We start from the raw sequence: 57,671 nt of genomic DNA, 5'->3' as shown, positions 1-57,671 counted from the left end.
TTGAATACAAAAACCCAAATCACAAAGGGCAGAGACATCAAATAAAGATATCTTTGCTTTACTAGAGCATCCCATAATTTACGTTTTTTCCTGGGAGCTTTAGGAATCCCGCTGCTACTGTCGGGGGAAATGTCGCTGTCTGATAGCGTTTGCATCTTCTTGACCCCTCCTCTATTTTATATACTTAATAGTACTCGAAGCCTAACCAAATCGAATACCCAACGGATTCCACACAAATTCATGTGAAAATTAGATATGACTTGGCTTTATCGTTTGAAACTCTTGTAAATTCAATGCATTCCTTGAAAACAAAGCAAAAATCCATTCATTTATTACAATGTGTAATTGTGAATGGATTTCCCAAAATTTCTATTCAGATGTATGACTTGAATTCTTCTCAATGTCTCGATAAGAAGAGGGTGAGATCCCTTCATATTTCTTAAACTTGCTATGAAAGTAATCCACATTTGCATATCCAACCCGGGAAGCAACCTGATGAATTTTCAATCCTTGAGAAAGCAATTCCTTAGCCTTTTCAATACGCACCTTATCTAAGAAGGCATTAAAGTATTCCCCAGTGTAGTTTTTAAACAATTTTCCAAGATAAGCACTGTTATAGTTAAACACTTCAGCCAGTAGCTCTAACTTTAGGTTCTCATTTGAGTTTCTTTGGATGAAATCAATGACCTGCTTCACAACTGTATCCTTGCTTATCCCCCCTAGTCTATCAATTAGATTATTATAATATTCAAACGTCATTCTTCGAAGCTCAGTTAACGTATTTTGACGATATACATCTGAAATGAAGGAACTATATTCTTGCAAAACAGGATATATATCCGAATTACTATTAGATAGCTTATTAATAGCCATTGAGAAAATTTGAGCATAAGAAGACTTCATCACTTGCTCTGTATTTCCAAAACTGACGATTTGTTGTTCCATTTCTTCAAGCACACGTCTAACCGCATCATTGCTGCGAATATCTACTGCATAATAAAGCTTATCCGATAACTCTACTTCATCAGCCTGCGTTACAATCTTCGTATTATTATACTTATGCATCATGCCCTGCTTATCATCACTAATCATCAAACGTTTCTTTTCAAATAGAAATCGATGATGTAAAAGCTCAGCCGCACTGGCATAAGAGACTCCTATATCTAATAGGTTAGTAACCGAATTCCCTGCGGCGGCATAAAGGGTCCAGTGCCATTCCTCTGTTATAGCAGACAGTTCTTTAAATAAGGCTTCGGCTACTCCTACTTCATTCACAACACCTTTTAGTAAAACCCCAATATGGGGCCCCGCTGAAAAGACGATCCCTCTATCTAATTCATCAAAATATGATGTCATTTTCTGTTTCAGTGCATTTAAGTACAACGAGTCACCATCCAACTGACCGTGAACTTCCACTAGAACAACCTGATAGCTACTCCAACAAAGCCCTAAATGGTTGATGTTATCCGTATTGCCCTTCTCATTCTCATTAAACAAGAACGATTCCACCATATGTTCTCGAAAAAAGTGATCCTCTTCTGCATTCCGTAGCTTCAATTCACGCTCTTTAGTCAAGGCCATACTAATTCTCTGTAATTCTTCAATCATTTCATCTTCATCAACAGGCTTTAACAGATAGGCATCTACCCCATACCCTATAGCTTTCTTCGCATAATCAAAATCTGCGTAGCCACTCAAGATTAGAAAATGTGCTCTGCTGTTCTCTTTACGTACTTGTTCAATCACTTCAAGCCCGGTCATACCCGGCATTCGCATATCGATAATGGTTAGATCAGGACGATGTTGCGTAATCTTCATTATCGCCTCTCTTCCATTCGAAGCCGTATCTATGACTCTATAACCGTGACTATTCCAATCAATAATGGTTGTGAGACCTTCTCGAATAGCGGGTTCATCATCAACAATTAGTACATTAAACATTTCTGTCCCTCCCCATAGGTATTCTGAATTGGATGGTAGTCCCCACTCCAACAATGCTGTTAATAGTCAACCCATAGTTATCCCCATAATATAGTCTCAGCCGTTGATGCACGTTGCGAAGCCCAATTCGAGCACCCTCACTTTCGCCAGCATCAAGCGAAGCTCGAACCTCTTCCTGACGTTCTAGCGACATTCCCATTCCATTATCGATGACATCGATGTATAGTTCATCCTCTATTACTAAACTACGTACGATCAACAATCCATTTGATTCTTCTCTATTCTCTAGTCCATGTATAATAGCATTCTCGACTAACGGTTGTATAACAAGCGGTAGAATATTCACACTCATAGACATAGGGTCCATAACTAGATCGAAATTCAGACGATCCTCATAACGGAATTTCTGTATCTCAAGGTAAGAGCGCACAATTTCCATTTCTTCTTTTAATGTGGTTCTGCCTCCTCCAATCTCAAGATTCTTACGCATCAGCTTACCAAGTAATCGAACAATATTAGCAATTTCCTTCTCACCCTTGATATGCGCCTTCATTCGGATCGATTCTAAAGCATTGAACAAAAAGTGAGGATTAATCTGGCTCGCCATCATCTTGAGCTTAATCTCTTTTTGAGCAATCTCCAGCTTGTTATTCTGCTCATTACTCTCATAGACCTGATCCATCAGTTCATTAATACTGGCCACCATATGATTAAATTGGCGTGAGAGTTGTCCAATCTCATCATTTCCATCAATATGAGAATTAGCAGAAAAATCACCTCTTGAAACTTTGTTCAACTGCTTACTTAAATGAAGCAACCGCTTAGATATGAGTTTGGATACAACATAGACTAGGATGAGTGCAATGCCAAGAAATACAGTAATCAGGATCAGGCCAATCCAACTTACGCGCTGTGATTCTTTTGTAATACTTTTCGTAGAAAATACAGAGACAATTTTCAGACCATTTAGACTTGATTCAGGGGTCAACTCATCTACTACTATATTAGATGGAACACCATTCACTTCAGCTTCAAACGTTCTTTGTGCAGGATTGCTAGCATAGAAATTCAAATCAAGTTCATCGAGTGTCTTCCCTACTAAGTCAGGATTCTTTGCTGCCACAATATAGCCCTCATGATCTGCAATCATCGTCTCAAAGGGTTCCTTACTAAGAATGGAATTCAACAGATTCTGGTTTATTGCAACGACTAGAACCCCTTGACTTCTGAACTCATTAAATTGAACTCGCCTCACGAGGCTTAATTTCTTCTGTAATCCTGCAGCTTGATCCTCCAGGTAATACCAACCAATACCATAATTGGAAGTCACTGTTTGGAACCAGCGAGATTGGGCAACTTCCGGCGTGATCCGAGTAAACTCATAGTTATCTGTCATCGTATCATTATCATGATAGAAACGAATTCCACTAATTTCCGTATAAAGTGCAATTAAGCTCTGAAATTCTTTATAATTTCGATAATCCTGAAACAGCTCCAGATTACTCTGGAAGTTAGTATTTATAATCGTCTGTAAATTCTCATCAAAATATAGCTTGTTAGATATCTCAATCGGAACCTTGAGTATATTGGTCATCTGCCCTTTAATTTTATCTACGTTGTTGGTGGTTTGAGCAATAGCATTGTTTAATGCCAATTCACGAAAATATCCCGTTACAGAGGCCCCAATAATAATAAAGGGGATCATAACGACTAGAATATACGAAAAAATTAATTTATTCTGTATTTTCATATTATTTATTATCTGCCCGCAAAATTTCAACATGACCTCTTCCTCACCCACTATTTTTATATAAAGCGCTAACAACCACTAACAATAATAATCATAACACAAAAAACACCTCCCTAATCTATAGGAGGATGTCTTCTTGGGTCCCTACGTTAGTGTAGGGTTACTTATTGCTTACTTAATAGCGTCAAGATATTCCGTGATCTGAGTAGGTGTCTTAGCAAATTTACTGTGCAAATGAGCAATCTTCTCACCATTTCGATATACTAATAGACTCGGAATCCCACGAACATCATTCGACTCTGAAATATCAGGAAATGATTCCACATCCATAGCATAGAAATGTTTGTCTGGATTACTATCTATAATGCCATCCATAAATTTATCCAATGTCTTACAATCAGGACACCAGGTTGCATCATATTTAATAACGGTTAGTTCGTCACCTTGCGTCAACTGTTTATATTGTTCTTCTGTTTGGATTCTTTCCATGTCTTTGTTCCTCCTTGTATGGCTTACACTTCGAGCCTTATTCTATGCAATGACAAGACTCACATTCGAATGACTTAGTTTATATTTTAACAATATATTTTCTTTTTGCAAATTGACGCTTAGACCGTTGAACAGTTGTCTCTTCTTTGCTTCAACAACAAAAAGCGTAGCCAAGCCAGTTTCGGCTTAACTACGCTTTTTGTTGCGTGTTCTAGATCTTGTTTAATGTTTCAGTTAGTACAGGTACAATCTGAGATTTACGTGATACTACACCTTTTAGAATAGCCTTGTTATCATCCAGCTTCACGTTATATGCTTGCTCTACGGCATGTGCTGAAGCTCCTAATGCTAAAGCTACAGAATCGTTATTTAGAATATCCGTTACTACAAATACGAACAAATCCAAATTTTTGGCTGCAATAACATCTGTGAGTGCCTTCTCTAATTCTGCTTGACGAGCCAGAACATCGTTCGTATCCACAGCATTAACTTGCGCAATCTCAACCTTATAATTTCCCATTTGGAATTCCTTAGCATCTAGTGAAATCAATTCACTTATGCTTTTATCACTCAGGTCAGCTCCAGCCTTAAGCATTTCAAGACCATAGCTTTCCAAGTTAACTCCAGCAATTTCAGCTAGTTCTTTAGCTGCTGCTACATCTTCATCTGTACACGTTGGGGATTTCAATAGTAAGGAGTCCGAAATAATAGCCGAAAGCATTAATCCAGCGATATCTTTACGAACAGCTACCCCTTTTTCTTTATATATTTTATTAAGAATAGTCGCTGTACAACCTACAGGCTCTGCACGATAATACAACGGATGGCTAGTCTCAAAGTTGGCAATACGATGATGGTCGATAACCTCAACCACACGAACCTGGTCAAGATCACTTACACTTTGCTGACGTTCATTATGATCAACCAGAATAACTTCTTTTGCTTCATTTGCTACCGTCTCCACTAACCGTGGTGCGGATACCTTAAACTGATCAAGTGCATATTGTGTCTCACCGTTAATACTACCTAAACGTACAGGCTCCGCATCCACACCAATAGCTTTCTTCAATTCCGCATACGCAATAGCCGAACAAATCGTGTCAGTGTCTGGATTCTTATGTCCAAAAATAAGTACCTTCGTCATAATAATAATTCTCTCCTTCTCGTGGTCGAATACGCCACCATGATTGTCCTATATATCGATTATACCGTCAAAGCCGACTTATTCCAATCCCTTTACAGAGAATAATTTAAAGGTAGATAAGGATAACCGGCAATAGACGGCTTCGTTGTTCTAACGGAACGACCTTCGTTTATCGATGAAATAATAGAAGCTTGGACTCTCCCTCCTATTATTTCAAGAAGAAACGGCTGTGGCGTTCTGTATTAAGGACAAAGACACTAGCCGTCCGTTGCCTCCAAAGACTCATTCCCTTGTCTAACCATAAGCATACAGGCCAACGCCACCAACATACTTGCCGATGCACAATAGAATAGTATAGAATATCCAAAACTATCGATCATCTGACCTAGTAACGGTGGAGATGATATCGCAGCTAATGAAGATACTAGGTAATACAATCCTGTACGTGTACCAATACTCTCTTCCTTACCTGTTGAAATAATATACGGATAAGAGTTGATATTAATACATGCCCAGAACATCCCCCCGATGAGTAAGACAATCCGCAACATAAGCAAATTCTTCACGAAAATGACCAGAGCAAAAACTACACACAAGCCACATATGCCGATCATGATCATCTTTTTCTTTCCGAATCGTTTGCCCAATAATCCGCTTGGAATCGCAAAGATAACAAAGGCTAAGGAGAAGAAGGTAAGTGAGAATGCAGCGGCCTTCTCGCTCAGCCCAAGATAGTTCTTACCATATAAAGTGAATAACGTTTCAACACCTTGGTATGAGACGAACCAGAAAAAAATAGCAGCTAGTAAAAATACCGTCGTACGGTCGAGCTGACTTTTCAAGGAAATCCGAGGTTTCCCCATGTCCACTGAAATCTCAGAGTTTACGTTCACCCCATCTCGTTCTTCCTTAATCGATCGAGAGACAACCAGCAGGCATATAAGGGTTACGATTCCCGCAGCAATGAAAGGTGCCGACCGATGGAAATCATACAACATGGAGCCTACACCAAATGCAATGATAGATCCTACCCCGCCCATGAAGTTGATAATTCCATTGGCTTTCGTACGTCCGTTCTCAGGTGTAATATCTGGCATTAATGCAACGGTCGGGGATCGATATAAGCTCATCGATAGATTCATTAGAATCATGAATAATAGCAGGGTGAATAACCCTGTATGAAAAGGAATAATGGCCGTGAAGATCGCTGCCACTGGCATTCCAACTAGCAAATAAGGCATTCTTCGACCATATCGAGTTCTAGTGCGGTCACTTCGATTCCCGATCCATGGTTGTAGAAACAGCGCAAAGTAATTGTCTATTGTCATCAAAAAGCCCACAACTGCTATACTTTGCACGTAATTTTCCAGAAAGAAAGGAATGAATGCATTATATAATGCCCATGTAATGCTAATACTGAAAAATCCAAAGCCCAGCAACCACGTTCTCTTCACAGTCTCACGCTCCTCTATTCGCCAGCAGTTTAGCTAATTGATCAGGATAATCTGTAATAATACCTGAAACCCCAGCTTCAATCAGTGCTTTCATTCGATCAGGATCATTCACTGTAAAAGGATGATAATCCTTACCATGCTCCGCTGCCTCCGCAACAAACTCTGGTAGTACAGCAAAGTGAATCGCATGAAGCGCATCTGCCCCTACAGACGCAGCATAGTCCCATGGACGATACAGACCTTCCATATATAAGATCCCTGTCCGAATCTCTGGTGCAATTGATTTACAGTAGACTAGGGAGTAATGATTGAAGCTAGAGAACACAACTCGCTCAGCCATTCCAAATTCCCGAACAAGGTTAACAACCTTATCCTCCATCCCCGGATACATAAAGATACCATTCTTTAATTCAATATTTAGAATCGTATCTCGCTCACGAAGAAGCTCTAATAACTCTGCTAATGTAGGAATGCGTTCCCCCTTAAATGAGTCTCCAAACCAAGAGCCAGCATCCTGCGCAGATATTTCTTCTAGAGTCATATCTTTCACCCAACCCTGTCCATGAGTGGTTCGGTTGATGGCTTCATCATGGATTAGGACAAGCTGTCCATCTTTCGTCATCTGAACATCTGTTTCAATACCCGTAGCACCTAAATCAAGGCTTTTGATAAAAGACGCCATCGTATTCTCAGGACACACTGCAGAGGCTCCTCGATGTGCAAAATTAATGATCTTCTTCATCTTAATCTCCTTTTCTATTTAGAATGAACTAAAGACTTTGGAAAGAAACTTTAGTTTAATCTACTGGGTTAGTTTTACCTTGTTTTATTATAGTTTTTATTGTTGTGAGATACATCAACTAAATGTAAAAAAACAAGAAAATAAAGCCTCAATCGTTAGTATGATTGAGGCCTTTGAAGAAATATAGGGTACGACATATGATCATCAATGAAGAATCTAGTTTTCTTTGATAACGGCTGGCTCGCGGAACAAGTACTTTAACAATGGCGGAGCCACTAATGTCGTAAGAATCACCATAATAATAACGGAGGTGAAATATTCAGGTTCTAATAGACCTGCTTCCAGACCTGTAGCAGCGATGATTAGCGCCACTTCTCCTCGAGAGATCATCCCGGCTCCGATAGCAATAGATGAATGATTATTGAATCCTGTAAGTCTTGCTCCGAGTCCTCCACCGATCCATTTGCTTACAATAGCAACAAGAGATAGGACGATTAGGAAAGCTATTTGTTGCCCTACACCGTCAAACGATACATTCAATCCAATACTCACAAAAAAGACAGGAACAAAAATCGAGTACGCAATGGGCTCCAACTTCTCCTCGACCGTATGCTTAAATGATGTTTGCGAAATCGCGATTCCGGCTGCAAATGAACCAATAATACCTGCCATACCCATGATTTCTGCAAAATAGGCAAATGCAAAACATATAATTAAAGCAGCGCTTATCGTCGCTTCTGTTACTCTGAGCGGGGCAAATATTTTTATGAATCTGGGCACAATTAACCATCCCGCTACAATGATGACTGCAAAGAATAATACCTTCTTACCAATTAATAAACCTAATGAAACGTCTGCCCCTGACCCGAGTAGACTCATCATCACTGCGAGTAGAATAACGACAAGGACATCATCCACAACAGCTGCGCCCAGAATCGTCGTACCTTCGCGTGAATTCAACTTGTTCATATCCTTTAATACTTGAGCCGAAATACTGACCGATGTCGCACTAAAAATAACACCCATAAAAAGAGCGGAACTATTCGAAAATCCGAATACTTCTGCTACAGCAAATCCCCCGATAAAGGGTAGTATAATACCTCCAACCGCTACAGCCAGTGCCGACTTCCAATTTCTCCGAAGCTGCTCCAAGTCCGTTTCAAGCCCCGCTATAAACATCAGTAATAACACACCGATTTCCGACATTTCATGAATAAAGCTACTATCACTTGGAATCCACCCTAAGACAGCAGGTCCTAGAATAACCCCCACAATCAACTTTCCGAGGACGGCTGGCTGTCCTAATCGAACAGCCAGGTCGCCCGCAACTTTCGTGAATACTAAAATAAGCACAAGATATAAAATAAATGCCATAACTCCATCTCTCCCCATCTTTTATCTATATACTTCCCTCAAATAACCATTTCTTATGAAAAAGGACATAAAAAAAGAGGAACCCGTATAATAGGTCCCTCAAAAACAACAGAAGGAGCCCTTGGTGACAGGCTCCTCCAATAAATCAATACAACATATAATAATAACCGTTACTACAAGTATATAGATATTTTGTGATTTTGTAAACTCTCTAAAAGCAGATATACCACCTGCTTTCACTCTTTTACTAGGTGTTACTTATTTCATATCACTCAACTTTTCCGTCCATACTACATTCTCCCCATAATCCTTGCCCCAATTGTACATCGCTCGCAATACAGGCATTAAACTTTCTCCATGCTGTGTCAATGAATACTCCACTTTGGGTGGAACTTCAGGGTACACCTTTCGATTGACCAGTTGATCCTCTTCTAGTTCTCGTAACTGATTCGTTAACATTTTTTGCGTGATATGAGGAATCATTCTCTTCAATTCACTAAATCGCTTTGTTCCTTCCAATCCCAAATGCCACAGGATGATGAGTTTCCATTTTCCTCCGATGACAGCCAAGGTCAATTCCTTCTCGCAATTAATTTCCATAAGATTAATACGTTCTTTTACCTCATTTGCCACTATGATCTCTCCCTTATTTGCCAAATCAACCTTCCTTTGATAACTCGATTGCCTCACCTGGTTTTAGAACCCTACCCTGCAAGCCCTTCTCCTCCAGTTGTTGCACAAAAGCTTGGGCATCCTGCTGAATAAGTGGGAACGTATTATAATGAACGGGCACGATCATCTTAGCGTTATACCATTCGGCTGCTTGAAGTGCATCTTCAACGCCCATCGTATATTTATCTCCTATCGGTATGAAGGCAACATCAATCGAATAACGGTCACCAAACAAGGGTGTCAAAACAATGGATATGAACATTAATTACTCTCTATCTAGATTCTACCCGTTTCATAGGATAACTAGTTACTAATCTCCACCGCCACCACAGCTTGAGCAACTTGACGATGAACAGCTCGATGTAGAGCCACTATCACCGCTACTACTTCCACCATCACTACTTCCATTATCCGCACAATTGTCATCCCAGCCACTACAACTATATCCAGAAGAATCCCCTGTACTTGCTGGATCCCTCTTGTGCTCGTCTTCACTGGAATATTGCTGCATTTGTTCTTCAAACCCATTGTCATTCTGAAAAGAATGAAACATCATCGCACCTGCCATATAAGGCATGAAATCGGCCGTCCCCCTCGAAGGCTGTGCTTCATCATAAGTTTCATTATGCTCAGCTCCACTGATTTGTCGTTTCGCCTTAGCTATCAAAAGAGAAACCGCACTGCGAATTTCTGGGTATTGTTCAACTGTCCGCTGGTTAAACAGCCGTGATACTAATGACTCTTCGCTCATTAAACGAAGCTCTTCAATCCGGGTGGTGTCCAGTGGATTGCGAAAGAAACCTTTCCAAATGACTCCGGTATAAGGAGTGGCCGCGAACAATTGACTGTAGACCCACTCGAACCAAGCTCGTTCACCCGGATTCGGTGAAGATGCTGTACTCGAATGTGGCGCATGATGAATGGATGAGCCGATAAACTTTTCACCGAACTCTTGATACTCACGCGTAAACATCAACATTTCATGCCAAATATCATCCACTGAATCACTGTACATGGGTACAGATTTCATGATAGCTGTCATCATAAAGTAACGCTTCAACTCGAAAAATTTCCAATCAAATTCAGACTCAGACATGCGTGGGAATTTCTCTAACATTCTTCCTTTCAGCTGTTTAACGAATAGTTTGGGCAATCCCGCCTTTAGACGAGACTCAGCATCCTCCAGTATTACTTCTCGTTGTAAGTTAAGCTGCTTGGGAACTAAGTGTTTGTTATAATTAGGCTGTTTGCTCCGAGTACGCCAGGTTTTACTTAAATTTATGATCACAAAGAATATAACGACTACAATAATAACCGAAATCAATGTCTGCATAATTCTCCTCACTTTCATCGGTAGGATTCACTATACCTTGATCCAAAAAGTGAAAAAGTCACGCTACTTTCACCAGTTAAGGTATAATCATTTTATCTTACACGATATGAAGAGGAATATAAATGACTGAAACCAAACGTATTGATTGCATGAAATGCCAATATTTCTATGTCACATGGGACCCGAAATACCCCAAGGGTTGTAAAGCTTTTGAATTCAAAACACACACTATGCCTAGTCTAGCCGTATTACGATCGTCAGGTAAAGCTTGTATGAATTTTGAACCTAAGACACAGGCAAAACCATGATTTGATCTTCAGGAATTAGCACATACCCACAAGAAGACAAGAAGAGGATAAGGTTAGCTTGAGTTGCAGCTAATACCTTATCCCCTTCTTGTTTCAATAAATAATTTATACGACTTGAATTTTAATTAGGTTCGTTGTACCCCGTCCTAATGGTACTCCCGCTGAGATAACAACCGTATCTCCTACTTCAATATGACCTGTCTGTGAAGCATTGCGGATGGCAGAATCGATCATCTCATCTGTCGTTGTCACCTTATCCCCTTTAACAGGAATGACACCCGAAAGAAGACAAATTTTAGCCAACACATTCTCATGCTGTGTAATTGCAATGATTGGTGCTTTAGGACGATATTTGGACACCATACTTGCTGTAAATCCACTATCTGTCGATGTAATGATCGCTTTAGCGTTCAACTCAAGCGAAGATCTCACCACATTTTGACTAATGACTTCTGTAATATTTATATTTTGTTGTGATTTCTTCTTATCAAATTCTGATCTGTAGTCGATCATCTCTTCTGCTTTCCTAGCAATAGCTGCCATGGTCTGTACAGATTGAACAGGGTATTTACCCGCCGCTGATTCACCAGACAGCATGACTACGTCTGCGCCTTGTAGCACTGCATTAGAGACATCACTAACCTCAGCTCTTGTAGGACGTGGATTAACCTGCATGGATTCAAGCATATGCGTAGCAACGATAACAGGCTTACCTGCTAAGTTACATTTATCAATCATTTCTTTCTGCATTCTTGGAACGTCTTCAATGGGAACTTCTACACCCAAATCTCCACGTGCCACCATAATACCATCCGAAGCTTCAATGATGGCATTCAGATTAATAACGCCCTCTTCATTCTCAATCTTAGAAATAATCTGAACATGTTCAGCTTTATTCTCCTTAAGAATACTACGAATTTCCATAATATCTTCTGCTTTTCTAACGAATGAAGCAGCAATAATCTCGATACCTTGCTTTAACCCAAATCCAATATGAAGAACATCTCGTTCTGTTACACCAGGCAAGGTAGTTTGAATACCAGGAAGATTGACCCCTTTTCTAGGCTTCAAGGTACCTCCACTAACGATAAGACAATGAATATCAGGACCCTTAATAGCTAGTACAGTCAGGTCTACAAGTCCATCGTCAATTAGCAGCCGATCACCAGGCTTCACCACTTGTGTCATATCCGGATAATTAACCGAGATCCGACTAGCATCACCCAGAATCTCTTCCGTGGTTAGAATAAGTTCATTTCCGATCACAAGCTCACATGAGGCTTCCTTTAATTTACCTATTCGAACCTCAGGCCCCTTGATATCCATCATGATGGGGATAAAGGTATTCATTTCCTTAGCCGCTTGACGAACATTTTCAATTCTTTTCACATGATCCTCTAGCTCTCCATGAGCCATATTTAATCTACCTACTGTCATCCCCGCTTGAATCATTTCTTTCAACACCGAAACGGAGTCACATGCAGGTCCCATAGTACATATAATTTTTGTTTTTAGCATTATTTATTCCTCCTCATTTTATACAATTGTATCTTCTATTTAAGAATGACACTATGAACTATAGTATAATGAATACACTATAGTATGGTTATCAGGAGCGATTATGATGATAGTTATGACAGATGTACATCAAGATAACGGGGTGGATTGGTATGAGGAATGGTCACCACATAAGGAAACTTGGCATCTAATTCTGTTAACTTATGGGAAATACGTATACTGGGTGAACGAGAACAAGATCATTATGGAAAAGGGAGATATCCTACTTATTCCAAGCCATACTCCTTATTATGGTAAGAGTATTCCCACAGTATTCCATACTAAGTATGTGATTAATTTCGACATATCATGCAGAGATGCCAAACTACCTATCCTTAGATCACATGGACCCTTAAAACGGAAGCTAGGGTGCTATGGATTGATTTATGAACGTTTTAAGACAATTCTGAATCAATGGGAGGAAAGACCCTCTTATTATGTAATGATGGCGGAAGCCTTACTTATCGAAGCACTCATTTATATCAATCAAGAATGGGATCGTGGCGAAATCCCCCCAGAAACACATCGACAGGTAGATAACATGAAGGATTACATTCAGAAACATTACCGAGAAAAAGTGACTAAACATGAGCTTGGTGAAGCGATCAGGAAAACTCCGAATTATGCGGCAACACTATTTCGTAGCGTCACTAACCAGACGATTAGTGAATATGTACACAAACAGAGAATCAAAAAGGCCATGTACGTTCTAACCGAATCACAATTAACAATAGAGGAAATATCTAAATTTGTAGGCTATAATGATGTCTCCTATTTCTATCGTATATTTAAGCGTATTACAGGTAGCTCTCCTTCGGACTTTTTGCATGAGCGATCGACCATTCTATAGCCTAAGGTTTACCACTAATCCATAAGAAGAACCCTTACGTTTTTTTTGCGTAAGGGTTCTTCTTATAGTACCGATATAGAACAGATATTCACAAAAAGCATGAATCCGCTTCCAATTGATCTCAAAATTGCATTTGCTTTTAGACACAGAATGTTCAATAATTAGATAAAGACACAAAACATTCGCAATTTAACTAAAGGGGCTGAGTTCAAATGAACAAACCAGAATATAAACGCGAAAGCCAAGTTTTTCTTGTTTTTGTTGCAATAGGTCTCTTTTACGCCGTTTTCTATAGCGTTTTCACCCTAATGTCTATCCATGGTTAATGAGATTCAATGCGAGGTGAATGGTGTTTCTTCTAAACTTTATTATGTTACAGTGAGCGATTCCTGCTAGGAATATTCGAATGTAAAGAGACATTCGTTACCTAGTGAAAGGAGATCGCTTATTTTTTAGTTGAATCATTCAATTACCTAACTTCATCAATTTGCAGATCGCTTGCCCACAAGCCCTGAGGAAACTTTGTAATACCTGCGCCGATCTTCATTATTAAACACAGTATAACAACCCTTTCCCAGCTGTTTGGCATGATACATAGCCATATCCGCTTCTTCCAGCAATTTGGATCGATTACTCTTACTCGCCTCAGCAATACTAATCCCAATACTACCCGATATAAATAAATCATGTCCACTAATGGTAATACACGGTCTGAGTTTCTCTGAAATACATGTTGCCAGAAACTCTGCCCTTTGGAGATCTGCATTCACGATGATGATCACAAATTCGTCCCCACCCATTCGAAATACCATCTCGTTATGACGACTAGTAGCTTGGTCAAGGCGCACACCCACTTCCTTCAAGAGTTGGTCGCCCGCCTGATGCCCAAATGTATCATTGATATCTTTAAAATGGTCTAAATCAAGAAACAGAACAGCTATCTGCCCACTTCCAGAATATTGACTCCAAAAACGATCCATTCCATTACGGTTCATCAACCCCGTTAAAATATCCTGATATGCTAGCCTTTTCAATGTCGCTCTATCTATAAACATTATTAGCATAATTATACTTAAACATATCAATATCGCTATTAAAACAATGTTGTTCATTTCCTCATCACCAATTGAGTTAGTCGTTCATCAAGCATACTTTATCATTCTATACAATTTCTATACAGATTCTAAATAACACCAATGGAAAAACACGCCTTATATTCTTGTCATTAAAGTTCATCATGTTCTTAGTCATTTCATCCTTGCTTGTACGATAAGACGGTGAGTAGGATTAACGAGTGGATCACATGTAATTAAGGTCAACCATTTATCTTTCTCGTTCCCTTCTAAGACAGAGACATCCGTAGGCTCCACTACAGTTACTTTAAAGACTGTATAGATATATTTCTCTCCATTGGTGTTTACAACGATCTCATCGTCGATTCCAATTTCATTCAGACGGTTAAATAACCTTCCTTGCGTATGTGCTCTGTGCGCGGCTATAGCTGCATTTCCAACTTGGCCTAGCGGTGTTGTCTCTACCATATGTGCAGCCGCAAGTTTCATATTAGCCTTCGTCGCTCCTTCCATGATCGGAAGCTTCAAGTCAATGATATCTATAGTAATCAGGCCTACTGCCTTATCTTCATTATCCGTTGGTACCGCTTCAGTAGATAATACCTCCTCAGATGTAGAGGACTCCTCCAGTAATTGAGAGAGTTGTTCATAACTGACTTGGACATCTTTAGCCACTGTAATCCCATCATTACTCTCTAACCTCTCCACTTCCTTCAAAAGTTCATTCTGCTGACGATCAGCGTTCCATTCCATTAACTTAGGAGATATGATGACTAGAATACCTACTATAATAAATATATACGATAGCTTCTTACGCACTCTTACAACCCCTTATCGACTATTCCTTAGCTCATGTATACTCATCATATCATTTTCACCTTTACAAATTCTCTACAAAACAGAAGAGATCCATCCATATATTATAAAAAACCTGAGATTAAAAACATCTCAGGTTTTTTGTGAAACTATTTATGGCTTAACCATTTTTTTCTAAATAGAATACCAAGTAGAATTAACGCAAAGCCCGATAGATAGTATGGCAAGTTACTGCTTTCTCCTGTCTTAGGTAGCATCGCCACCCCTGAAGGGTTGCTATCACTCGCTTCTTGATCTCCGTTTCCTTTACCTCCATCTGCTTGATCTCCACTTGATCCACCCAATGGATTCCCATCATCATCAAGCTCAATATCTGATGGATTCTTCACAGTTGTAGGCTGGGTACCATTATTCTTTCCATCTACTGGTGATGGACTTGGTTCACTTGGTGTCACTGGTGATGGACTTGGTTCACTTGGTGTCACTGGTGATGGACTTGGTTCACTTGGTGTCACTGGTGGTGTACTTGGTCCACCTGGTGTCACTGGTGGTGTACTTGGTCCACCTGGTGTCACTGGTGGTGTACTTGGTCCACCTGGTGTCACTGGTGGTGTACTTGGTCCGCCTGGTGTCACTGGTGGTGTTACAACACTTTGAGTATTGGTTACGATTTCTCTCTTAACACTTGCGTCTTGTTCAATACTTGAGTCAATGGTTATTGTACGTGTAGCCTCATCAATGTCATACCCTACCGGAGCTATGATTTCTTCCAGAATATAATCATCATATAGCAATTGAGTGAAAACTGCTTTCCCCAGTGCATCCGTTACCTGTGTAATTGCAGCTCTTTTCTTGCCAGCGTCTTGTAAAACGAATGTTGCTCCTTCAAGCAATTTAGTAGGGTCTGCCTTATCCACTTTTATAATTTCCAGACTCCCCGTAGGCGGTATCTGAATTTTACTATTTGTTACGGTTACTTTCTTGATACTTCCACTTTGTTTTATAGTGGAATCTATCGTAATATCCTGTTCTGCATTTCCTATCTCATACCCAACAGGAGTATTAGTTTCCTCCAGCGTGTAAGTCTTGTAAAGTAGTTTAGTGAAGACTATTTTTCCATCAATATCTGTTGTTTTTTCTATAGCAGTATTCTTTTTACCTTTTTCATATAGAATAAATGTAGCTCCCTCTAGCCCTTGGGAGGGGTCATCCTTATCGACCTTCGTAATTTCAATGCTACCTCTTTCGCCAATACCACTTCCCGATCCTCCGGAGGTCCGCACTTCAATCTCTATGTTCGAGTTTTCAGATCCTACAACGAATCCGTCCCCTTCAAAACTTACCGAGTTGGTCACTTTTTCTTTATCAGCAGAAACTGCAATCTCCGAATCATATTTCAGAATAAAGGCGGACGAGATCGGTCCAGTAAAACTTAAAACAAATTTTTGCTGATCCTTAGCATCTTTCTCAATCACTATTTCATAATCAATGCCTTTAGTTAATTCAACACCTTGCGAAATCGCTCCTCCTGAGGCTACGTTAGCAGCATATAAGTGGAAGGAATTTTCAACCAATATTTGGTTGCTGCTAGGTGTATCCAAGATTTTTACATTGGTAACATATGATTGTACTTCATTAATCTTTATGGTCCAGTTTATTAAACTACCATTTATTATTCCTTCTTTGGTTACATACTCTTTAACTTCATCTTTTAGCGTATTAACTGTTGTAGCCCATTCGGCTAACACTGTAGTATCACTGCTCAAAACCGCTTCATTTGGAATCTTCTTCTCAACTAAAGTGACTTCAAACTTGGTTTTAAACGTAATCCAGTAAGCCGAGTCTATGTCCCCCAATTCGATACGTAATTCATCATCAACATATTTCACCACATACTCAGAAGCATCCAGCGGTGTATTAACATGTGTAGGTTCGCCGCCAGCTGGTACATTCATTTTATAGACTTCAATGGAGTTTAGATCCAGCGTCTGCCCTTTCTGCAATTGATCAGTAATTATGGCATCTAGAATCGTCTTCCTGTTATAGTTGGCCTTAATGTCCCAAGTAATTTCTTTATTGCTTGCATCATATCGGCCTACTTTTGTTCCATTATTTTTCGTATAGGCATTAGGAGTAAATGTCGCAGTCATTTTTACGGAATCTGGCTGACTGTTCTCATCCCAGTTGATCCCCGCCGCGTTAATGTAACTAGACTTCCCAGCAAAGAACCAATCATCATTATATTTGGTTTCATAGCTGATGCTGTACTTGTCATTGATCGTACCGTTGAACTGAATCTCAAAACCCAATCGTGGATCGTCATTGATCACAGTATAGGTAGCAGCAGTAACCGAACTTCCACTTGAATCCGTTATCTTCAGTGTATTGGGTAGGAACTCTAGCCCCCCATTCGTAAATGTATCCTTGACGACCGCGTTGCTCATAGGCTTTTTATCACTGTTAAAAACGATATTCCATTGGGTCGTCTTCGCACTGTAATTCGTACTACCATTTGATTTACTACCAATTACACTTACAAACTTATGTGCAACAGTAGCACTCTCACCGCTTTTTGCCGTGACCGTGTTGTTTACATTTGTATCCGCATATACACGTTCTATATATTGGGTTTGATATTTAATCGTGTATGCAGTATCTATGTCACTTTCAAAATTCAAATCAAAGCCAAGCTTACCATTCACTTCACTTGCAAGTGGAGTGAATGTATATTCACTTCCATTCAATAGAACTCCCTTATCATCAAACACTTCAAGCGAATTAGAAACCAACTTCATCCTGCTATCAAAGCGATCTTCAATCCACGTATCCGCTGATAAAATCTGTTTTTCACCAAAATTGTACTTCACTTCCCAAGATACAATTTGATTCACTTTGTCATATACACCGGAAGTCTTAGTCAGTAGCTTCTCACGTATAATGTCCTCTTTTGCCTGAGCTGTAGCCGACTTACTACCTGTTAAGTTCGCAATATTAGTGAAGCTTGTCTCAACTTCCCCCGTAACCATTGTTGAATATTGCAGGCGGTATGCTGAGTTTATACTCAGGTCCTTGAAAGTAAGCTTATATGATGAACCATCAGGTTCAGTCTCATAGCTGTACTTACTGGGATCTATTGGACCTCCAAGCACCGTTGAACCGTCTACATTAACTATGAGCGAAATGATACTGAAAGTACTTGGGTCCAGTAGCAATCCCTGTGGAGTATCATCCGTGATTACAGCATTCTCCACCTTGTCGAGTGATGTATTCACATCAATCGTCCAATCTATCTTTTTGGCCTTGTCAGCAACTCCATCCTTAGACAGCAGTTGGCCCTTATCCGGTTTAATGTTAACTTCTACCACTTGGGTTCCACCCTGAACCTGGAAAGGAATCAATACATTCGCGTCACCCTTGATAGTATCTTTATTTAGTTCCGTATGTACTTCAAGTGTTCCAGTGACATTAGAGTGATTTTCTATAAACTCATTGAAAAGCATCGTTACATGTCCAGAAGTATTTACTGTAAAATCCCCTACCTTCTCACCATCTACTGTGAGTGGACCCCCAAAGTCATTGTAAATTTTGAACTCTTGTGGGATATCAAACTCAAATGTGGAGCCATCCTTAAATGAGTGATTATTATCAAGTTTCCACTCATATTCTATGCGAACCGCAGAACCTAACTTTGTTCGATCTGACTGATCAGGATTATAGACCGCATCAATAACGGTACCCGCATTATCCGTAAGAGTCACCTTAGTTAATATACTCGGTTGCGCCGCAGCTAATGACGCCCTATTTAGGGTATTACTTCCCAGTGTAACATCCTCTGCACTGACTTGATTAATTCCCACACCAAGGATACTATGCAGCATGAGTATCATAGTGATGATGGTTACGCTAATTTTTTTTCTCATTTTCCGACTGAGTCTCCTATTCTTTAATAAAGTTTTATTCTTCTACTGATACTTAACAAAAAAAAGGGCCTAAAGTGTTGAAAGTTATCACTTATTGAAGTATACAGTGAACATCTATACAATTTCTGAACAAACGCAAAGAACCCGAGAGACTTCCCACTTAGAGGGTGCATCTTGTCGAGTTGCAGTTAGTTCTATTTAGTTCAGTTATTCAATTACTACCTTGACGTACCAACCATTGCTCATACCACTCTGTAATATACGCGCTGGGTGGTTCATTAAATTCATCCAACAAAGTCGCAATCAAAGAGCTATACTGTCGATTAACCAATATATAATTGTCCATGCGTGCATATATTTTCATTAGAGCAAAATGGGCCTTTTCCTCTTGCACATGCTGAACACATATTTCAATATACCAAAATATAGACTCCTCCATCTGACCCTGTTCCTCATACCAATCTGCGATCCCATAAGAAATGCTAAGCCACAATTCCTTTAGCCGTTGACGTTCACTTTCCGCCCACCAATAATCATATTCCTGCAGGTAATTACCGGTATATAGTTTCATGATTTCTATGTAGTCGTCTATAGTATCTGCTGATAGAGGTGGGGATGAAGCTAATTTAGTCTCCCACTCTTCTACGTCTAACTGAACATCTTCAATAGTCAGAACATAATTCTCCATTGAATTAACAATTTGAAAATGTCCACCATATGATGTCAGTGTTTTACGAATATGATAAATGGCAGTATATAATTGCGAATATACTTTATCCGGTTCATGCTCCGGCCATAGCATATCAATCAACACCGATTTACGAACGAGTTGACCACGATGCTGAAGTAAATATAGAAACAACTCCTGCGCTTTCGCCGTACGCCATTGAATCACAGAAAAGTGTCGATTCGAGACTTCTACGGTCACTTGTCTAAATATATTCATCCGCAACGTAAGCGTCTCAATTTCAGTCTCAACTTGCTTAGATTCTACGCGTTCACTAATCCGATCTATGGTTTTAGTTAAGCGATCCGCTCCAACTGGTTTCACTATATAATCTACAGCATTTAGTTCAAAAGCTTTAACTGCATATTCATTATACGCCGTTACAAATACAATATTTAAATCTGGCTTCTGCTCGAGGAGCTGTTCTGCTAGCTCAATTCCACTTATTTCAGGTAAGCTTATATCTAAAAAAACCAAGTCTACTTCCTTAAGGAGAATCTCCTCTCTTCCAATAATCGGATCTATAAATTTGCCGATCACTTCTATATCTGTAAGCTTCATAAGTTGACGTTCCAGGTAATCGATAGCGAGTTGCTCATCATCTACAAGAATCACCTTCATATAATACTCCTTAATCATGGGAATTTATTATTATCATTTCTTGTGATAAGAATAACATAATTCGTAAAATGAAAAAGCACATGAACGTAATGTTCATGGCTTCTTTAGCAAAGTTTTTATTTAATATTGTTTGGATACTGAGTATTTAGATGCATCTTTTATCATCGTGAAAACTGTAGTAGTACCCTTCCAACCTGCATCAACCGTTGTATCCACGGTTACCCATTTATGATTTAAATAGACTTCATTCCAAGCATGATAGGAATCCACATATTTGGTCGTACCCATGACCATCTTCGTAGGAACGTCAACACTCCGCAGCATCGCTGCAAACAAAGCAGAATACCCATAACAAATATCTTTTTTTGACGATAATGTACGATCGATTTGAGGAAGATAATCTGCCGGAGCGCTTGATGCCAGTTTGTTATCATATTTAATATTGTTAATCACATAATTATAAATAACTTTTACTTTTTCCGTATCCGATGCTGAATTCTTTGTTAACTCTTTGGCCTTTTGAACAGCTAGGCTTGTATCATTCCAATTGACATTCTGAATTGAATTCAAATACACTATGGAGCTATCGCTCAAATCAAGCTTGATTGTATCCTTATACACAACTTGATATTTATTCCCACCTGTTTGTTCCAATACGCTAATTGTATAATCACCGTTTCCTAATTGAAGAGGAAATGCCTCTACTTGCTCGCCGGTAGCTAAATTATAAGAATATTGCTCTTGACCTTTAATAATTAAGAGCTTTGTCTTAACATCTGCCTTCACATCATACTGCACACTAATAATTCCCTTGCTTACACTAGCTTCATTTAACCAAGTACCTTCAGCAGCATAGATTGTTGTTCCACTAAACAATGGACATAAGACAACAAGTGCAACCAGAAGTAACATTAACTTTCTCATCCATACAACCCCCTTCGGTGGCCAGGCTGCCATCTTAATTTAGAAGGCCCTATAGCTTTGCGTCCCTACCTTTCGATAGGTTTGCCATTATCGTCTAAAGTTCTATTAACTGAACGCAACAAAAAAACTGTCCGTTCGGTAACTGGCTACCATCCAACTAGGAAGGCCCTATAGCTTTGCGTCCCGATCTTTCGAAAGGTTTGCCGTGATCTGAATAGCTTTATTAGTCCCATAGTATCATAATCTTCCGTTATTACAAAGTGATAATTCGACAAAACGACGTGGATTCCTAGACAATCCAACCGTATATGATTGAACCTCGAAACAGTTTCTCTACTCGTGTGTATGGTTTTATCGGCGATTTCTTAACTGAGGATAGCTAACTAATCATTGTAGGCAAAAAGAACCTATTTGTAGTAGAATATCATTCAAGGAAATTAAGTACTATTTGCCTAAAATACACTTTAAATTCTAATAATATCAAGAGGTGAAATAAGAAGAAATGTTAACTAAGAAGAATGTATCCTATGGTCTTAAAAGACTGCTACTTACCGTACTCACCTTTCAGTTTCTCTTATCTAATCCTTTTGTCGTAACGGCACAATCCAAATCTCCTTCCGTAGTTACACCAAGTCACTATGATGTTGTTGTGATCGGAAGTGAAATTCAAGGTGTATTGCTTGCCCGTGAAGCCCGGAACCTAGGGCTAAAGGTGCTTATTCTCGATCCTCGTAGCAAGCCAGGTGGGGAGTTAATTCAGGGACAGATGTATTCTCTTGATGATGTTAACGATAATAATGGAAAAAGCCTGGTTCAAGGTGAGATAAAAAACCTCTTTGACAGGTATAATGCAGGCACAATCCGAAAATCTCTCGATTTTGAGAGCTATTATAACAAGATTATTAAGGGTATCCCCCTCAAAAGTGGTATTGTTATCGATTCAATTAACAGTGTTTCCTCAAACAAGGACAAGTCCCTACAGTCTCTCACTTATCATGGAAAGGACGGTACCCAATATACGATTCAGTCTAAATACTGGGTTGAAAATACCGATTTCAATGCCCTTAGCAGTAGACTTATCGACAAACGTATTCCCGGAATGGAGACTCTCTATAACGGAAAACAGCCGGATTATATGGCTGCTACTTATATGCTGAAATTCAAAAATGTCAATTGGGGCAAACTCCATCAAACGATCCTCGAGGATTATCCATTGACGAACGTGCGGAAAAAATATGGTCCTAACACCTATGTAGATTGGCACTTTGCCACCGGATTCAGCAATATTACCGGAAAATATAAACCCCATAATAGTCCACTCAAGTTGCGTGGGTTAAATGTAACTGATCAGAAGAACGGGGAGGTTATCATCAACGCTTTGCTGATTTATGATGTCAATCCCTCTGATCCAAAATCGGTACAATCAGCGATTACGAAAGGTCGTGCCGAAGCGCCATACATATTGAGCTTTTTACGCAATAATATACCGGGCTTTGCGAAGGCAGAGCTGAACGGCTTCCCCGAATATTTATATATCCGGGACTACAATCGGTACGAGACCAAATATGTGCTCGATTATCCGGATTTAATGAATAACAGAATGTTCTGGGATAATGTCAGCATTGGGGGTTATTCAATAGATCTACAGGGCACTAAAACCATTCCGACAGGGATCGGTTTTGGTAAACCTGATCGTTACGGTCTGCCTCTGCGTTCATTTCAGCTAAAGTCTTATGATAATGTCCTCGTTGTGGGGAAAAATGTAGGAGCCAATATCAAAGCTTACGGCAGCGCACGTATTATGCCAACCACCGCCCTAGCAGCGCAGACCATCGGTATTATTCTTGGACGTGAGAAAAACATGAAGCTTACTGAGTTAACCGCATCCGACTTCCAAAGAATCCATAAATATCTGGAGAAAGATTATAAAATTAAAGTGCGACAATAAAAATGAACAACTTCAATTCTCCTCACCATGAGCAGCGTTAATTTTTAAGCAGGGACAGATATTTATAAATCTGTCCCTGCTTTTAATGTCAGTATTAACGGAGTCGCCGCTATCGTCCCTGCTAGAATGTAAAGCCTCTTCTCTATCTACATTAAAATACGATGTAGCTCTTCAAGTCTATGGCTTCAAAAGACTTCCAGAGCCCTTGATTTATTCTTTTATAATGTGCTTCAATCTCCGTTCACCACCTAATTTAAATATACAAATGCCACCGATGATAACCAGTACACCTATCAACTGCTTGAAGGTAAAAGGAACCTGTTTCAGACCTAACCAGCCCATAGAGTCCCACAATAAAGCACACCCGAGCTGCGCTGTCATAACGATAGAAATGGCATATGTAGGACCAAGCCGTTTTATCCCCTGTACCATACAGATGACCACGCCTACTCCGATTATTCCACTGAACCAGTACCAAAGTTGCATATCGTGGAGGGTAAATAGTTCCTTTCCTTCAAAGATTAGTCCCATCACCAGTGAAGCTAGGAATCCCATACCTAATACTAATGTAGTCGTCGCCCAAGATCCCGCTTGTTCATTCACCTTACTGTTAAAAATATTTTGAAGACTGACTAGCGAACCTGCTACAATCGCCAATACTATTCCTAGAATCATAACCTTTACTCTCCCATTTGCTGATGTTTATCCTGGTACACTAATTGAACTTATTCGTAGATATTATGACCTGAAAGCGCACTTAATCTTTCCCTATCTTTCACAAGAATGAACCCTTTGTTCCGCTCTATCAGACCCTCTGTACAGAACTGCCCAATCACGCGATTCAGATGTCTATAGCTAGTTCCAATGAAGTTTGCTGCATCCCTTATACTAACTGCACTTTGTTGACCTTTAAATAAAGCATCGGATTCATCAAAGGAAACAGATAATAAATAGCTTGCTAATCGTACTTCCACTGGATGCATCAAATTGAAGCTCAAAGAATTGTTTTTAATGCGAAACTTTCGTGTAATGATATTCAGTAAGAATTGCAGCAACGGTGAATAATCACTTCCGTATTTTTTTAACCAGCGATGATGAACACCGATCATACAGACAGACGATACTGCCTCAACCGTATTGACAATGTTAATACCCTGTACGTATTCAATATCGCCAATGGCCTCAAGTGGTGTTTTAAAAGAGAGAATAAGTGTTTTGCCTTCCACCGAAGTGGTATAGATTTTAACCTTCCCTTTAACAAGAACGTATAGAACCAGTGCAGGATCTCCTTGGGAACAGATGAGTTCCCCTTGCTCAAAGCTGTATAGCGACAAATGCGGTATTAATTGCTCATTAAATACGGATTCTAGTTGATGAGCATGTAAATAAAATGCTAGTTGCTCACGATCTTTAATTTCTTTCATTACTCAGTTACACCTCTAGTCATTAAGCTATCATCTTTATAGCATATACATACTATCACAAGCCTAGGATCACTACACCCGCTATCATCAACCCGATCCCAATGAACTGCGGTATCCTCATCTTCTGCTTCACCACACCGAACCATCCATTAATATCTATTATAAAAGTCAGACTTAGCTGGGCAATCATTAGTGCAGATACACTAAGCGTAACCCCAATATGCTGGATAGCCGAGACATTACTGAAAATAATAACCGCGGCTAAGGCACCACCCGTCAAATATAGCGGTTTCACTTGCTTAAATCCTTGCCATTTCCCATCCCGAACGAACAATAGGATTAGTAACGCTGTAACGAATCCAGTGAACTGTGTGAGAGTCGCAGCTTGCCATGTGCCGGTATCTTGACTAATCCGAGCATTCGCTACCCCTTGCAGAGTAATAAAGGCACCGCCTAAAAACGCAAATAACATCCCTTTCATCGTCTCTCTCCCTACCTAATACTTTTCTCTATATCATTAAATAATATATCCAAGTATTGTGGGAAGGACATATGTCCTCAACTTGTAAAAAAGCCCGAGGGAAATGCAGTATTTCAACCTGCAGTCTACTCGGCTATTGGATGCCCTTTTCTATAAAGGGGTATTTATGGATTGTCTTCGATGGTAAAACAAAACAAAGTCCCCTCTATATTTGATTGAAGCGTATATTGTATCTTTAGTACATTAGCTATATCTTCTATTATTTTTAATCCTAGCCCCTTATTATTACGATTCATATCGAAACCAATGCCATTATCTCTAATCGACACAACCTGATGATCAATGATTACCTCAAGCTTTTTAGCCTTTGAATGTTTTAACGTATTTTGAAAAATGTTATCAAATAATCTTTGGAGCCACAGAACGTTACTCGTCCATATCAGGTCTTTACCTACTGGGCTATATGTTAATTCAATATTTTGGATGCTGTATAGATAACCCCATTTCTTAACCATGCTTCCTAGTAACTCATTCATATTTACTTCGTCATTCACAATATAAGAATTATCCAAGGAATCTGTGGAATGTAAATTAAATTCATTGGTTAATTCAGCAACATATTGTACTTGTTGATCTATGGATTCTAATATGAGGGCTTGATCATTAGTTTTACCTTCTAAATAAAATAACTGCAGTCTTATAGCTGTTAAAGGTGTATTGATATCATGCCTTAATTTAGTCAAAAGCTCCTTTTTGATCTCCTCTTGTTGTTTAAGTTCTAATTCTCTATATGTTGTTCTTTCAATTAATAAATTCACCGACCTGATCAGTGCGCCTATTTCATCATCACTATTAACATCTAGTTTATTTGGTGTTTTTTCGTCACTCGCCAGATTCCGAATCGTTATATTTAGAACATTTATTTTATTTAAGAGTGAGTTAATCGATTTAGAGAATAAAAAGGCTAATAGAAATAATGATAAAAAAAACGCGACCAACATTGTCGGATAAGCAAAGGATTCATGAAAAGGAATGTCCTTCTTCGTACCTGTATAGGCAATATAATAGATCCCCATCATAAGGAAGTTAATCAATACTAATGATAATGGCACACAGATAATAATGGAAAATAATATTAACTGATATTTCCTTTTTAATTTCATTTTTTCATATAGGTATTTAGTCTATACCCTTCTCCATATATATTTTGAATAATTTCACCATTGATATCATTGATTTTTGTTCGGATTTTTTGGATGTGTACATTAATGATATTGTGATTCCGATCTTCAAGTTGCCATAAATAATCCAAAAAATGTTCCTTCGTTAAGATTCGATCCTTATGATCATATAAGTAAAAGAATATTTTACGCTCAATGGCCGTCAAAGCAACTTCATCATGCAAATGTTCATGGTAGACTCTCTTATGCTCTCCATCAATATATAATTGTTTGATTTGCGTATAAGTCCCATATTGATGTTCTAACATTTTCTGCATTCGTAGTAACAATTCTCTAGGGTCAAAGGGTTTGATCATATAGTCCTCCCCCATTGTTAAGCCGTGGAGTTTGCTATCCATATCTTGTCGAGCAGATAGAAAAATAATAGGAATGTTTAATCCAAGTGCTTTTATTCTCTTAGTCAATTGATAGCCATCTTCACCTGGCAACATCACATCCATGATAACTAAATCGATGTTATGGATGTGTTCCATGACTTCTCTTCCATCTTTCTCCCAGCGTACATAGTACTCTTCTTGTTGTAGTATTTGTTGTAATAGTTCACCAATCATTAAATCGTCTTCAACAATCAAAATGCGGTATCCCTTCATATAACGTAAACCTTCCATTCCAGAATAAGAATCAGTTAATTTCTCACTACTATTCATTGATAAAATGTGTGGCAAGATTGTATATCTCATCGGGAGCATATAAGTAAATCGAGTGCTTCCCTTTCATTCTTATTACTTCTGATCTGGCTAGTTGTTCTGCAAATTCCAAATAATTTTTATTATTTTGCTTTGTGAATTTGGAATCTTTATTTTGATCCGTATACGCGGACAGAAATAAGATAGGTGTATCATGAGGTAGCGGTAGCTCGACCGATTTCTTGGCATTATCATAACTCTGTAATATTTCTTGCTCCATGTCGTCATTAAAGGCTTGTTTATACGATATTGCTTTATAAATTTCTTTTTCCTGTTCCGTTAAAAAAGATTGCTTAATCACTTCAGGATCATACGTAGCGGAAGGAAATAATCGTTGAAAACCCATTTTTGTTAACACATTCATTCCTCTTATTGTTAATGAATCTGCTAAGCTGATTCTATAATCCACATACTCTTGAGGTAAACCAATATCTAAAGCGATAATACCCTTAATTTCATCTGGGTAAGTCTGTGCCCAGTAGATAGCTTCTATCCCCGATAAAGAGTGTGGCACTAATATATACGGCGGTTTATGCCCACTCTGAATAAGCGCTTCTCTAGACTGTTCTAGTATCGTATCGATCTCTCTCTTATCTTGAAAAACATCACTATAACCATAACCCGCTCTTTCAATTACAGCGATCTTATTTTCTGTTGAAAATTTGCTATATAGCCCTTTCATCTCATACATAGGAGCAGCTATACCAGCTCCAGACATAAATACATATGTATCCTCGCCGCTCCCCTCACTATATACATTCATATGATTGCTATTAAAGTCAATCCATGTCCCCTTACTTTCAATCAATTCGGATTCCTGATTCAATTGGTACTTGTGGTAAATAAATATAGATGCTGTCAAAAGGAACACTAAACCCATACAACCAACGAGTATTTTTTTTATTACTTTCAGTACTTTTTTCATATATTTCTCCTTTCAAGTTATATTTGAAAGGATACGCTATAATAATAAATTTCTAATAAATTTCATAACAATTATCTGAGATAATGCGGCGGAGTTACATCATCAATAAGTAGAATGCCATCATATTGATCACGGGCAACCAGACTTTCTGGAATCATGCCCCAGCTGTAGCTGTAACGTGGTTCAAACATCCATGAGTTTCCGCGTTCATTGTTGCGGTAACGCAAGTCAATGAAGGTGTACGGTGAACCGCCTGCGGACAGGATCGACTCGACCGTTCCGGGCTCCAATGGAAGAACATCATGGATTTCACCCATATTGTCAGCTGTTTGGCCGCTGGCAGCGTATAGGCCAAGCACATAGCTGTATTTTTTCATTTCATCAGGAAGCATTTCACCCATCATTTGAACAGGATACGGTGAACCCATCACTTCACTTTGCTCCTTGCGAATATGATCATTGTGCGCCCATACGATAAATTTCTCCGTGGGATACACATCTGTCGCAAGCCATATCAGATTGTCCAACATCGCCTTGTCTCGCCATTCCATCGACTTTAGAAACCCTGTGAAATCACCTTCTACCATACCCATGCTCGATTTAATGGATATTTCCACATATTCCTTGGCAACATGAATCCGATCATTCAGACTTCTCTCTAGAAGGACAGGCAACTGAGGATTATTAGGATACAGCTTTTTCAGAAGTGCCTGACTCGATTCGGTTTGCGTAGATTTTATAACGTCCTTATACACCTGGATCAAATGGGCCTTCTCTTTCCGGTAAGCTGTAAGATCCGTCCCGACGGAATACTCGGACAACTTCTCTTCTGCCTCTTGTAGACGAAGGGACAACTTATCGTCATTCAGCCACTTACCATCGAGAAGCGGATACTGCAATTGCATATCAAACCCAGTAAGAGTCAGCGGCTGTTCTGTTTTTTGGCTTGTCTTAATGTAATCGAATAACGGCAATGTCTCTTTCGTCCACCATACACCGAAGATGGACTCCTTCATCGTCTGCTCGGCGCTCTGTGCAACTGATTTACCGTAAGCCAGCGAAGTATTACCCAAGCTACTCTCAAATGCAAGAACATTGTATCCCATCTCCTGATGCAGGAACTGGATCAAACGAGTCTTCGCCAAATTGAACTCACTGACACCATGGGAGCTTTCCCCCAGAAAAACAATTCGTTTATCATGCAATAAAGGCTTCAGCATGTCTAAATCTTTGAATTGTCCTGCTCCTTCCTGGTCGTCAACGGGCTGAATTGATTCTAACTTATATGCATGCTCCGCCGTCCAAGACTCCCATTCGTGAATAGCCTCACCTGCTGTGCGGACTTCTGTTACCTTACCTGGAACAACTTCTGCAGTGGCATACACGCTACTATTGGTGAACAAGGTTCCTCCGATCACGGAAATCGTCAGCGTAAAAATAATTAGCATCTGTCTAGTCTTGTTTCTTAACATATGCGTACATCATCTCCTCAATATTTAGTTATGTGTTCAACCGTTTATTCCTGTTCCCAGAATAAATCATCCAACGTCCGAGACAACGCTCTGCATATGGCAATACATAAGCTTAAGCTAGGATTATATTTACCTAGTTCAATTAACCCAATCGTTTGCCTTGAGACACCTACAAGATGGGCTAAATCTTCCTGAGAAAGATCTTTCTCTACCCGAGCCATCTTCAGTTTGATATTCTTCATATCAAATCACCTGTTTCCTCCCTTATTAATCCAAATTGTCTTTCTCAGACATTCTCCGGCTTGTTCTGTTGGCAAGTTGGTGAACAATCATGGTTCCTCCAGCAAAGAGCGGAATGTAGATCACCAGTGATATGAAGGCAACGAGTGAGAAATACTTTAGTCCCGTTATCCAAGTTCCATCTCCATACATAACCGCATTTCGAATACCGAAAAAAAGTGCTAGAAAGACACCACTCCCCAGATTCATGAGGATTTGTCGGGTATTAAGTGATATTTTGCTTCTACTGTCATGTAGCTCAACTTCGTCCGAATATATGCCAAGAAACACACTTCGGATACCAACATACAAGCCTCCTACTAGAACAATAACAAGTTCTAGCAGAGAGGATTTCCAATCGCTCTGCGTAAAATTTTTCACGATAATCGATATCGTACAAATGATCATAATCAGTGTGTAAACCTCTTTGTAAATCTTATTCTTCATATGGACAATCCGTTCGTCTTCTACCCTGTTTCTATTGAACCATTTCATAGTCATGCTCCTCTCAAAAAATGACTGGCTACATCACCTAATAAGTTCATTATACTTAATACACGTCATAATGCAATATATATATGTCATAATGACGTGTATTTTATTCGAATGAGTACAATACAATAAAAAAACCTCCCTAAAATAAAAGGAGGTTTCAATATTTCTCAAAAGAATCCGATTCACTTATCTAGCACCAATCTCCATTTATTTCCACCATGTAGAATTGGGATATTCTACGGCTCCAATAGAGACGGTTTCTCCAATTCTTGGCGTCGCTATAGCTGTGCCTAGCTGCTTGGCAGCCTTAACTGCTCGTTCAACGGGGTCTGTCCAGCTGTGTGCCGCCAAAGTAAAGGCTCCCCAGTGAATGGGGATCATCAGTTTCCCTTGTACGTCCAAATGGGCTTGCAAGGTTTCTTCCGGCATCATATGAATACCAGCCCAGTCTTCACTATATTGGCCGCATTCCATTAAAGTTAAATCAAACGGTCCGTACTTGCTGCCAATCTCCTTGAAATGAGTTCCATACCCACTATCTCCACTAAAAAACACTCTCGTTTGCTCACTCATGATGACCCAAGAACACCATAAAGAGGTATCTTGACCCCCTAAGCCCCGCCCTGAAAAATGCCTTGCTGGCGCACTAGCGATCGTAAGTCCTCTATATGTAAACTCGTCCCACCAATCATGTTCTTGAATAATATTCGGATCTACACCCCATCGCACCAAATGTCCTGCTACACCTAACGGAACGATGAATTGTTTAACTTTTCCTTTCAGCTTTAGAACAGAGCCGTAATCGAGGTGATCATAATGATCATGGGAATATATCACTGCATCAATGATGGGCAGTTCTTCTATCTCCATGGGTAGCTTAGTACTATATCGCTTAGGACCAAAAACCGGAACAGGTGAAGGAGATTTCCCAAACATCGGATCTAACAATAAGGTCAATCCATTCACTTTAAGCAATAAAGCCGAATGCCCAAACCATGTCACTTGATCCACTGTATTTTCTTTAACGAAATCGAGGTCTAAGCGATTTGCTGTAATGCCACCTTTGGGTCTTCTAAGTGGATCGCCTATTATCATCCGTCCCATAACTTTAATGGTGTCTTTCACTTTCATATCCATAGGTGTTGGAATTTGATTAAGGAACTTGCCATTGGAGAAATTTCGAGATTCGTGAATCCTCTTCAGAGTTTCCTCCGATTTTTTTCCACCAAGAGCTGGATAGAACTTTAGAACAAAATAAACCAATAAAATAATGACCGCAGCTAGAATTAAGTATATCAATCAGCTAAACCTCTTTTCCCTATTCAATTGTCTTCCAATATCGACAACCCTCGACTCTGAAAATATATGATTAACCCACTTTAACCCAATGATCAGGTCTAATTAATGTAGGTGGTAATTTAGTATCCATATCGCCCTTCGCCGAGTTAATCTGAGCTTGAGTGAGAAAGATGCTATCGGTAAGATTAGCCCCTCTGAGGTCCGCATCTCGTAAATCAGCTCCGATAAGGTCAGTCACTCTCAAGTCGGCGTCTCGGAGGTCAGCCGCGATAAGGTATGCTCCTCTGAAGTCGGATCCTCTGAGATCAGCACCTCTTAGCTTTGCACCTAGAAGGTCGGCTCCTCGACGATCAGTTTGCCGACTTTTTTTGGAACTCTTAAGTTCGAGAAGTGACTTAGCCCGCACTAGTTGGCTTGTCCGCAGAAGCAGAGCATTTACCTCAGCACGGTGTGATGGAACATCTAGTTCCATGAGTGAATCTGGACTAAGTTCGGTAAGTCGTACCGTCTCATCGAGCACGAAATTAAGTTCAGTATGAATCGGACTAGATGCTTTCAACGTCAACGCTTCGGTCAGATACCATAGCATCTCATGGAGTTGATTCATAATTGGGAACACATCGAACATCTTCTTCGCCGTTTCTGGAGCTTCACTCCAGTCGACTTCTCCGAAAGTGACTTGGGAAACCTTTTGCCCTGCGCCAAAACAGTCAAATACAGTACACCCTTTAAATCCCTGCTGTCTGAGACTTTTGTGAATGCCACAACGGAAGTCCAATTGCAGATTCGGGCATGGCTTGCCGGCCTCTTTATCCATTGCAAAATCTGCAGAGGCTCCGAAGTTTAATGCGACACAACACAAGCCGAAACAGTTCTCACAGTCTGCTCTTAAATGTTTAAGATTATAATCGCTTTTCTTAAATTGATTAGACAATACTTACACGTCCTTTATACTATCGCTTATGAGATTATTGGGGGAATATTATGTAGTGGAAGACTAATTACTGCTAGATGATTATCCTCACTTGTATCAATTAATAGCCAGGTCAACTCATCATTAAGCCTATTCCCGGTCTCTACTAATGCCTGGATAGATGGCTTCATTCTGTTTGCTCAATCTTACTTAATCTTCCTTATGAATACCTATTATCTCTGAAAAGGCGATCTGATTCAAGTAAAGTACTAACGAATATAATCATCATATGGATCATCAGATATATAGGAATAAGACTTGTATTTTCGAATATGCTTTCATAGCTGGATTCCAAAAAAAAATTCGGAGGATTTCTATGAGACATGTCGATTTACTGCAAGGTTTTCAAATGGTAGCGTCTTTAACGCAAGACACCGTCAATTACCAGTTTTCACAGTTGTTCAAAAGGCAAGTAATTCACCCGAAGCTTGATATCGTGTTGGCTGACACGGGTATCGAGCTGCATGCGGAGCTGTCCGCTCCTACGGTTAGCTTTAGCGTGCCTGATACGAACCGCACCGTATTGTTCAAGTTGAATATGCCTTCTGGCACGTTTGTTTATTGGGAAGGCTTCGGAGCCAAAGCCAAACAAATCCGCGTGAGCTTCAAGGATTGGACCTATGCGTTCCGAGTTAATCTCGACATGAAGCGAATTTCTCAAGACCACATCAAAGCGGGTTCGGCCGTGCCGAGCGTCGTAAAAGAACATTTGGATAAATTTAGCGATGCATTTTTTTCAATCAAACATCTGTTCCTTGACCTTGAAAATGCGGACTTTGCGAGTTTCGATATGAACCACACACGAATGAAATTCCCCAACGGCTCACAACTTACTCCCGGCCAGATCACTCAATTTCAGCAAGCAATCAGCAACTATTTCAATTCATTAAAAGGCACAAACAATCCATACATTCTAGGATACTCTATCGAAGACAACCAGAACCATCCCGACAGCCACACCGCCACATTTGCTCCGACTTCCAACACGTTCTCCACCTTTGATGACCCAACGAGCGAAGGCATGAATGTGCTTAATTTTCTAATGATGGCAAACAACGCTCCGCTCCCGAACGATCCAAGGGCTGGTGTATTTCCAACGAATTGGGTAACTTCGCAAGATTATAGTGGTAAATTTGTCATTTCGTCCGGATTGTTCTGGGACCGCTGGCTACTGCAAAAGATTAATGACGGCCTTCAAGCCGGTAATCCTTCCATAACGGAAACAGGCTGGTCATTTGACAAAAATACAGAAAATAAATACACGCGAGAAAACTTCAATACCTGTATATCGGATCTGACCAAAGTAAACGCGTACATTACCCAAACCGATCACCGCACAGCGAACGTAACTTATAAGAATGTGAATGCTTCACAGGTGACTATCGATTTGAAAGGCACCTTTTCAAAGAGTTATAAAAATGAATTTACTTGTGTTTTCTATGAATGGGTGTCTGAAACAGCGACGATCGATTGGACGGGCAAGCTGACGATTTCCGCAGGAGATGGCCAACTTCCGCTCCATGTAGAGCTTAATGTGCCCGAAGCGACCAAATCGACCGATGGTAATTGGATTGGCAAGGGCGACATTGCGCTAATCCCTAGCAATCAAACAAATTTGGATCAAATAGGTTCTAGTTTCAATGAAAGCATGAAGGGTTCGATTAATATGTTTAAAAAATTCCTATCTGATTTGAGCAACCGATTTATTCTTCCGGCAGGAGATGTATTTTATTTCAAAAACCCGCAAATGGATGACGCAGGAAACTTGCTATTGGACATTACATACAAAAGCGAACACTAAATAAATTGGAGGGAAATCATTGACTATGAATACGTTACAATTAGCCGTAACGAACAACGGTGAAAAAATAGGTGCAACTTCGGCTTCGCATATTGAGCTTACGGTTTCGTCAGAGCTGATGAAAAACCAAAGCGCCGCTCATTCGATCGATCCACAACACGTTATGAAGACGGTTCAAGATTCGCTTGGTGATCCGATGATATTCTCTATCGGCAACGACAATGTTTTTTACGTCATTTTGCGCGATTCAGCGAGTAAGTCGGGTTGGCAGCAGTACAATTTGAGCACGGCAATCGCGTTGGACATGGAAGCGACTTCCTTCGAAGTAGCGCAAGGTGTGGACGGCCGTTTGCTGCTTGCGCTTGTGATGTCACCGAAAGGAAAACGCGACATCTCTACGCTTTATTTGACACCATTCATTACAAACGACACGACGTTGACAGACTGGTCGAAAGTCGGTAAACAATGGGTGAAGCGGCCGTTTATCGCAAACGATGCTTCGATAAGCGGAATATGGATCGGTGCTTGCGACGGTCAGTCTGCGCTCGGTGTTGCTGCCGTTGCGATCGAAGGCTCGATTGAGCATTATGTGTTCAACACTAATGTTGGGGACAACACTTGGTTGTGGAGGAAATTCCCTCTTCCCGAAAACGCGATTGCTATCAAAGACTTGGCCATTGGAATAGTTTACGGAGATCCCGGCGTCTATGCATTGTACGAAACGAGTGCAGGACAAACGCTTGAGTTTACATCGCTGCCTGATCCCATCTATCACAAATCGGCCAATTATCATTTTCCGCTTTCTACGAACGCGACATCGATTGCGACTCTCCCCGGCAACGGCAACTCAGACGATTTGTATGTGGCTGGAGATGGCATTTTTCTCTTTGAATCATCTCAAAGTGTACAAACAACGATTATCGACAAAGCGCTCGTTTCCGGCGTGCACAAGTTGATCGTCAAACAGGATGCTGTCAGCGTCTCCATTTTCGTCGTGATCGGAGACGAAGTGCTAGTTCATACTGAGGGGTTGAAAAGCGACATTGGCAAATGGTCACCGCCACTAGCTATACGAGCCGGAGTGACTCAAATTTCGGCACTCCGCAACCCATATAAGCTGACGAACGAGCTTATTATTGTAAAGGGCAATAACAAATTATCGTATTTATATCAAGATCCGTTCTCGACCCTTTGGAAGGAAACGACGATAGATTTACCAGCCCTCGATAAAATTATCGAATTCAACAGCTACACGACGCATATTTCACTGTGCGACGCCAACGGCAAGCTGATGATGCAGCAGCCGCTCCAGCTCACGGCTTCTTCCTGGACGTATGTAACGATCAATGGCGAATCCCATAGTCTTGACCGCGATAACCCAGTAACGGTATCTAGCGACTACAGTGGGAATATTACCATTATTAATCGGGTTACCGACATTTCGGTGCCGATTTATCATATCCAGTGCGATTTGTTTGCAGAGGTTGTCGATGTGAATCCAGCAACCAAGGTGAAAGAGGGACTTAAACTTATTCAGTCCGGCAGTGATTGGAAGAAAATAAATATGCAAGACGGCACGCCGCTTTTGACAGAAAAATTCAGCGACGGCACTCTGTCCAGCGCTGCGGAAGCTCTGAAGCACTTGACTCAGCTGATAGATACGATTCCAGCCAACAGCGCGCTTCAGCATTCACATTTGTCTCACACTGCAACGATGCGCGCGGCGGGATCCGTAAGCCGCTCTGTCGTTCATGCAAGCTCGCTGCCTGTCAATTATGCGTGGGGTATGTCATTTCATGAAGCGGGCACCACGTTTTGGAAACCCGGAGAAGCTCCCTCTATTCAAGGCGTGCCCGATTGGATCGATGCCATTGGCCTGGCCATCGGGGATGCGCTGGATTGGATCGAAGAAAAGATCCATGAGATTGGAACCTTCTTTATGCGTGTGGTTAACGACGTTGTTGAATTTTGCATTAATCTAGGCACACAAGTTTTCAAATTCATCATCGATTCCGTCGAAACGTCGTTTCGCGTCATCAGCTGGGTGCTGAAAAAAACACTTGGCATTGATCTCGATAAGCTTGCGAAATGGGTTGGTTTCATCTTCGATTGGGAAGATATTAAGCGTGTTCATCGTTCGCTCGTCCACATGGCCAATGAATCACTTGCTTTCGGCGAATCCAAGATCAATCAAATAGAAGGTACAGTCAACACCTTCTTCGAGCAATTGAAAGAGGCAGCTCGCAAGCTTGCTCCGATCGCGGAAGGCGATCAAACCATTCATTCGCAGCAACGCGTTTATCAGGAGCAACAGTCTGCTAACAAGGTGAAGATGTTGAATGATGTCCATATGTCGCCAGGCGGGAACTGGGGTCAATATCATCTGCAGCATAGTGGAGCTGCTGAAGTTGCAGGAAAGACTGCTGCCGTGAGTGATCCGATACACTCCTTCGTGAACGATATTATCTGGCCTACGCTGCAATCGGTCGAGACAACGGCACAGCAGCTTGTCGAAGATTTGCAGATGTTGTTCGACGACAACACGCTGACTCTCAACCATGTCATTCAAAAGATGGCTTCTGATGTTGCGGTAGGCTTCATCGACGCGATCCAGAAAATCGTCGTCGGTGCCATTAAATTCGTTGAGGACCTCGTAAAGTACATTCAATCCGGGATTAATGAAAAAATAGAAATTCCATTCTTTAGTGCTTTTTACCGCCAGTTGGCGGGCAACGACTTATCCATTCTTGATGCCGTCATGCTTGTTTTGGCCATTCCAACCACGATCGCCTATAAACTGATCGCTGGGAAAGCACCGTTTCCAGCCGAACAAGTTGTGTTCGAAAACGGCAGTTACGAGCAGATATTCGGTTTATTATCCGGTGAGTCTCATGACAAGCCTACATTGAGAACGACTCGCACAGATTTGTTGTCGACTTCAGCGACTGCCGAAGTTCAAGCCGACAAAGACAAAGTGAGTGACGCGGTTAAAATCTACTCGCAATTGGGCGGATTATCTTACCTGTTTGCAGCTCTTGCCAGCGATACATTAGGATTAGTAGCTTCGATGACCGATGCCGAGGCACTGAATACTCCGAATTTCGATGAAATGGAGCGTTTGGAGAACAAGGCGTATAATTTAGAAAAATGGCGCATAGCACTCTCGGTCGCGAAAATTCCCGGGTCATACCCGGTCGGTACCCAAGAGGAAGTTGCTCTGCAGAGAGCCATCTGGGGCATCAGCTTTGCAAGCCCGTTCATCGAATTGGGATTGCTGCTGGCGATGCGCAAGTCCAAGTCCAAGATGAATGCATCCCGCGCCAAAGGTGTGTGGAACATCCTGGAGGGCGTAACGGTGTTTGTGCTGGAGTGTATGGTCTTCGATATGGAATTGAAAAAAGAGGACAAAAGTGCCGAAGGACAAGATGAGAAACCAGACAGCAGCATCAAGTTTTTTCAAAACTGTTTATACTTCATCTCAAAAGAAATGGGAGGCGTCGCTGCCATTCTTCCGCCAAATCAGGTGAAGTGGGGCCTTTGCATTGGTTCTGGGGCGAGTTCTTATTTCGCCGGCCTCATTAATCTCGTTCGGATTATAACGAACATTAGCGACAATCGCCTGCATAAAAACTTCTGAAGAAAACGATGTACAAGAACACTCCTATTTTTGCTTAGAAAACATGAGCCTCCAATCGATATTCGGATTCCGGCATGACCAGCGTTACGGTCATGTCTTTTTTATACACAAAATAAGAAGGAGACTTACTTAATTCACTTATGTTAATTAAAGTTTAAAACAATTGATGATGAAATAATCCAACAAATTGCTGCAAATAATACTGAGGATACAAATTTCAATCCTTGTTTATCTTCTTTAATCATATCTAAAAACAAGAACATAAATAGAAAAGATACAATAGGCATTATATATAATGCTCCAACTAAAACAACTGATTCCATGATATCACCTTCTTTTGTAGTCTAGAAGTCCATTTGTTGCAACGATTGTTAAACTGATCATTTTTCAACATTTTTTTCGCTTATTAAGATGGATCTTACAGGTAATATTTTCTATTTACTCCTCCAAGATTTATGTGAATCCTTATGTTAACGTTTTTTTGGTGGACGTATAAGTTAGGATGAATTATTTTAGTTTCCAAACCATTAATTGCGGGATATACTGGATATTATTGATTAAAAGGAGTTGTGAATATGTTAGCGAAAATTGCAGTAGACGTTTTGTTTAAACAACAAAAAATCTAAGGGGTTGTATCTCCAACTGCAGCCCTTATTAAAGGGAGAATATAATGAAACAGTTATTAAATCACTATTTAACGGGGCAAACAGTCCAATTAAAACAAATGGAACAAAATAACCTTGACCGTTTTGCTCAAATTGAAAATGAAATAAGTACGCTTTTACTTGCGAATGATGACATTCCATTTCCACTGACTGCTGAAGATCACTCTACTTTTTTCAATGCTATTAGTGGAAAAAAAGAAGAATTTATGTTTGGTATTTTTGAAAAAGAAACGAATGAACTGATTGGCTCATGTGGTGTATTCACAATCAATTGGCAAAATAGTACTTCTTACGTAGGGATTTCTATCGGCGATAAATGGCAAAATAAAGGCTTTGGTACAGACGCGATGAATACATTAACTTCGTTTATTTTTAATTACATTCACATTAATAAAATTAAACTACAAGTGTTTAGTTTCAATTCCAATGCCATTCGTTCTTACGAAAAGTGTCATTTTATTAAAGAAGGTATTTTACGCAATGAAATTTTTAGATTTGGATCATTCCATGATATCTATTTATTTGGTCTATTAAGAGAAGAGTGGGATAAATTTCAATGAAATAATCAAAAGTATACAATTCCTACTCTATACATTCGGAATTTAGAAAACCACTCCAAATGAAAGTTATGAAACTCATAAAAATCTTCAAAACGTTGACTTAACCGCGTTTCGAAGATTTTTTAGTTGGGTTTATGCTGTAGCTTTAGAATAAAGTTTGATTAAAATATCTACCAAAACATGTATCAAGAATTCCAGGTTATTGTGAATCAATAAGTGCACTGATTCGGACAACCTTCTTTAATTCTTGATCATTCCGTTACACTGCCCCGTTTCTTTTTGTTTGACAAAAGATAAAATGATCATCATGATTCCAAACGTGCAGATGATCCGCACAGTATCCGCGAAGCCACAACACTTCGTTAATTCGTCTAAGATAAAAGCCTTTTGGAAAAGCATCGTCTTCAGATAGTGACTTCGATGCTATTGTGATGGAGCCGGATGGAGCTTGTTGTCGCTGTAACCGATTCCCCGAATAACCTTCAGGCTGATCTAGATACTCAAGTCTTAGGTGAGGTCCTAGCTCAAGCGGACACAATCCCAATCCAAGATTGCTTGCTCTTTCAAAAATCTGGATCGTAGTAGCACCATCAGGAAAGCCAAGATTGCCAACGGTTAGTTCAACGGTTTGCAGACTGTACTTTGTATCAGAAATCGTAAATTTATCAGCAGCTAATAGCCTCTCTCCATACTCGTTTATCAAGATGGAGTATTGTTGAAATTTCTGGAGAATCTCCGATTTCGTAAGTCCGCCAACCTCTACTGTTCTGGTAATAATCAGGCAGTCAGGGTATATTTCCTCATTTTTGATACGCATTCGTAGTCACTCCTAACATATTGGACAACCGTCCTATAATATAACTTTGTTTGTTATCACAATACATTAATCTCCATGTTAATTCTATCTCCAAGAGAAACCACTGAAATCACCGCCGATTCTCATCACTATATCTTCCTTGCTTGGTTCCCATAGTTGGACACAACCTTTCAATATTATTTTATCAGTCCTCCTTTTTGTGTCCACTACTTTATACTAGCTCCACGGCTACATCTGCAGCGTTAAGGAGTTTGTCTTCTGAATACGTGATCATAATCATTTTCCCCTTCTAGTTTCAGTCTTTTGGTTTTAATGTTACTTACTCCCGGTTTCGCCTAACGTATTATCTGTGACACCTGTCGCAGATCCCTATTACCGTATCTATATTCACGACAGAGTTTATTACAATTAGTGAAATTATTACCGCCTAAACATCTCAATTTAACTTACCATATAATCCATACTATGGATATCGCAATTAAAGTAAGTTGCCTGTTATCTTAATTATCAGCGACTATCGGAACTCATTCTTGGCCTCAAACGGCAATCGGAACAGATTCTTGACAATGCGCAATGACAAGAATCTGTTCCGATAAAACAAAAAAACCGCGATTTACGCGGATATTAATCAGGCTATATTCTTGTCATCTTACATTCTTTTAACTTATCATTAACGTAATCTGCCCGTTAGCCATACATGCAGCGCATGCGACGCACCACAGATGATGGAAGTAATTCCGTTCTTCCATGGGAGCTTAATAAAAAGAGCAGGATACCGAAGGACCTGCTTATCAATGTGTAATATTCAACTATCGTTCCCCGTTAGTTCAATCTTTCATGAAGCACATGGATGAGTCTATATTTCTCTGATACACCTCTGCCTTCGTATAATGGCCAACCACTTTTTTATGACGGCATTTTCTATCTCTTAGCGTCTTACATATCGGTGTTGATTTTATAGCGGATCCTTCATTGTTTTACTTACCTTGTGATGAGCAAAGTTGCCGTTCATGTCGACAACCTTGTCCTGAATGTGTTCAACTATCGTCCTCTAATGGCGTAATTAAGCTGACCTCATTTTTTTCATAACCTACTACTTTTCCAATGATATCTTCACTTTGAAACGGTCCTGCTGTTTGACTATCATTGAATCCTCTCCAACGCACATCCGCCAAAATATAATATTCGTCTTCATTCAACGTGACTGGATCCCAAGAATCGTTATTGGCAGAGGATGAATCATGTCCATAAAAGCTGCAATTTCTTATGATTAATATAGACCTGCAGAAATCCTGCCGTTGCAGAAATGATAAAAATGTGTTTGACTTCTCATATAAGTGAATGTACACTTACTTACATGATGACAAAGAAAATACATTCAAGGTCAACCGCTGAAGCTAGACGTATTGAGGTACTGCCTCAAGCACTGTGCGTTTTTGCACAGACAGGGTACTACGCTACCACTGTCACGGATGTGGCAAATGCAACTGGGATTTCCCAAGGCTATGTCATGCGATTATTTGGCACGAAGTTGGAGTTGTTTGTAGCCGTAGTGGATTATTGCTATGAACAAATCGCTGATACTCTCACAACGGCAGCCAAACACGCATCGACCAACGAAGCTTTAGACGTTTTGGATTCGATGAGCAATGCCTATGCGGAACTCATTGCGGATCAGGATTTGTTGAGAGTACAGGTTCATGCACAAAGCGTCACTAACGTAGATGAAGTTCGCGAGGCAGTGCAGCGTGGCTTGCAACGGGTGGTGACATGTGTGCGCACACATGCGAGGGCGAACGACGATCAGCTTCAGCGATTCATTGCATACGGCCAGTTGTGCAACTTGATTATTACTGCTGAACTGGAGTCGATTGACAGCGACTGGGCGAAATCTCTTACGATTGGCTTTTATCATCCTTCCTCTTCTGAAAGGAGGTAACTGGGTATTCAGCAAAGTCGTCATCTCGATTTTGACTTTGCTGAAATGTTCTGACTGGAGTATTACTTCGTCTTCGCATCGTCTTATTTTTTTCGCCAAAAGTAAATGAACATTCACTTACAAATGAGATGGAGTATCATGGCTCATATCGTTAATGCTCCCAAGGGCACCGGTGGCGCTCTGTCTCCTCGCAGTGGCCCAATTTATGGCGTCATAGATGGGTCCATTGTGAATATTGTGCTTGCCGCATCGGACAGGACGCACTCCCTAAATGGAAGTTCAATCATCGTACAACACCAAAAATAGAAGCACAAAGGAGAATACCATGACAAAGCAACTCTCATCTTCAGTCGTTCATACAACAGAAATCGTCCTGCCAGGCATCGTTGAACCATCAGGGTTGCAGATTCGCCAGCGTGTGCTGCCAGAACTGGTGCAAGGACAGGCGCTCATAAGCGTGGAAGCAACAGGTGTTTCGTTTGCGGAAAAAAGTATGCGGCGTGGACGATATTACGGACAACCGTCCTTTCCGTTTGTTCTCGGATATGATCTCGTTGGCACCGTCACAACAGTCGGCCCAAACGCGTCTCCAGCAGAAGTCTCACTGATTGGCCGGCGCGTAGCGGCGATCACGAAAATCGGCGGCTGGGCAAGTCATGTCATCCTCGAGGTAGCCGACTTAGTGGAAGTACCCGTGGAGATAGACGCAATCTCGGCCGAGACGGTGATTGTGAATGGGGTTACGGCCTGGCAAATGCTACATCGGCATGCCAAAGTAAAGTCCGGACAGACCATATTAGTCCTTGGTGCCAATAGCGGCGTGGGTACTACGTTGGTCCAGTTGGCACGTCATGCAGGTGTGCGTGTCATAGGTACAGCCAACCCGCATCATCACGAGGCGTTGCGAAAACTCGGCGTTGAACCGCTAGACTACCGGAATCCTCAACTTGAGGAAAACATTCGATCTCTCGCACCAAACGGAGTAGACGCCGTTTTCGACCACCTTGGAGGTGCGAGTGTAAAAAGGTCTTGGCGTTTACTTGCCACAGGAGGCGCGCTGGTGTGCTATGGGATGGCTACTATGAAAGAGACGGGATCGTTAATGCTTGTTTCCCTCCCAGTTTTCGCCAAACTCGCGTTGTGGAACGCTCTACCGAATGGCCGCCGTGCTACATTCTACAACATCTGGGGCGGCGCACGGCGCAAAGAGGCATGGCGAAATCGAATGCAGGAGGACCTTCGTCAAGTGCTAACGTTCGTACAAAAAGGCATCATAGAGCCTCAAGTCGCAGCCCGTTTTCCGCTGACACAAGCTGCACGCGCTATGGAACTCTCCGAGTCTCGAACTGTTCTTGGCAAGGTGATTCTGGAACCTTAAAATAAACTTGTTCCTCTGGTGTCATATCTCTAACATTATAAAAGCACCAATCAATATTACCTGGATTACTCCACAGCGCACATTCGGTAATGAGATCAAGTTCTTGTCAATTTCGGAAATGGGATCAAGTTCTTGTCATTGGGTTATGACAAGAACTTGATCCCATAAACAAAAAAAACCGCAATTTTCGCGGCCTTAATGTTCTTGTCACCCGACAAGCAACGCTACTACTGTCGGATGACAAGAACATGATGTCATAAATGACAAGAACTTAGGGATGCTACGATGTCCAGCCATTTTATAAGTATGGAGATCCTTATTCAATCGCTTCTTCAGTACCAGGAGCATCTTTCCAACCTTGAATCTCAGATAGATACTCTGACTGGAGGCATTGAGGCGTTCGATCTCTTACGCTCGATTCCCGGCATTGGCAATAAAATTGCTGCAACAATTTTATCGGAAGTTGGGGAAATCGAGCGGTTTAGCAATGCGAAAAAAATGGTGGCTTTCGCCGGCCTAGATCCAGGTGTTTTTTCTTCTGGGAAGTTTACGGCAACCCGGAATCGAATCTCTAAACGTGGCTCTAAGCGGTTACGTCTTGCTTTGTTCCTAGCCGTTCGTTGCGGCCTCAGACTTTCCGTAAACAAGAAGATTAAAGCATTTTACGACAAGAAAAAAGTTGAAGGAAAAGGCCATAAAGTTGCAATCATTGCTTGTGCAAATAAGCTACTTCACTGGATTTTTGCCCTCTTAAGAGATAAAACGACCTTTGTGGATCTGACCTAGCGGAATATCTGTGAATCAGAAGAAAAACCTTCCAATATCATTCGGAAGGTTCTTTGGAATTCATAATCATTTATCCTCTCTAAATAAATTAAGGCCGCCCTATTATTAAATTAGGACGGCCCATGATGTGTTTTATTCTTTTAGCAGTTCCATACTTTCTTTACTGGTTCCACAGTTTATTTACTGGTTCCAGACTTTCTTTACTGGTTCCACACTTTTTTATCACCGGACAAGATGTTCAGTGACATTAATGTTGGTAACTGAAAAACACCGTAATATCAACCATTTTGGGGTTTTCAACCTCATTTGTAAGTTGCATTATAGTTGGTGCCTGAAAAAATATCCTTTTAAACTCAATGACATTAAAGTTTGTACTTTCTAATCACATTAAAGTTAGTTTCTAAAATTCACTTGTTATTTACGAAAAGAACTACAAACTGATTTCTCACTAAGCACGAAATCAAGAAATCTAAAACATTAGCCAATTTTTTAAACACTGCGCATAGCACCAACGTCATCGTATAAACAGCGTTTTATGCTGAGCAGTCGGCTAATTTCGAAAGGTCTGATCAGTTCATCCATAATCCTATTTTATCAGTCTGCCTGTTTAAAGCCATAAGACTCAAGCAAAGCTTTTTCTTCTTCCTTTAATACCGGAACACCCCAAACTAAAGAATATTTCGCCCTAGTATTTGCAACATATCCTATACGTCCAGATTCCAGTTCTTTTTCAATCCACTGTTTCCAATGGCCACTTCCTGAATTATGACGACTTGAAACCAACATTACACTATCAAAATCCTTGCCTTTAACTGAATGAATAGTGCTAACTGAAACGTTATTTATACTCTCTATTGTTTTATAAGAAGAAACACTACATTTAGCAGTACCTCGAGGAGATATTATTTTTGGTAAGTCTTCAAAGACTCTCTTTTCACTATCAAAATTGGACAGATCTTTATACGCTTCTTGAAGTATGCTCTTATAACTATTGTTAAAATTCCTATACCACGTTGAATATTCAATATCATTTATCCTCAACAATTCTGGTAATGCAGCACACCCATCCAAAAAGTCTTTAATAAAGATTCTCCATCTATAAACAGAGTCAATTGCATTTGGACAATAGTAGTTACTTCTAGTTTTTGCCCCTCCAAACCACTTGTGTATATGACTACTTGCAAGTTCTAATGCCAACATCCGTGACTTGGGTGTATTTTCAGCCCATAATTGTAGCGCATCTAAAATTGAATGTTTACTTTCTTTAATGTTTGTTTCAAAATCTTGTTTTAATGTTTGCTGTCGCACCAAGATAGCTGACCTTCTGAAGGGTATATCTAGTTTCTCAAGAAAATTAGCATACTGTTGTTTCAGTACTATTAGGTCTTGATATTCCATATAACAAACACTATTAACACCGAATTTATCAGCTGCTAAGCCACGTATTGGTAATGTGACATCTAATAATTTATTAGATGTATTTACAATGGAATGACAACTTCTAAAATTATCAGTTAAATAGAACTTTTTAAATCCAGACAAATATTCGGTCGTGGTTACTGGAACTGCACCTTTAAACTCATAAATTGATTGGTTAAGATCCCCAACAAAATGTAGGATGGAACCGTGCTCCTTTAATTGGTGAAGAATGTTAATTTCAATCCATGAGAGATCTTGACATTCATCTACAACAATGAGAGGGAATCGCGCAGCTATGAGCGAAGCTAGATGAGCATCCTTTTTTAAAACTCTATACGCAATACTATTTATATCATCAAAGTTAGCGAATCCATCCTCAAAAAAGGTTTGTTTCACTTTTCCTATTTCTTTTTTTATGTACTCAAACCCTAATAATCGATCATTCCCTTTCCTGTTTCGATAATCTTGAACAAATTCTTGCACTGTAGTTAGCTGATAATACTCTTTCAACGGAAGTTTATAATTTTCCGAATAAAAAATAACGATGTCGTTTATTTTATAATCGTAATAAATTTGGTGTGCATACACGTCTTGCCCTGATGAATTGAGATTCATATATGGGAGCTTATATTTTTTCAACCAGTGATTTTCATAGACAACTAAATTTTTGTCAACAAGCCTATACGAGGCATCGACTCCTCTATTTTTATGTTTAAAGTATTTATATCCATAACTCTGAGCAATAAATCCGTGAATGAATCCAGATAAGGTGCCTATATAGTGTGGATACAATGTAGTTAAACCGGAAAAGACTTTTACCCGCTCTTTAATGGTATCCGTCGCATCGTTAGTAAAAGTAAGAACCGCAATACCGCTGTTCTTTGAACTCCATTTATTGATCTCAAATGCTGTTTTCATTCCAACAACCTCAGTCTTACCACTTCCTGCACAAGCTTCTAAAAAGATGTTTTCCGTCGTAGGAGAAAGAACATATTTTAATTGTTGATCTGTTTTTTCTCTTACTTTACTTTGAATTAAAGAAATATATGAACTCATTGTCTCTTTATTTTCACTCAAAGTTCTTATGATCTCTTGCTCCATTTCCCCCTTATTCATCCAACACCTCACCACCACATGCCCAAATTATTGATTTTCTAATATAATTAGGAATGTTTATGATATTGCTTATGATTGAGTAAACATCTTTAATATTTGATTTTGTAGCATTTACTTTATCCATCTGCTCTTTTATTTGAGTTTCTATATAATCTGATAATTCTTGTGCGTAGATTCCTTTCCCAACTTCATCAGCATCAATATGTTTGAAAATGTATTCAGCATCTTCCGTTAGTTCATGTTCATTTGAGTACCCATTATTTTTTGAAAATATTAAGTTGCATCGTTTTTTTACTGATCCTTCAGTCGGCCACAAATCATGAATAGCTTTTGCCATTAGACTTGTGTTACCACTTATGGCTAAGTCGTACTCAAATGTTTTTAAGGGAGAAGAAAACAACCTCCCCCACGTACTCTGATTAATATCAGGAACTAGTCGAAGTGCACTATTGGCTCCAATAGGTGGCTCACTAGGTAAAGGAAACGTATCTTGAAGTTTAGTTAAGGGCTCACCATCTTTGTCTTTTCTCAGTTGACCTTGCTCATCATACACAAGAACCTCAAGTTTTGGCGGATCATTGTCCGTGATCCCTGAACAAAAAATAGGCAAATGTTCTACACCAGAAGAACCATCACAATTTGAAAATAATTTCATGAAATGTTTAAAGTTTATTCCGTTGATATTTATCGTAGATACACCAGCTTCTTCTAAGGAAGTTGGCAATAATCTTTCGGATTTATCTAGGGCCTCTTTGTTATATTGGGCCAACACTATCTTTGCGAAAGTAGGTATAAGCATAGCTTCACTGATCCCTTCTACAAAAATTATACCTTTTGAAAACAATAGTGTAGATTTTGTAACATCAAGCCACCTATTAATATAGTTTTTGCTTTCGCCTAAATCTATCTCCTTAAATGGAGTTGCAATAATCCTATCTGCCAATTGTGATATATGTATTAAATTATTTATATCTATAGAAGAAGCGAGTACTGGAGAATGTGTAGTTATAACAACCTGCAAATTCTTTAGGTTTCGGGTGACTTCTTCTAAATACTTTATAAATTTGACTTGAAGTTGGGGATGTAAATGAGCCTCTGGTTCCTCAATTAATAAAACAGTCATCAAATTATTGTCTTTTAATAATTCGAGCTCTGCAAATACAGTAGCTATGTATAACAAGTTGTTGTATCCCAAACTGTTTGTAGCAATATCCCTAAATTTATCAGGATCACTTTGCTGGATACCTGGAAAAAACACCATCTTTATACTTTCCACGATTTTATTAAATGATGTCTCTGCAAATTGAAGATTTATACTTTGCCCAAGACGTTGCCCCAATGCCTCTTCAAGCTTAGTATTAATATTTTTCTTAGCTGTTTCAATCTCATTGTACTTATTTTCAGCATTACTTGTAATTTGTTCATTGAACTCACTTACGTTCTGTACAAGTATATCCTTTTTATCGCCATATTGTTTTTTTAGTAGTTGTGCCAGTCTGGATCTCTTTCCGTTAACTAGTTTTTCCTCTGCATCTCGAAGAGGGGGTAAGTAGATACAATCGATGTAATCAAAGGTTTCCTCTTCAAAAATGCTTGACTTTGAAGCCCCACCCCAAATTTCTTTCTTATAATATCCCTTCCTATTTGGATTTGAGTTAACCTCTAAATGCAATTGTGCATTGTAGTCCGCATCGCACCAAGTTAAAAATGTAACTTGTTCATTTGAATCCAAGGACTCTAACGTAAGGTCTATTCTAATATTAGAGCCAGAGTATTGCTTATCCAAAGAAATATAAAAATCGTCCTCATCTATATTCATATAAGAAAATTCATTTTCCCGAAGAATAAGTCTTAATGCATTTACAATTGTTGTTTTTCCTGAACCATTTTCTCCCACTAGTACATTGAGTCCTTTGTTAAGCCTTATTTCAGAGCTTTCTTTAGTGTTTTTATAGCCCGACATATTCACCCTAGATATATGCACTTATAACCCACCAATCATTTTTTTATAGTAGTAGTAATTAGGCATTGAAACCACTACAAACACAGAGAAGGAGTAATACATGTTAACCAATAGAAATCCATATCTTTCAATAATATCTCGATTAAAACTTAGTAACACTTAAACAATAACTATCTGTTACTCTGCTTGAAAGAACGAACAAGTTTGTTCATTTCCGACTATAATTAAAATAGACTTCGCGCGACTTAATCCAACATATAACTGCTCTCTTTGTTCCTCGAGTTTTATAGAATCCAATCCCCATAAAAAAACAACATCCGATTCTAAGCCCTTAAATTTATTGACTGTTGTAACTACTACCGAACTATCTTTCCTTTGTTCAATATCCGTATACTGATACCCTTTAGGAAGTGGATTTATTTTCAAGGAATCAAAATACTCCCTCTGATGTAGGGCATCAACAACTAGCACCACGATCTGACTAGGCTCTATTTGTTCATCCAAAATTAATTTTTGAATTCTTGATTGTATACTTGATGCTTGCTTATTCGTAATATTGGCACTTACATACACTATTTCTTCGCCTTTTATATTTGAATGTTTTACTGATTCACCCAAGTAATACTTGTAAGATATCTCATGAACTTGCATAGTATTTCTACAATTTTTTAGCAGAGGGAATATTTCGTCTTCAGATATTGGAAAGGTGCTAACCCGGGAGTAAAGGTTTTGATTATCATCAAAAAAAATATAAAACGGACTGGATTCTTTATCAAATAGCATTTCTTCAAGTGGTGCCCAATACTCTTCTCGAAAGTCTTGGCCTTCATCACATACTATTGCATCGTATCTATCGGAAATATAATCTAATGAAAATAATGCAGCGCACGGAAGTTGTACATCATATAAATTTTCACCAGGATAGGTCTTCTGTGCATCCAACAATAAGTTAATACCACTTACCTCTTCAGCCTCTTTAATTATGGAATAACATAGTTGATGAAATGTCATAACAGTTAGCCTATCAATCCCCTTACATACTTCTGTTAAATAATTCGCAAGCGGCCGATTAAAACAAGTTAGCAACGTTGAAAATCCTTCTCTAGCTAACCTCTTTGCTTTTTCAACAGCCAGGATTGTCTTTCCAGTTCCAGCACCCCCACTAACTATTACACGGCGTCTTCTTATAAGTGTATCCAACACTATCATTTGTTCTGTTGTAAGCATAATTCTAATATCTTCTTCGCTTTTTAGATTCTTAGAAATTAGCGGTTGAACAGTAAATGATTTTGCAAATACCTTTGTAAAAGCATCTATTCCTTTTTGTCCAAAAAAGGTGGAGTTAGATGGATTTTTTTTATTCCAATAATCAAAACAATCATTAACCCATTTTCTAATTCCCAGCATATTATTATATGTCCCTATAAGATTTTCAGGTAAATCTAAACGGCTTATAGAACTTGTATCAGTTATATCAGGGAATAATACTGCATGCCCACATGGAATCTTACTCTCCTTAAATAAGTCCACTAGATTAGTTTCCAGCAGCTTTGCTCTAATAGAATATTTTGCATTTTTCGCTTGCTGAATTGGATTTTTTATTGAATGCTCTATTCCATGACGGTCTGTTGAAAACCACTGATCAGTAGTAGCATTAAAAGAAATTCCTCCACCTTTTACTTCAATACACAAATATCCAAACTGAGGATGCATAATTACAAAATCTGTTTCTCCATCACGTGCCTCATCATTTTCTCGTTTCAAAATCCAAGCTACTTGGGCGAACACATAATAACCATCTGGAAGTGCTTCCTTCAATGCTCTGTATACTTGAACTTCACCATAAGATTTGAAATAAGAAAGTTGTTCTTCAGTCAAATCCGGAATCATTTTAGCCAATTTGATTAATCCTCCAAAATATCTATTTGAGTTATATTAATAGGAATTCTTTTTTCGTCGTTTTCAAAATCTACAATTAAAAATTTCATTTTCCCTTTATTTATCTCTTCCTTTATTATTCCCAAACCATGAATGTGATGGTTAATTCTTACGCCAGCAACAAACTTCTCTAGGAGATTGTCCTTCTCTGCCATAACCCTCCACCCATAATCAAAAACGTAAGATGTGATTTTACTGTAAAGATTCTGAATTCGATTAATTCGTAGATGTTGTTCATCTTCAACGAATTCAACAACGTATAGCCACAACTGATCTTCTTTTTCTTTCGTAAACTTCATTTGCTCATTTGAAAAAAACACTTCATAGTTGTTCCATTCACCAATAAAGCCAAATACAATAATATACCGATTGACCTCCTCCACTTCACCATTATAGGATATTACGTCATAACATTTTCCTATCTCAGAAGTTTGATTTGGTCTGCGCCCTTTCGTTATCTCATAATGAATGACAGCGTCTATAGCTGCAGTTTGGTATTGTGATCGCCTTTCATTCATATTTATTTGTGAAGAAATCTTATTTTCCTCACTTGATACGTAAGAAATCAAACGTTTCCTTTGATTTCCAGAACCAAAATTATCAATAGATAAAGTACTTTTAGAAGAATTAAAGTTACTCCCTATTTCCCTGAACTCAGTATTTCCCTTCTTTGAGACACTATAAAGTTCGTCATGGTTATTTTCATAGTAGAAATTCTGCTTTCTAATGTTTTGAGTATTATTGAATGCGGATGGTAAATTATCCTCAACATCAGATTGGTTTATATATTCTAAAAAACTATCCTCTCCTACTTCAGGATCTTCATGATTATCATAATCAGCAAATTTTGGATCCTCTTTCTCAATAGAAATTTCGGATTCAACAGGCTCAATATCAATAACTGAGTATCCTATGGATCTAAACCACTTTTCTGTGTCAATGTCGGTGAGCTGTAATATAAGATGGATCTCCCTATCATTTCCCCTCATTTCAAAGAGAGAACTTAGAGAGTTACTTAGGTTATAAAGTGTCAATGGATTATTTAATGAACCCGCATAATAAACTGAATTTGAATCAGCATGATACCAAGAATCAATAGTTTGATTGTATATTTCTATACTTGATTTATTAATCAGTAGTAGAGACAACGATTCAGCCTTAAAAAAATTTGCATCTATGATTGTCCTAGTTAGTTTATATAAAACTTCCATAGGGTCTTCTGCTTTAATATTAGCAATAAGCATAGCTAAGTACTTTAACTTTTGAAGTAGTTTTTTCTTTAGTTTTTCATCACTTTCTGTGCCGGTGGCGTTAAGTCGAAGGTCCTCGTCTCTTATTACAGGTATATCGAAATAATCAAATAATATTTTGTTTTCTTTTCGTGATCCTGATATTTTTATAAAATACTTTGAATTGCTGGGAGGCATTAGTCCCTTCACATCAAAAAAATGAAGTTCAGAAACAAATTGAAATGAATCATCTGTTGCCAATAACTTCAAAGAGTTGAACCTGAGATTATTATCGTTAACCGGTTTATTATTGATTATTTGTTTATATATAGAATCAATGGTTTTTAGTGTAGAACTGTTTAATGAGATATCTTCTAGCTTTTCTAGTAGAAATATACAATCATGAGTAGTAACCATTGTTTTGATCGCGAGAAATTCCTCTTGTTCTTTATTCAAAGAAATATCTTTATGCACAACAGGAAAAAAATCTCCGACAATTTTTTTCAAGCTTCTAGAATATAAATCTATTGATTTATAGCATTGTCCATCATCACTTGGTATAGATGGATTGTTTTTTACGTAATACTGTATATAAGAGTTACTATCTAAATTACAATCTCCAAAATAAGTAAAGTACTTCGAACTCGAAGATTTAGAACAAATTTCTTTCCAGCTGCTTCCGAGAATTATTTCCCACAACTTCAAAGAGAATTTAAAATACCTCGAATATTCCAGATACTGCACATATACAAAATTCTTTAATCCATGTTGCGAAGTGTATCTATAGGTTTTTGTCTGCTGAGGATAAAAGTCTCCATTATCTAGAAAGTTCAGATAAGATTGCACATCAGGATATTTTCTCTCAAATTGTGGTCTTTCAATTCGTTCTTCTATTAAGACTCTTATCTTCTGTTGAACACCAAATCTTATGAACATTTTTTTGTAACCAGATACTTCCCTTATCTCTTCGGTGTACTGAGGAGATACGTATTCTCCTTCAGTAAAGAAACTCTCAAGGTTTAAATCGGGTTTAAAATAATCTGATAGGTAGCATCTGCTAGGAAGCTGTAAACTGCCCTTTGTTGTTACTAATTTCAAATTAGATAATTTCTTACAATCATTCTCATTGAGAATTCCTTTATCAAAAATCCTATAAACAAACCTTCCTATAAGTAATGCATTTGACATTTTAACTAAATCAGCATCAATCATTTGAAAAATCGATTTTCTCAGGATGTCTAACTCCGAAGGTTCCCTGATCCCTAAGGAAGTAAGCCACATAATAAGCTTATCATCACTTTTTATATTCTCGAATACTTGTATATCTAAACATTTCATACAGACAACATTGGAGATTTCCGTTTCCCCTTCAGGTAATGGGTAATATAAATTTTCTGGTGGGCTCAATTGTTGGACTTCATCTAATAAAAAGGGAACTGATTTCAAATATGTTGACCATCCAGACTTATTATCTTTTTGGTGCAGAAATTTAATCAATCTAATATTATATTGCACATCTGAATTAACCATTTTTTTAAATGTTTCTGTTAAAAATAGACCACACAACTCTTTTTTATCGACTATTTCAGCACCTAATCCTGCCAACATGCTTGGATTCTGAATTTTATAATCAGCTACGTAATTTTTAACAGTACATCGACTTAAAATTAACTCAGTTCCAAATTCCTCACTGAAACCCGTATTATCTATAATACAATCACTTATTTTTGAGAAAACATTCTCATAATCCTGAACCGGAATAAAAGGTATTTCAGCAATTGCACTATCAAGACCTTCATTATAAGATTTGCTTGTTAAAGAACCGACTGAAGAAAACTTACCTCTTATTAGTTTCGTGAATTGATATTTATATTTACTATCTACAACTAATTCAGCCAGCCACTTGATCTTACATATGGCTATATGCTTGAATATAAATCCATTCCAATCATTTTCAAGGATTCTCGTTCTTTCTGCATTTGTTATGAAGTCTCCATTTATTAAAAAGTTAAAGTTACATTGGACCTTTGTTGGTAAGTAGCAATATATTAGAGCATCTGTTATTTCCTCTATATCATCCCCAACAACTGGAGCGGCAAATGAAATTTTAATATTTGTTGCTTCTTTTAACTTATCTGGATAAGTTGCTTTATCAAGATGTTTAATTTTCTGTTTTAAGTCTGTATCGACTGGAACGGTAAATTCTTTGTATAACCAGCGGCTTTTCCTTAATCCATTAACAAATATAGATTTAAGTCCATCATCATCTTGTTCGCGTGTTAATCGTATTTTCTGTACACTACCATCAAAGAAAGACAATTCGGAAATATGTCGTAAAAACAACATAATTCTAGAATCGCCGAAAACTTCTAATATTTCCTTTTTAATTTGTTCTCTATTGTTAATAGGAACTATAGTGATCACATTCAATCTATTAATCTCGTTCCGAATTTCATTATCCAATTCAGTTTCCTCAAACCAAATAGGTATGATCTGCCAAGGATAATTTTGCGTTACTCTCCATCTGTCATGATTTTTATCAAATTTGAATGTGAAATTGTTTGATAGAATATATACTAAATCGCAAGTGTTAAAAATAGACTTAAACCCTATCCCTTTGTATCCTGTTTTTTCAATATCTTTTGTTTTTCCACTATCTCCACTCCCTAAATCAGATATGCCTTTAACATCTTCTTTGGTGAAATGTTTACCTGTATGACTGAAAATCAAGTATTTTTCTAGCAGTTTTATTTCAACATTAATATTAGCCACTCCTGATTTAATAGGAGAGTCATCTGCATTTTGAATCAACTCGAAAATAAATCTGTTGGAATCCTCAAATACAGTCTTAGTAATCATATCTAATGCATTGGCTAATGTTTTGGAATTAGGATCATTTTTTGTTTTTTCAACATATAGGTCTTGTATAATTTTTTTTTCATACACAGTAATTTGCTCCCATATATAATTAATATTAGTCCAGAATATTTCTCGTTTTGCAAAAGGAATTTGCGATTTAGGTTTGAAACAAGCAAAATAGCTCATTTTTGACCTCAGGATTAAGTATCAGAGATATATCCATCAACCTTCCGCACTTCCAGCATTGGTATCCACCCCGAATATCAAGTTCCCTTCCAAATCACCACGGATAATGATATGGGATTGTTTCTATAAATTGCTGATACTCAAGCTTACCTAAGCATGCCATTCTCTCTCATCCAAGAAAAATAACTAGGGTTCATTCGGTACTCTTCTTCAATAGCCTTACCTTTATACTTACCAAATGTCATTGTCATTTCCATTAGTAAAGCCTCCTTTTCTGACATTAACCAATGTATAATATTTCGACAAAGGAATAGGCATCCCTTCCAAAAGACCTATGATTAGCCACAATAAGCATTATAAGAGCCCATTGTTTTGAGAAATCAAAAGTTATGCCCTATCATGAGCTCAGTTCGAAAGTATGATGTTGGAGAAACCTGTGTAGAATACAAAAGATATTTAGATTTTGGTGTATCTAGGTGAGAGAGAAAAGCACTATCGAAAAAACAAAGATCAAATATATGTTAGCAATCCCGATATCCGAGAGTAACCCTAATAAGCTGCTGTACGCATGTTGATATTGGTTCATTTAGAGATGACCGACTTGATCAGCATGATCCCTTTGCAAAAGATGTGAATACAAATACCTTCACTTTTTCTGAAGACTTACTAAATTTTGTTGGTCAGAAACACTTAGATGAATCTTATCTTTCGCTTCCAGCCAAAAATTCTAAACTTCCTTTTCGTATAAAAAAATGGAGCGAGCCAAGCGAAGAAGGAGGATATACTAAACAGGGAACGTATGGATGTATTGCAGAAATTGATTTCAAATTGTGTATGGAGTTTCTTAAGAAAATTAAAAAAGCCATTGTTTTTGAATATCATGTAACCTTTGAGGATCAGAGTTACCAATTCTATGGAACACCAAGTAAGACTGCCAAAGAAAAGGGGATAATTGTAATAAGGTCAAATGGAAATATTGAGTCACATGTATTAGATTCAGACTCGGACGACTTAGTTGATTAAATGGTACTAGAAAATTGAATTATCACCTTTTACCATGGGTGAAGGAAAAGATATCTGGCTAATTCCATTCATCTTAATACGATTAGCCAGATAGTAATAAATAATCAAATACCTTCTAGTGCTTTTAACTCGTTCAATATATCTTTCACAGGATCAGAACCTTCCGCTGCTTCTCGTACCAATTGAATATAGATTAACAAGTCCTTTGTTGTCTCGTCCTTACAAGCAGCAACATATCTCTCCAACTCCTCTACATACTTCCGAAGTTCTTGAGCCTTAAACCAGTTTTTCATTTGATTCTCAATGTTTTGTGTTAAATGCTGTCTACGAAGATTGTATTCTTCAAGCCTCTTAAAGTCTTGCTTCTTCGCTTCTTCAATAGCGTAAAGACGCTCCTGCTCTTTTTTCCTAATTTCATATTCTCGCTCAGCAATGTATCTGGTTATACTTATGTCAATTGCATTTCTCATCAGTTCTGCTAAAATTTCACCTATTTGTTTTTCAAATGGCCTATCAAGAGTTTCAGAAAAACAAAGTGACTTGGCTATTTTATTTCTATTCGCATAGCCGAGAATCTCCTTGAAATCCATTTTAAGAAAGCCACTGGGGATCTTTTCATACATTGGTTTTAACCCAATCGTCACGCTTCTAGATTGCAGATTTGACAATAAAGAACGTCTTTTCACTTTGGTTTCAATCATCGAAAAGGAAAAATCATGACCAAATAGCCGCAAGCTAGTATTATCCTCTTCACCTGCATTCACATTTATCGTTCCGCCTAATTCAACTACCGCATCAATTAAGAAATTCATGATTTTGAATACCCTATTGGCTTGTTTGTCGGATATATTCATTGACAATACGGCTTTATTCCTGCGATATTCAACCTTCGAATGCCCTTGCAAAAACGGATCGAGATCGTTTCGAAATTTATGTTCTTCTTCGCGTGACTTTCTGTAAGCGAGCTCATTCTGATATGCGACAATAAGCGGATGTAGATACTTGCTCTGCCTCACAACTTGAAGATACTTGCACCATTCGCTGAATTTAGCCTTGGATTCTGGTGTCAATAGTTCAATTACGTCAAATTCTTTTAACTGATCAATAGAATAATTATTCATGTCCATTATTTCTATAAAACCATATCGCTCCACCGTCATTCCCCCTCCTGACCGGAAAAGGAGAATCCGCCTCTTAGCAGCTCATCAACTAGTTCCTCAAGCTCCATATCTGAAGCCATTCCCTCGGGGACAAAATAACGACTCAGGTTATCATTTAGCAATGCTGAACAAGAGCTTAAGAAATCTGAATTCTTAGGATAATCATATTTATATAGATAGGCTGTATATGTCAATCAAAATGTTGACCACCTTGCTAACCCAATAGTTGACCACCCTGGCAGAAAAAAATGGGCACTTGTAGGTGCCAGTGTGAGTG

46 protein-coding genes, 1 pseudogene and 2 riboswitches (1 of these 49 running past the window's edge) are annotated in these 57,671 nt (G+C 39.0%); of the genes and pseudogenes, 9 read left to right on the top strand and 38 right to left on the bottom strand.

Features of this window, described 5'->3' with window-relative positions; genetic code table 11:
• The 12 genes from J2T13_RS13675 to pyk all read right to left on the bottom strand — a co-directional run.
• Positions 1–155, bottom strand: the beginning of a protein-coding gene (locus J2T13_RS13675; RefSeq protein ID WP_429372115.1) for an ABC transporter permease. It extends 826 nt beyond the left edge of the window; only the first 155 of its 981 coding nucleotides appear in the window; it begins with the start codon at positions 153–155; the stop codon falls past the left edge of the window.
• 214 nt (positions 156–369) lie between these two features.
• Positions 370–1,941 carry a response regulator transcription factor gene (locus tag J2T13_RS13670; RefSeq protein ID WP_429372113.1) on the bottom strand — a complete coding sequence of 524 codons (1,572 nt, stop codon included), beginning with the start codon at positions 1,939–1,941 and terminating at the stop codon, positions 370–372.
• Complete coding sequence (locus J2T13_RS13665) at positions 1,934–3,724, bottom strand: cache domain-containing sensor histidine kinase (RefSeq protein ID WP_429372111.1); 1,791 nt, start codon at positions 3,722–3,724, stop codon at positions 1,934–1,936. Before J2T13_RS13665 ends, J2T13_RS13670 begins: the two co-directional genes overlap by 8 nt.
• Positions 3,725–3,862: 138 nt before the next feature.
• Positions 3,863–4,180, bottom strand: a complete 318-nt coding sequence (locus J2T13_RS13660; protein WP_429372109.1) for a thioredoxin family protein — start codon at positions 4,178–4,180, stop codon at positions 3,863–3,865.
• Positions 4,181–4,391: 211 nt separating this feature from the next.
• Positions 4,392–5,324, bottom strand: a complete 933-nt coding sequence (locus tag J2T13_RS13655; protein WP_429372107.1) for a manganese-dependent inorganic pyrophosphatase — start codon at positions 5,322–5,324, stop codon at positions 4,392–4,394.
• 257 nt (positions 5,325–5,581) lie between these two features.
• Positions 5,582–6,778 (bottom strand): SLC45 family MFS transporter, encoded by a 1,197-nt coding sequence (locus J2T13_RS13650; protein WP_429372105.1) that lies wholly within the window; start codon positions 6,776–6,778, stop codon positions 5,582–5,584.
• Positions 6,779–6,782: 4 nt separating this feature from the next.
• Positions 6,783–7,520 (bottom strand): glycerophosphodiester phosphodiesterase, encoded by a 738-nt coding sequence (locus J2T13_RS13645; RefSeq protein ID WP_429372103.1) that lies wholly within the window; start codon positions 7,518–7,520, stop codon positions 6,783–6,785.
• Positions 7,521–7,736: 216 nt separating this feature from the next.
• Complete coding sequence (locus J2T13_RS13640) at positions 7,737–8,894, bottom strand: cation:proton antiporter (RefSeq protein WP_429372101.1); 1,158 nt, start codon at positions 8,892–8,894, stop codon at positions 7,737–7,739.
• Positions 8,895–9,152: 258 nt separating this feature from the next.
• A complete protein-coding gene (locus J2T13_RS13635; RefSeq protein ID WP_429372099.1) occupies positions 9,153–9,527 on the bottom strand; it encodes a winged helix-turn-helix transcriptional regulator in 375 nt (124 codons plus the stop codon).
• Between the two features lie 25 nt (positions 9,528–9,552).
• Positions 9,553–9,828 (bottom strand): MBL fold metallo-hydrolase, encoded by a 276-nt coding sequence (locus J2T13_RS13630; protein ID WP_429372097.1) that lies wholly within the window; start codon positions 9,826–9,828, stop codon positions 9,553–9,555.
• A 48-nt stretch (positions 9,829–9,876) separates the two neighbouring features.
• Complete coding sequence (locus J2T13_RS13625) at positions 9,877–10,899, bottom strand: hypothetical protein (protein WP_429372095.1); 1,023 nt, start codon at positions 10,897–10,899, stop codon at positions 9,877–9,879.
• A gap of 413 nt (positions 10,900–11,312) precedes the next feature.
• Positions 11,313–12,725 carry a pyruvate kinase gene (gene pyk / locus J2T13_RS13620; protein WP_429372093.1) on the bottom strand — a complete coding sequence of 471 codons (1,413 nt, stop codon included), beginning with the start codon at positions 12,723–12,725 and terminating at the stop codon, positions 11,313–11,315.
• A 106-nt stretch (positions 12,726–12,831) separates the two neighbouring features.
• Here pyk and J2T13_RS13615 point away from each other — a divergent pair, with 106 nt between their 5' ends.
• Positions 12,832–13,614, top strand: coding sequence for a helix-turn-helix domain-containing protein (locus tag J2T13_RS13615; protein ID WP_429372257.1), 783 nt, complete (start codon positions 12,832–12,834; stop codon positions 13,612–13,614).
• Between the two features lie 482 nt (positions 13,615–14,096).
• Here J2T13_RS13615 and J2T13_RS13610 read toward each other — a convergent pair whose 3' ends face one another.
• From J2T13_RS13610 to J2T13_RS13590, 5 genes are all read right to left on the bottom strand, one after another.
• Complete coding sequence (locus J2T13_RS13610) at positions 14,097–14,669, bottom strand: diguanylate cyclase domain-containing protein (RefSeq protein ID WP_429372091.1); 573 nt, start codon at positions 14,667–14,669, stop codon at positions 14,097–14,099.
• Positions 14,670–14,861: 192 nt separating this feature from the next.
• Positions 14,862–15,506 (bottom strand): class D sortase, encoded by a 645-nt coding sequence (locus J2T13_RS13605; RefSeq protein ID WP_429372089.1) that lies wholly within the window; start codon positions 15,504–15,506, stop codon positions 14,862–14,864.
• Between the two features lie 146 nt (positions 15,507–15,652).
• On the bottom strand, positions 15,653–19,423 hold the full coding sequence (locus J2T13_RS13600) for a collagen binding domain-containing protein (RefSeq protein WP_429372087.1): 3,771 nt from the start codon (positions 19,421–19,423) through the stop codon (positions 15,653–15,655).
• A gap of 211 nt (positions 19,424–19,634) precedes the next feature.
• Positions 19,635–20,771: a response regulator gene (locus tag J2T13_RS13595; RefSeq protein ID WP_429372085.1), complete on the bottom strand. Its 1,137-nt coding sequence runs from the start codon at positions 20,769–20,771 to the stop codon at positions 19,635–19,637.
• Between the two features lie 120 nt (positions 20,772–20,891).
• Positions 20,892–21,695, bottom strand: a complete 804-nt coding sequence (locus tag J2T13_RS13590; protein WP_429372083.1) for a transglutaminase-like domain-containing protein — start codon at positions 21,693–21,695, stop codon at positions 20,892–20,894.
• 13 nt (positions 21,696–21,708) lie between these two features.
• A riboswitch (cyclic di-GMP riboswitch) is annotated at positions 21,709–21,791 on the bottom strand.
• A gap of 38 nt (positions 21,792–21,829) precedes the next feature.
• Positions 21,830–21,910, bottom strand: a riboswitch (cyclic di-GMP riboswitch).
• A 287-nt stretch (positions 21,911–22,197) separates the two neighbouring features.
• Here J2T13_RS13590 and J2T13_RS13585 point away from each other — a divergent pair.
• Entirely contained in the window at positions 22,198–23,643 is a 1,446-nt protein-coding gene (locus J2T13_RS13585) for an FAD-dependent oxidoreductase (RefSeq protein WP_429372081.1), read from the top strand.
• A gap of 210 nt (positions 23,644–23,853) precedes the next feature.
• Here J2T13_RS13585 and J2T13_RS13580 read toward each other — a convergent pair whose 3' ends face one another.
• The 11 genes from J2T13_RS13580 to J2T13_RS13530 form a co-directional block, all read right to left on the bottom strand.
• Positions 23,854–24,318, bottom strand: coding sequence for a DMT family transporter (locus tag J2T13_RS13580; RefSeq protein ID WP_429372079.1), 465 nt, complete (start codon positions 24,316–24,318; stop codon positions 23,854–23,856).
• 50 nt (positions 24,319–24,368) lie between these two features.
• A complete protein-coding gene (locus tag J2T13_RS13575; RefSeq protein WP_429372077.1) occupies positions 24,369–25,067 on the bottom strand; it encodes a Crp/Fnr family transcriptional regulator in 699 nt (232 codons plus the stop codon).
• Positions 25,068–25,122: 55 nt separating this feature from the next.
• Entirely contained in the window at positions 25,123–25,548 is a 426-nt protein-coding gene (locus J2T13_RS13570) for a DMT family transporter (RefSeq protein ID WP_429372075.1), read from the bottom strand.
• Positions 25,549–25,712: 164 nt separating this feature from the next.
• A complete protein-coding gene (locus tag J2T13_RS13565) occupies positions 25,713–26,711 on the bottom strand; it encodes a sensor histidine kinase (protein ID WP_429372073.1) in 999 nt (332 codons plus the stop codon).
• The gene (locus J2T13_RS13560; protein ID WP_429372255.1) at positions 26,708–27,379 is read right to left on the bottom strand and encodes a response regulator transcription factor; all 672 of its coding nucleotides are present in this window, start codon (positions 27,377–27,379) and stop codon (positions 26,708–26,710) included. The genes J2T13_RS13565 and J2T13_RS13560 overlap by 4 nt, the downstream gene beginning before the upstream one ends.
• A 49-nt stretch (positions 27,380–27,428) precedes the next feature.
• Positions 27,429–28,400 (bottom strand): alpha/beta fold hydrolase, encoded by a 972-nt coding sequence (locus J2T13_RS13555; RefSeq protein WP_429372071.1) that lies wholly within the window; start codon positions 28,398–28,400, stop codon positions 27,429–27,431.
• 71 nt (positions 28,401–28,471) lie between these two features.
• Positions 28,472–29,872 (bottom strand): erythromycin esterase family protein, encoded by a 1,401-nt coding sequence (locus J2T13_RS13550; RefSeq protein ID WP_429372069.1) that lies wholly within the window; start codon positions 29,870–29,872, stop codon positions 28,472–28,474.
• Positions 29,873–29,916: 44 nt separating this feature from the next.
• Entirely contained in the window at positions 29,917–30,114 is a 198-nt protein-coding gene (locus tag J2T13_RS13545; protein WP_429372067.1) for a helix-turn-helix transcriptional regulator, read from the bottom strand.
• 25 nt (positions 30,115–30,139) lie between these two features.
• Positions 30,140–30,646 (bottom strand): DUF6773 family protein, encoded by a 507-nt coding sequence (locus J2T13_RS13540; protein WP_429372065.1) that lies wholly within the window; start codon positions 30,644–30,646, stop codon positions 30,140–30,142.
• 207 nt (positions 30,647–30,853) lie between these two features.
• Positions 30,854–31,783 carry an MBL fold metallo-hydrolase gene (locus tag J2T13_RS13535; protein WP_429372253.1) on the bottom strand — a complete coding sequence of 310 codons (930 nt, stop codon included), beginning with the start codon at positions 31,781–31,783 and terminating at the stop codon, positions 30,854–30,856.
• Between the two features lie 232 nt (positions 31,784–32,015).
• Positions 32,016–32,879 (bottom strand): pentapeptide repeat-containing protein, encoded by an 864-nt coding sequence (locus J2T13_RS13530; RefSeq protein WP_429372063.1) that lies wholly within the window; start codon positions 32,877–32,879, stop codon positions 32,016–32,018.
• A gap of 355 nt (positions 32,880–33,234) precedes the next feature.
• Here J2T13_RS13530 and J2T13_RS13525 point away from each other — a divergent pair, with 355 nt between their 5' ends.
• Both J2T13_RS13525 and J2T13_RS13520 read left to right on the top strand, forming a co-directional pair.
• Entirely contained in the window at positions 33,235–34,719 is a 1,485-nt protein-coding gene (locus J2T13_RS13525; protein ID WP_429372061.1) for a hypothetical protein, read from the top strand.
• A 25-nt stretch (positions 34,720–34,744) separates the two neighbouring features.
• Entirely contained in the window at positions 34,745–38,356 is a 3,612-nt protein-coding gene (locus J2T13_RS13520) for a hypothetical protein (protein WP_429372059.1), read from the top strand.
• A gap of 143 nt (positions 38,357–38,499) precedes the next feature.
• Here the strand turns inward: J2T13_RS13520 and J2T13_RS13515 are convergent, their stop codons facing one another.
• Positions 38,500–38,679 carry a hypothetical protein gene (locus J2T13_RS13515; protein ID WP_429372057.1) on the bottom strand — a complete coding sequence of 60 codons (180 nt, stop codon included), beginning with the start codon at positions 38,677–38,679 and terminating at the stop codon, positions 38,500–38,502.
• Between the two features lie 347 nt (positions 38,680–39,026).
• On the opposite strand from J2T13_RS13515, the gene J2T13_RS13510 reads away from it, so the two are divergent.
• The gene (locus J2T13_RS13510; protein ID WP_429372055.1) at positions 39,027–39,581 is read left to right on the top strand and encodes a GNAT family N-acetyltransferase; all 555 of its coding nucleotides are present in this window, start codon (positions 39,027–39,029) and stop codon (positions 39,579–39,581) included.
• A gap of 259 nt (positions 39,582–39,840) precedes the next feature.
• Here the strand turns inward: J2T13_RS13510 and J2T13_RS13505 are convergent, their stop codons facing one another.
• Entirely contained in the window at positions 39,841–40,398 is a 558-nt protein-coding gene (locus tag J2T13_RS13505; RefSeq protein WP_429372053.1) for a helicase, read from the bottom strand.
• A 1,037-nt stretch (positions 40,399–41,435) separates the two neighbouring features.
• Entirely contained in the window at positions 41,436–41,597 is a 162-nt protein-coding gene (locus J2T13_RS13500; RefSeq protein ID WP_429372051.1) for a hypothetical protein, read from the bottom strand.
• Between the two features lie 158 nt (positions 41,598–41,755).
• On the opposite strand from J2T13_RS13500, the gene J2T13_RS13495 reads away from it, so the two are divergent.
• The 3 genes and pseudogenes from J2T13_RS13495 to J2T13_RS13485 all read left to right on the top strand — a co-directional run.
• Entirely contained in the window at positions 41,756–42,337 is a 582-nt protein-coding gene (locus J2T13_RS13495; RefSeq protein ID WP_429372049.1) for a TetR/AcrR family transcriptional regulator, read from the top strand.
• Between the two features lie 271 nt (positions 42,338–42,608).
• The gene (locus J2T13_RS13490) at positions 42,609–43,715 is read left to right on the top strand and encodes a medium chain dehydrogenase/reductase family protein (protein ID WP_429372047.1); all 1,107 of its coding nucleotides are present in this window, start codon (positions 42,609–42,611) and stop codon (positions 43,713–43,715) included.
• Between the two features lie 291 nt (positions 43,716–44,006).
• A pseudogene (locus J2T13_RS13485) lies at positions 44,007–44,501 on the top strand (transposase); the annotation flags it as partial.
• A 594-nt stretch (positions 44,502–45,095) separates the two neighbouring features.
• On the opposite strand, the gene J2T13_RS13480 reads toward J2T13_RS13485, so the two are convergent.
• The 5 genes from J2T13_RS13480 to J2T13_RS13460 all read right to left on the bottom strand — a co-directional run bounded on the left by J2T13_RS13480 (position 45,096) and on the right by J2T13_RS13460 (position 55,468).
• Positions 45,096–47,021, bottom strand: a complete 1,926-nt coding sequence (locus tag J2T13_RS13480; protein WP_429372045.1) for a UvrD-helicase domain-containing protein — start codon at positions 47,019–47,021, stop codon at positions 45,096–45,098.
• A gap of 7 nt (positions 47,022–47,028) precedes the next feature.
• Complete coding sequence (locus tag J2T13_RS13475; RefSeq protein WP_429372043.1) at positions 47,029–49,005, bottom strand: ATP-dependent nuclease; 1,977 nt, start codon at positions 49,003–49,005, stop codon at positions 47,029–47,031.
• Between the two features lie 171 nt (positions 49,006–49,176).
• Complete coding sequence (locus J2T13_RS13470) at positions 49,177–50,889, bottom strand: NERD domain-containing protein (protein ID WP_429372251.1); 1,713 nt, start codon at positions 50,887–50,889, stop codon at positions 49,177–49,179.
• Between the two features lie 14 nt (positions 50,890–50,903).
• Positions 50,904–55,112, bottom strand: coding sequence for a sacsin N-terminal ATP-binding-like domain-containing protein (locus J2T13_RS13465; protein WP_429372041.1), 4,209 nt, complete (start codon positions 55,110–55,112; stop codon positions 50,904–50,906).
• Positions 55,113–55,357: 245 nt separating this feature from the next.
• Complete coding sequence (locus J2T13_RS13460; protein WP_429372039.1) at positions 55,358–55,468, bottom strand: hypothetical protein; 111 nt, start codon at positions 55,466–55,468, stop codon at positions 55,358–55,360.
• Between the two features lie 373 nt (positions 55,469–55,841).
• On the opposite strand from J2T13_RS13460, the gene J2T13_RS13455 reads away from it, so the two are divergent.
• Positions 55,842–56,234 carry a hypothetical protein gene (locus J2T13_RS13455; protein WP_429372037.1) on the top strand — a complete coding sequence of 131 codons (393 nt, stop codon included), beginning with the start codon at positions 55,842–55,844 and terminating at the stop codon, positions 56,232–56,234.
• Between the two features lie 104 nt (positions 56,235–56,338).
• Here J2T13_RS13455 and J2T13_RS13450 read toward each other — a convergent pair whose 3' ends face one another.
• Positions 56,339–57,394 carry a hypothetical protein gene (locus J2T13_RS13450; RefSeq protein ID WP_429372035.1) on the bottom strand — a complete coding sequence of 352 codons (1,056 nt, stop codon included), beginning with the start codon at positions 57,392–57,394 and terminating at the stop codon, positions 56,339–56,341.
• A complete protein-coding gene (locus J2T13_RS13445) occupies positions 57,391–57,588 on the bottom strand; it encodes a hypothetical protein (protein WP_429372033.1) in 198 nt (65 codons plus the stop codon). The genes J2T13_RS13450 and J2T13_RS13445 overlap by 4 nt, the downstream gene beginning before the upstream one ends.
• Between the last annotated feature and the right edge of the window lie 83 nt (positions 57,589–57,671).

The organism is Paenibacillus sp. DS2015, from assembly GCF_050433705.1.
Classification (GTDB): domain Bacteria; phylum Bacillota; class Bacilli; order Paenibacillales; family Paenibacillaceae; genus Paenibacillus_AQ.
This window is presented reverse-complemented; position numbering and strand designations above follow the sequence as displayed.

Bases quoted from the DNA above. Each gene is read 5' to 3' on its own strand.
- J2T13_RS13625 (WP_429372095.1), bottom strand. From the start codon at position 10,899: ATGCAGACATTGATTTCGGTTATTATTGTAGTCGTTATATTCTTTGTG.
- J2T13_RS13515 (WP_429372057.1), bottom strand. From the start codon at position 38,679: ATGGAATCAGTTGTTTTAGTTGGAGCATTATATATAATGCCTATTGTA.
- J2T13_RS13580 (WP_429372079.1), bottom strand. From the start codon at position 24,318: ATGATTCTAGGAATAGTATTGGCGATTGTAGCAGGTTCGCTAGTCAGT.
- J2T13_RS13585 (WP_429372081.1), top strand. From the start codon at position 22,198: ATGTTAACTAAGAAGAATGTATCCTATGGTCTTAAAAGACTGCTACTT.
- J2T13_RS13655 (WP_429372107.1), bottom strand. From the start codon at position 5,324: ATGACGAAGGTACTTATTTTTGGACATAAGAATCCAGACACTGACACG.
- J2T13_RS13525 (WP_429372061.1), top strand. From the start codon at position 33,235: ATGAGACATGTCGATTTACTGCAAGGTTTTCAAATGGTAGCGTCTTTA.
- J2T13_RS13645 (WP_429372103.1), bottom strand. From the start codon at position 7,520: ATGAAGAAGATCATTAATTTTGCACATCGAGGAGCCTCTGCAGTGTGT.
- J2T13_RS13560 (WP_429372255.1), bottom strand. From the start codon at position 27,379: ATGAAGGGATACCGCATTTTGATTGTTGAAGACGATTTAATGATTGGT.
- J2T13_RS13570 (WP_429372075.1), bottom strand. From the start codon at position 25,548: ATGAAAGGGATGTTATTTGCGTTTTTAGGCGGTGCCTTTATTACTCTG.
- pyk (WP_429372093.1), bottom strand. From the start codon at position 12,725: ATGCTAAAAACAAAAATTATATGTACTATGGGACCTGCATGTGACTCC.
- J2T13_RS13670 (WP_429372113.1), bottom strand. From the start codon at position 1,941: ATGTTTAATGTACTAATTGTTGATGATGAACCCGCTATTCGAGAAGGT.
- J2T13_RS13505 (WP_429372053.1), bottom strand. From the start codon at position 40,398: ATGCGTATCAAAAATGAGGAAATATACCCTGACTGCCTGATTATTACC.
- J2T13_RS13610 (WP_429372091.1), bottom strand. From the start codon at position 14,669: ATGTTTATAGATAGAGCGACATTGAAAAGGCTAGCATATCAGGATATT.
- J2T13_RS13520 (WP_429372059.1), top strand. From the start codon at position 34,745: ATGAATACGTTACAATTAGCCGTAACGAACAACGGTGAAAAAATAGGT.
- J2T13_RS13595 (WP_429372085.1), bottom strand. From the start codon at position 20,771: ATGAAGGTGATTCTTGTAGATGATGAGCAACTCGCTATCGATTACCTG.
- J2T13_RS13545 (WP_429372067.1), bottom strand. From the start codon at position 30,114: ATGAAGAATATCAAACTGAAGATGGCTCGGGTAGAGAAAGATCTTTCT.
- J2T13_RS13575 (WP_429372077.1), bottom strand. From the start codon at position 25,067: ATGAAAGAAATTAAAGATCGTGAGCAACTAGCATTTTATTTACATGCT.
- J2T13_RS13480 (WP_429372045.1), bottom strand. From the start codon at position 47,021: ATGGAGCAAGAGATCATAAGAACTTTGAGTGAAAATAAAGAGACAATG.
- J2T13_RS13600 (WP_429372087.1), bottom strand. From the start codon at position 19,423: ATGAGAAAAAAAATTAGCGTAACCATCATCACTATGATACTCATGCTG.
- J2T13_RS13615 (WP_429372257.1), top strand. From the start codon at position 12,832: ATGATAGTTATGACAGATGTACATCAAGATAACGGGGTGGATTGGTAT.
- J2T13_RS13630 (WP_429372097.1), bottom strand. From the start codon at position 9,828: ATGTTCATATCCATTGTTTTGACACCCTTGTTTGGTGACCGTTATTCG.
- J2T13_RS13535 (WP_429372253.1), bottom strand. From the start codon at position 31,783: ATGGATATGAAAGTGAAAGACACCATTAAAGTTATGGGACGGATGATA.
- J2T13_RS13450 (WP_429372035.1), bottom strand. From the start codon at position 57,394: ATGACGGTGGAGCGATATGGTTTTATAGAAATAATGGACATGAATAAT.
- J2T13_RS13555 (WP_429372071.1), bottom strand. From the start codon at position 28,400: ATGAAAAAAGTACTGAAAGTAATAAAAAAAATACTCGTTGGTTGTATG.
- J2T13_RS13665 (WP_429372111.1), bottom strand. From the start codon at position 3,724: ATGTTGAAATTTTGCGGGCAGATAATAAATAATATGAAAATACAGAAT.
- J2T13_RS13495 (WP_429372049.1), top strand. From the start codon at position 41,756: ATGATGACAAAGAAAATACATTCAAGGTCAACCGCTGAAGCTAGACGT.
- J2T13_RS13590 (WP_429372083.1), bottom strand. From the start codon at position 21,695: ATGAGAAAGTTAATGTTACTTCTGGTTGCACTTGTTGTCTTATGTCCA.
- J2T13_RS13540 (WP_429372065.1), bottom strand. From the start codon at position 30,646: ATGAAATGGTTCAATAGAAACAGGGTAGAAGACGAACGGATTGTCCAT.
- J2T13_RS13470 (WP_429372251.1), bottom strand. From the start codon at position 50,889: ATGATTCCGGATTTGACTGAAGAACAACTTTCTTATTTCAAATCTTAT.
- J2T13_RS13460 (WP_429372039.1), bottom strand. From the start codon at position 55,468: ATGGAAATGACAATGACATTTGGTAAGTATAAAGGTAAGGCTATTGAA.
- J2T13_RS13490 (WP_429372047.1), top strand. From the start codon at position 42,609: ATGGAAGTTCAATCATCGTACAACACCAAAAATAGAAGCACAAAGGAG.
- J2T13_RS13550 (WP_429372069.1), bottom strand. From the start codon at position 29,872: ATGTTAAGAAACAAGACTAGACAGATGCTAATTATTTTTACGCTGACG.
- J2T13_RS13510 (WP_429372055.1), top strand. From the start codon at position 39,027: ATGAAACAGTTATTAAATCACTATTTAACGGGGCAAACAGTCCAATTA.
- J2T13_RS13660 (WP_429372109.1), bottom strand. From the start codon at position 4,180: ATGGAAAGAATCCAAACAGAAGAACAATATAAACAGTTGACGCAAGGT.
- J2T13_RS13640 (WP_429372101.1), bottom strand. From the start codon at position 8,894: ATGGCATTTATTTTATATCTTGTGCTTATTTTAGTATTCACGAAAGTT.
- J2T13_RS13565 (WP_429372073.1), bottom strand. From the start codon at position 26,711: ATGAAATTAAAAAGGAAATATCAGTTAATATTATTTTCCATTATTATC.